Origin of the sequence: Marseilla massiliensis, assembly GCF_016899855.1 — a bacterium.
Classification (GTDB): domain Bacteria; phylum Bacteroidota; class Bacteroidia; order Bacteroidales; family Bacteroidaceae; genus Prevotella.
On record NZ_JACJJG010000013.1, the window covers coordinates 1 to 51,895 of the forward strand.

The window sequence follows — 51,895 nt, forward strand, 5'->3', positions numbered from 1 at the left end:
AGCACCTCAAGATAAAGAAATTCTGGGGCACAACAGAGAACGCCGTCCGCATACAAATCAGTGTGGCTATTATCACATACTGTCTTGTGGCTATTGTCCAACATGATATGAAGTTGAAACGCTCAACCTATGAAGTTTTGCAAATTCTCAGCATATTATTGACAGACAAAACCTACTTGCGTGACCTGTTCGACAAGACTAATTTCAATGATGTCAAAGATCTAAATAATCCCATTATTCCGGGGCTATTTGATTAATTGTTTAACTCGTCTCATTTTAACGGGACACTAATGCATTCGGGTGCAAAGTTATTACATTAATTTAATATGAAAATTAATTTTTCCGTTCAAGAGGTGCCATTAAGTCATAAAGAGGTGCCAAAAAGTCACGGGGTGTTGTCTGGCGTTATAAGTCTTTCAGTATAAGGCTGTTCGCCCTGTAGATGGCGCTTGTGTCGAGTGAGGCCAGATAGATACGTGTGGTTGCCTCTGAATCGTGCCCCATGCCCTCACTGATTATCGAGATTGGGATGTTCTTGCTTCGGGCTACGCTCGCCCAGCAGTGGCGTGCCACGTGCATGGTCAGCGGTATGTGCAGTCCGGCCAGTCGTGCTACCTCTTTTAGGGCTATGTTGACGCGGCTGATGGCGTTGTGGTATTGCGTCCGCTCGTCGGCCATGGGGTTGGTGATTATCGGCAGGAGATAGCGGGTGGCATGGTTGCCGTGGTATTTGGCGATGATGTCCTCCATGCATTTCTCCCACTTTACGGTGAGCAACTGTCCCGTTTTTCTTCTGCGATAAGTGATTATTCCGTTCTTCAGGTCGGACTTTCTTAGGTAAGCCATGTCAACGAACGACATTCCGCGGGTGTAGAACGAAAACAGGAACATGTCCCTCGCATAGTCAAGTTTATGGTTGTTGGCCAGGTCAAGTCCCTTGATCTGTCGTATGGCTTTCAGCGGCATGGCACGTTTTACGGTTTTGTCTATTCCGGTGTAGACGTGCTTGAACGGATAGCGCTGCTCAGTCAGTTCGTTTTCCACGGCGCGGTTATATACCGCGCGTAGTATCCGCATGTAAAAAGATGTCGTGTTTGGGCATATGCCTTTACCCTTGAGCCATGCCTCGTATTGCATCATCATGTTGCCGTCAATATCGCAGAGGATGATGTCCTGGCCGGCGCGGAACTTCATGAAGCTGGCCAGTGTTGAGGTGTATGTTTCAGATGTGCGTATCTTGCCGAGCTGTTTCAGATGGCAGATTACGCCTTGCATGAAGTTGGACAGTGATTGTTCGCTTGCCGGTTTTATGTACTTCTTTACTTCGCGGCACTTCCTGCCTGTTGTGGCAGAAGGGTGGTATTTTACCTTGATTGATGTCATTCACTTTAATTTTTTAGTTTGTTTTTTCACTTTCCGTTTTCGGCGGCTGTATATCATCTTCCTATGACATTGCAATGTGCCGGCCGTGGTAGCCGGTTTAATGCCATGGCGCCATGGCCGGTTGAGATTTTTAGCCGATACGGAATAGAGGAAATGCGTGAGTCAGGGATTGGATACTTTGTTAAAACGACTCCAGCCGTTTTCCTGAAAACCTGTCGATTATAAGATAATTTTCTGTATGTCTGTTCACGGAAGCCATCGCTCGTATGTTTGTAATTGTTTGTTTAAAACTTGTAGAGATACAAAATATTTGCGAAATGGCCAACTTTTTCTACGAATTTATTATCCAGGCTATTGTTAACGCGCTTCTTAACGGCGTACGTATATAAGTAATCATGCACGTAGAAAGGATGTTTACGCTTGCGATGTTCATTTGCTCCCGTGACGAAGCAGAGCTAATAAGGAATGCGGCGAATGTCAGGGTAAAAGTGAATGGTTGGGTAATATGCGGCTTTTTACGTTCCGTGTGCCCTTTTGCATGCAAAAACGCCGTCTTTTGGAATCCAAAAGACGGCGTTTCGCAATGAATTGATTATCAGGTTGATAGTGGTACACTCGCGTGTATCTGTGTGTTGTTGAAGGTTTTTATTCCTGTCCTTCCTGCATGCGGCGCAGCAGGGCCTGGTCTGTCTTGTTCTTGTCCGACGAGTGTTTCAGCACAACGGCGTCGATATAGAACACGATTTCTTCTGCCAGGTTGGTGATGTGGTCGCCCGTGCGCTCGAGGCGGAGGAACACTCCCTTGAAGTCAAGGCAGAAGGCGGCTTTCTCGGGGTGCTGGCCAATGTAGTCAGCCAGTGCCTTTGTCGAGGCGGCGTTTATCTCGTCTACGAGATTGTCCTTCTCGAACAGGGTGTTGGCAAGTGCCAGATCTTCGTTCTCAAGCGCTGTTTTTGCCGTTGCCAGCATGTCGAGCACGGCGTCGGCCATTTCCTTCAGTCTGGTCTTTTCCAGCAGTTCGGCATCGATACGCTCGCCGTCCTGGCGGATGATGAATCGTGCGATGTTCTCTGCAAAGTCGCCTATGCGCTCAAGGTCGGTGTTTATTTTCAGCATTGCTACGATGAAACGCATGTCGACGGCCACCGGATTGTAAAGTACGAGGAAGTCTTCGATGTCGCAATCCAGTTTCAACTCGTAGGCGTTGACGCGCTTCTCGCGGATGAGCACGTCCCATGCCTTTTCTTTGTCAACGGTAGGTATGGCCTCGCATACGTTGTTCATCTGGTCGTATACGAGTGTCCACATGTCGAGTATTTCTTGACGTATGGATTTCAGTTCATCTTCTACGAATTTTACCATGATTCTGTTTTATTTTGTTGTTATAAGGTGCATCGGCAGTTGTTGTATTCTGTTATGCTATTATCCGAACCTTCCGGTGATGTAGTTCTGCGTCTCCTCCTTGGATGGGTTGGTGAATATTTTTGTGGTCTTGTCGAACTCGATGAGTTGGCCGAGATAGAAGAAGGCCGTCTTGTCGCTTACGCGGGTAGCCTGTTGCATGTTGTGCGTTACGATGACTATGGTGTAGTCTTTCTTTATCTCGTGTATGAGCTCTTCCACCTTGGCTGTCGATATAGGGTCAAGAGCCGACGCAGGCTCGTCCATGAGCAGTACCGACGGTGCCACGGCCATGGCGCGCGCTATGCACAGACGCTGCTGCTGGCCGCCTGAGAGGGCGTAAGCCGACTTCTTGAGTTTGTCTTTCACCTCGTCCCAGAGAGCCGCGCCCTTGAGTGATTTCTCTACGCGCTCGGCTATGAACGTCTCGTCCTTCACGCCGTTCACGCGCAGTCCGTAGGCTACGTTCTCGTATATGCTCTTCGGGAACGGGTTGGGGCGCTGGAACACCATTCCCACGTTCTTGCGCAGCTCGTCAACGTTTACCGAGCGGTCGTATATGTTGCGTCCGTCGATTTTAATCTCACCTTCAAGCCTGCTGCCCGGAATGAGGTCGTTCATGCGGTTGAACAGGCGCAGGAAAGTTGACTTACCGCAACCTGACGGACCGATAAACGCTACCACCTCGTTCTCTTCTATGTTCATGTTGATGTTCTTCAGGGCATGGAACGACCCGTAATAGAAATCTACATTCTTTGCTTCAATCTTGCTCATATCTGTTCTGTTCGTATTTTATTGTTAGTTGATTTATGGCTGGAATGCCGCCTGTCGGTTAATTAGTCTTCAACTTGTTCTGGAAGTAGTTGCGCAAAGCATTGGCCAGAAGGTTGACGAAAAGTATTATTATTATCAGCACAAGCGCCGTGCCGTATGCTATCGGTATTTGCTTTTCCATGTCTGTACCGCTGGTGGCAAGTACGTACAGGTGGTACGGAAGTGCCATACACTGGTCGAACATACTGTGTGGCAGCTGTGGCAGGAAGTATGCGGCGCACGTGAAAAGTATCGGGGCAGTTTCGCCCGATACACGTCCGAGCGCTAGGATGAGGCCCGTTATAACGTTGGGCATGGCCATGGGCAGGATAACCTTGCGGATGGTTTGCAGCTTGGTGGCGCCCAGCGCGAGGCTGCCTTCGCGGAAGCTGTCAGGTATGGCCTTGAGCGCTTCTTCCGTAGTCCTTATGACAAGCGGCAGGGCAAGCAGTCCGAGTGTAAGCGAACCTGCAAGAATACTGTCGCCGAACCCGAAGAAATTGACGAACAACGACATACCGAACAATCCGAATACTATTGAAGGAATGCCCGCAAGGTTGTTGGTCATCATTCGGATAAACCTCACCAAACGGCCGCTTTTGGCGTATTCGTGCATGTAAATGCCGCTCATTATACCGAGCGGAAACGCTACTATTGCGCTGCCGACCATCAGATAGAATGTTCCTACGATGGCAGGCCATATACCGCCGCCCTTCATACCGTCAGTAGGCGGTGTGGTGATGAAGTCCCAGTTGAGCACACCTACACCTTTTATTATTATGAACGCCAAGATGATGAACAATATTGTGACAATCACCCCGCTAAGTATGCGGAACAGGCCGAAGGCTATGTTCTCGGCAAGAATTTTCCTCTTGTGGTTTCCGGCCTGAAGTTTCATTTCACTATCCATAGTGTTTCTGTTTTATTCTTGTTATGGTCTGTAAGACATGTCGTGGCATTAAGCCATCGTGTTTATTTCTTGTTTTTCGCCGAAATATATTCAACGCTCGAGTTGATTATCAGTGTTATGAAGAACAGTACAACACCGAGCAGGAACAATGACTGGTAATGCGGTCCTCCGGCAGGAGCCTCTCCCAGTTCGGCGGCGATTGTGGCGGGGATTGTCCTCAACGGGTCTGTTATCGAGAGCGGTATTACCGCGGCATTACCCGTAACCATAAGAACGGCCATTGTTTCTCCGAACGCGCGTCCAATGCCAAGCACAATGGCAGACGTTATACCTGAAATGGAGTATGGCATTACTACCTTATATATAGTTTGCCACCTTGACGCTCCCAGCGCAAGACTCGCTTCACGCTGCGATCGGGGACAGTTTAGCATGGCATCTTGGCTTACCGTGATGATAGTAGGCAGCGCCATAATCGCTAATACGATAGCGCCGGCAAGTCCACTTTCGCCTACTGGCAGTCCGAACACATCCTGCAATAGTGGAACTATTACTATAAGTCCGAAGAAACCGTAAACTACAGAGGGTATGCCGTTAAGCAGCTCGATGACAGGTTTAAGGATTTTGCGCATCTTTTCTGACGCTACCTCCGACATGTATATTGACACGGCAAGTCCAAATGGCAAGGCGAACAATATGGCGAAAACGGTAACCCAAACTGTGCCGAGTATCAGCGGGACGAAACCGAATTGAGGTGCAGGAGTGGCTGTAGGGAACCATTCATTGCCAAAGAATACTTCCGAACCGGCAATATGGTGGTCTTCAAGCTTCTTGCCAGTAAAGTCTTTCTTAATGAAATTGTTTGGAACAAATGCAATAATCCCTTTGTTTTTCTCAACCAGCTTTTCAATACACTTGTCGGCATTGGCATAATTCTTTCCAAGTTCTTCTTCGGTGAAGAATTTTTGCATGTCGTCAAATCTGAATAGCATGATTTTTTCGTCCGTACCTCCGACATCTTTCCAGTTCGTGATGTCTTCGTCGAAGATTTCCTTGATTTGCTTCGCGTTAAGCTCGTCTACAGGATTGCTTTTGTTAACGACAAGAGTGTACCCGTCTTCGATTGTCTTTTGCGAGAACAATCCGAAACCTTCAGAGAACAGGAACAATACAATCAGCAGGATAACAACGCTTGTGAGAAAGCCGCTGCATGTTATTATTCCTGTAATGATTTTCTCTAAAACCTTTTTCATTGTTATTTACAGTTTGCTATTTTCTGACCGCAAAAGTAGGGCATAATCATAACGAAAGCGTGACACGGTGATTACAATTGTATTACATTGCCGGCCATTGTGTAGCTGTAATACGAATGTAACACATGTGTAACCGCAATGAAAACCGGAACTTGTTATTTCGCACTCGAAAATCGATAACAATGAATATGGACGCTTTAAGAATTATGACGGCTGTGGTCTTTTCTGTTGTGACGATGGTCGCAGCCGGACAGAAAATCAAAGGCAGTGACACTGTTCTGCCAGTATCGCAAGAAGGTGCAGAAGTTTATATGAAGCAGAATCCGCAAGCGCGTGTTACCGTGACCGGAGGCGGATCTGGCGTGGGATTATCAGCACTGATTGACGGAACTACTGATATTGCAATGGCTTCACGTTCGGTAAAGTTTAATGAACGCGTGAAGATAAGCAATAGCGGTAAGCAGTTGCGCGAGGCTGTAGTGGCTTATGATGCCTTGGCTGTAATCGTCAATCCGAACAATCCTATTTCGCACCTCACACGTGAGCAACTCGAAGCGATTTTCCGTGGCAAGGTCACCAATTGGAATCAGGTAAAGGATTATTATACTGGTAAGTATGGACCGGATCTTAAAATCATAGTTTATTCTCGCGAAACATCTTCGGGTACATACGAGTTTTTCAAGACCAGCGTGTTGCATGAGAAAAACTATATGGCAGGCGTGCTTTCAATGCCGGCTACGGGAGCTGTAATCCAGTCAGTAAGCCAGACAAGAGGCGCAATAGGCTACGTAGGCATGGCTTATGTAAACAAGAATGTCAAGGCCATCAAGGTGTCTTATGACGGAAAGCACTTTGTTTATCCAAATATGGATACGGGGCGGCGCCATATATATCCGATTATCCGTGAACTTTATTATTACTATACGGCAGACAAGGCAAAGGTGGTCGAACCGTTTATCAACTTCCTCCTTTCTCCCAAAGGTCAGAATATTGTAATGAAGAGCGGATACGTTCCGGCAAGATAAAGGATAAAAGATTTGGGATAATATGAATCCGGCAATCCGGCGTATTTGCGTCGGGTTGTCGGATTGTTTTTTGTATATTCATAGTCACGATGGTAAACATTTTGAATTTTCTTATTTACAAATGTTTCTGCTGCGTGTATTTTTTGTACTTTTGCACCCGAAAATAAAGTTTGGCACATGACGCAAAGATATTTTCTGTATTTTAAGTATGACGGAACGTCTTACCATGGTTGGCAATCCCAACCCAACGGAAACACGGTTCAGGATGAACTTCAGCGTGCATTGTCAACATTGTTGCGTGAGGATGTACAGGTGGTGGGTGCCGGCCGCACTGACACAGGGGTGCATGCGCGCATGATGGTGGCTCACTTTGATTTTTCCCAGGACATTGATTGTGCCCAGCTGGTTTACAAGCTTAACCGTATTTTACCGCGAGACATCTCTGCCGACAAGGTTGTCAAGGTCGGTGGTGACATGCATGCCCGCTTCAGCGCGGTTTCGCGTACGTACCATTATTACGTACATCAGCATAAAGACCCGTTCTTACGGTCATATTCATGTCAGCTGACGTATCCCCTCGACTTCGACCTCATGAACCGTGCGGCGGCCATGCTCATGGAGTATGACGACTTCGCGGCTTTCTGCAAGAGCAATACTGACGTGAAAACGACGCTGTGCAAAGTCACGGAGGCGCGCTGGGTGAGGGACGGCGAATACCAATGGCACTTCGTGATAACGGCCAACCGATTTCTCCGCAACATGGTGAGGGCCGTGGTCGGCACGTTGGTAGATGTAGGACGTGGGCGCATCACTCTTGACGGTTTCATGAGGATAATAGAAGGTAAGCAGCGCTCGGGAGCAGGAGAGAGCATGCCGGGCAACGCATTGTTTCTTGAACGGATAGAGTATCCTGCGGACTTGCAGGCTCACGGGCTTGACACATAGGCCGCATAACTTGTTATTATACGGTTTATCCGTCCATCGTCCATCTTGTTTTTCATTTTAAACTATTCATTTTTTATTCAGGTATGTGGCTTTTATTAGCGTTTCTTTCGGCTGTATTACTCGGCTTTTACGACTCATTCAAGAAAAAGTCGCTTGATGGGAATGCCGTTATTCCCGTATTGTTTCTTAACACTTTATTCTCTTCGCTGATATTCCTTCCGTTCATCTTCTTGTCGGCCAATACTACGGCACTTGACGGTTCGATATTCTATGTGCCGGCAGGCGGCGGATGGGAGGTGCATAAATACATTATATTAAAGAGCCTTATCGTACTGTCATCATGGGTGCTCGGCTATTTCGGGATGAAACATTTGCCGCTGACAATAGTCGGCCCGATTAACGCCACACGCCCAGTGATGGTGCTTGTGGGTGCGTTTATCGTGTTTGGCGAGCGCCTTAACGTTTATCAGTGGATAGGAGTAGCGCTGGCGGTAGCTTCATTTTTTATGTTGAGCCGTAGCGGCAAGAAGGAGGGTATCGACTTTAAGCACGACCGTTGGATATATTTTATCGTACTGGCAGCGTTCCTCGGTGCGGTAAGCGGCCTTTACGACAAGTACCTGATGGCTCCGGTGGAGAGCGGCGGGGTAGGGCTTGAACCTATGGTTGTACAGAGTTGGTATAACATTTATCAATGTTTTATGATGGGGGCAATGCTGTTACTTCTGTGGTGGCCAAAGAGAAAACACACCACTCCGTTCCGTTGGGACTGGTGCATAATATTCATCAGCGTATTCCTCAGTGCCGCCGATTTTGTGTATTTCTATGCATTGAGCATGCCGGACGCAATGATTAGTATAGTGTCGATGGTAAGGCGCGGCAGCGTTATAGTATCATTCCTGTTTGGAGCGGCCCTTCTGCATGAGAAGAATCTCAAGAGTAAGGTAGTAGACCTAATTCTTGTGCTTCTCGGAATGGTGTTCCTATATATCGGCTCGCATTAATTTGGGGAATGTACAAGTGTTTGAATGTCTGCTAAAAAACAACAATTTGTTTTGATTTTTAACGTAAAAATAGTATTTTTGCATCCGAATTATTAAGAAAAAGACATTATATCTTATGGCTCATAACATATTTAAAGGCCTTGGCATAGCCCTTGTCACACCTTTTACTTCTGACGGTGCAGTGGACTATGCAGCGCTGAAGAGACTCTTGGATTATCAGCTTGCCAATGGCGCCGACTTTTTTTGCATACTTGCCACAACGGGAGAGACCCCTACATTGACAAGGGATGAAAAACAGAAAATAAAAGAACTTGTTGTCGGAACGGTAGGTAGTAAGGTGCCAATACTGATGGGCTGTGGAGGCAATAATACAGCCGAGGTCGTAAATGAGCTTAATACGGGCGATTTTTCCGGTATTGACGGTATATTGAGCGTCTGTCCGTATTACAACAAACCTTCCCAGGAGGGTCTTTATCAACACTTCAAGGCAATAGCCGCGGCAACTAAACTGCCGGTGGTGTTGTACAATGTGCCAGGACGTACTGGCGTGGACCTCAAGGCTGAGACTACAGTAAGACTTGCGCGTGACTGCCAGAACATAGTGGCGATAAAAGAGGCTAGCGGCAGTCTTGAGCAGGTGGACGAAATCATAAAGAACAAACCTGACTCGTTTGACGTAATCAGCGGCGACGACGCCCTTACCTTCCCGATGATAGCGTGCGGCGCGGCCGGCGTGATTTCGGTTATCGGTAATGCCCTGCCTAAGGAATTCTCGCGCATGATACGCCTTGAAATGAACGGCGAAATGGAGAGCGCACGCAAGATACATCACAAATTTACCGACTTGTTCAGCCTCCTGTTCGTAGACGGAAATCCTGCCGGCGTAAAAGCCATGCTTCACGAAATGGGCATGATAGAGAACGTTCTACGCCTGCCGCTCGTGCCGACACGCCTCACAACAATGCAGAAAATAAGCGAGTGCCTGAAGTTCAGGCTTTAGTGAAATACGCTTAATTACAACGCAAAAGGTGGCCTTTCATAAGACGAAAGGCCACCTTTTGCGTTGTAATTCACGACTGTTTAATAGCGAATGAAAGTTATGAGAGCATCGTTTGATTGCTTAAAGCTAAATTACTGATTCAGAGCGCCATAAAAATATGCCGCCATTGGCCCTCTGTCTACAAGAAATCGGCACCTGTAATTAACCAATAAAAAAGGCACACCGATTGGTGTGCCTTTTTGTTAAGATAATCAAACGAGATTAATAGTTCTCTGCCTTAATCTGGAAGAAGCTCTGCGGATGGTTGCAAACGGGGCAAATCTTGGGAGCGTTCTTGCCGATAACGATGTGGCCGCAGTTAGCGCACTGCCAGATAGCATCACCATCTTTAGAGAATACTTTTTGCTCGTTTACATTGCCAAGCAGCTTGCGATAACGCTCTTCGTGAGCCTTTTCGATTGCGCCAACCATGCGGAATTTAGCGGCAATCTCCTTGAAGCCTTCCTCGTCAGCTTCCTTCGCCATGCGGTCGTACATGTCAGTCCACTCGAAATTTTCGCCTGCTGCGGCAGCCTCGAGATTGCTTGCGGTATCCTTGATGTCACCGCCCTCGAGGTACTTGAACCACAGTTTAGCGTGTTCTTTCTCGTTTCTTGCTGTCTCTTCGAAAATGTCTGCTATTTGCTCGAAACCTTCTTTTCTTGCTTTTGAAGCGAAATAGGTGTATTTGTTACGTGCTTGCGACTCGCCTGCGAAAGCTTCCTGCAGGTTCTTCTCTGTCTTTGTTCCTTTCAAATCTTTCATGATGCTTTTGCTTTAAATTTTTATTTGTTTATACTCTATTATTTTCGTGACCTCGAAGTGTTAATTGAAATAATTTCTTATCTTAATGTCATAAGAGGTTCACTTATGCAAAGTTAAGCAATTAAAGTCAAACGGGCACAATCTATTGTGTTTTTTTAATTAAATTGTTATTTCCCCGCATATGGAGCGGCTCATGTAGTTCCTAACAATCTTGTTATCGGTGAAATTGCCTTGCAGGCACATGAGCTTGGTTACGGCGCACTCAACGGTGCTGTCAAAACCACTTATTACTCCAGTGCTTTTCAGTCTGTAACCGGTGTCATATCTTGTCATTTCAACTTTGCCGGCAAGGCATTGGCTGATGTTCACTATCGTAACTCCGCGTCGGCTTGCTTGTTGGAGAATCCTGGTAAGCCATGGCTTCTTTGGCGCGTTGCCGCTGCCGAAGCTGCGCATTACTATAGACCGAAGTTCTGGGGCATCAAGTACGTGGCGTATGATGTTTTCTTGGAGTCCGGGGAATAGCGAGAATACAACGACATTGGGGTCTATTGCAGTATGTGGTATCATTGGCTTGTTGAAGTCCGGTTTCAGGATATGGTCAACGTTGTAAACAATGTTGACACCGGCTTCAGCAAGGTGTGGAAAGTTGAACGATTCGAAAGCATTGAATCCGTCGGCGTTTGTTTTTGTTGCCCTGTTGCCTCGCAGCAGTTTGCCGCTGAAGTAAATGCATACCTCGGGAACGATGGCTGTACCGTCGCTGTTAACGGCCGAGGCAATCTCAATACTTGTTATGAGGTTCTCCTTTCCGTCAGTGCGCAGTTGGTTGATGGGTAACTGGCTACCTGTGAGTATTACAGGCTTGGTCAGATTCTCAAGCATGAATGACAGTGCTGAAGCAGTGTAAGCCATTGTGTCAGTTCCGTGTAAAATAACGAAACCGTCATATTGGTCATATCTTTCGGCTATGATTCTTACCAGCTGCGACCATAATCTTGGGGACATGTCGCTCGAGTCGATAGGTTGCGTGAACTGGTATGTCTCTACGGCGGTCTTTAGCATGCTGAATTCAGGAAGACAGCTCACCAGGTGGTTAAGGTCGAGGGGTTCCAACACTCCCGTTTCCGGGTTCTTTCCCATGCCGATAGTCCCTCCGGTGTATATCAGTAATACTCTATTGTTTTTATTATTATTCATTTGCGAAATAGAATAGCTGAGTTCGACATCGTTTACGTAATTTATTTTGTGCAAATATAGCTTAATTTACTCTGAAATCAAAAAAAATAATGTATATTTGCATAAATAAAAACTTGATACTACTAATTTATAATTAACACTTTAAATAAAACACAAACATGAAAAAATTTATGGATGAAAACTTCCTGCTGGAAACTGCTACAGCCCAGGATTTATTTCATAATCATGCGGCAAAGATGCCGATTATAGACTATCATTGTCATCTTATTCCGGAGATGGTTGCCAATGACCATAAGTTTAAGAGCATAACCGAACTTTGGTTAGGCGGCGACCATTATAAATGGCGTGCGATGCGTACTAACGGAGTGGAGGAGAAATATTGTACCGGCACAGAAACTAGCGATTGGGAAAAATTTGAGAAGTGGGCAGAGACCGTTCCGTATACTTTGCGTAACCCGCTTTACCATTGGACCCATCTCGAACTTAAGACGGCTTTTGGCATAGATAAGTTGCTGAGCCCAAAGACAGCAAGGGAAATATATGACGAATGTAATGAGAAATTGCAACAGCCTGGATACACCGCACGTGGATTCATGCGTCGTTATAATGTAGAATGTGTCTGCACGACAGACGACCCAATTGATGATCTGAGATATCATAAGCAAACACGTGAGAGCGGTTTCGAGATAAAGATGATTCCCGCATGGCGTCCGGATAAAGCAATGGCTGTAGACAACGCTAAGGCTTTCGCTGATTATGTAACTCGTCTTGGCGAAGTGGCAGGTGTAACAATATCAAAATTCCAGGATCTCGTTGACGCCCTGCAGAAGCGTCATGATTTCTTCAACGAGAATGGTTGTCGTCTGTCAGACCATGGAATAGAAGAGTTTTATGATGAGCCTTATACCGACAGCCAGATTGAAACGATATTCGAAAAGGCTATGCGCGGTCAGGAGTTGTCACAACTGGAAATACGTCAGTTCAAGCACTGTATGCTAACTGTGTTTGCCGAGATGGATTATGACAGCGATTGGACACAACAATACCATTATGGAGCTATACGTGACAATAACAGCCTGATGTTTAAGAAGCTCGGTCCTGATACCGGATTTGACTCTATCGGAGAATTTAATACGGCAAAGGCCATGAGCCATTTCCTTGACCATCTTAATGCTGAGGGCAAGCTCACGCGTACCATATTATATACATTGAATCCTTGTGCTAATGAGGTTATTGCTACAATGCTTGGCAATTTCCAGGATGGTTCTTGTCCGGGTAAAATACAATTTGGTAGCGGATGGTGGTTTAATGACCAGCTTGACGGCATGACAAGACAGATGAATGCCTTGTCTGTTCTCGGTCTCTTGAGCCGTTTCGTCGGAATGTTGACGGACAGCCGCTCGTTCTTGTCGTATCCGCGCCATGAGTATTTCCGCCGTCTGTTATGTAATCTGCTTGGTAATGATGTAGAAAAGGGATTGCTTCCGGACGATAAGGAAATCCTGTACCGCATGGTTGAGGATATAAGTTACTACAATGCGAAAAATTACTTTAAGTTTTAAATTTTAAAACAGATAAAAGCCTCTTCTGCTCCATTTGGGCGGGAGAGGCTTTTTTAAGCTATTTAATTTATTAAATATTTGTGGGTTTCGGAAAATAAAAGTATTTTTGCAAAGTTTTACGATTTTATTACAACACATAAATTTATGAAGAAGTTACTAAACGTGGTGTTATTTGCCGTATTATGCTTCATTTTAGGGAGCTGTGCCAGCGGTAAGCATATTGCTTATTTTCAGAATGCCGACTCAGTAAGCCTTGAAGCTTCTAAAGGACTTTTTGACGCACGAATAATGCCAAAAGACTTGCTTACGATTACAGTAAGTACCACAGACCCTAAGGCAGCGACGCCTTTCAACCTGTCAGTTACCAACACATTGAATTCTTCAGGAGTTTTGTCTACGGGAGGTGGTGCCCTACAAACTTATCTTGTTGATAATGACGGATATATTAATTTTCCGGTAGTCGGCGCTATCAAGGTTGGCGGATTTACTAAGCGCCAGTGTGAGAATGCAATTAGGGAGAAGATTCTTCCATATATGTCAAAGACTGAGAATCCTATAGTTACGGTAAGGATGGCAAGTTTTAAAGTCGGAGTAGGCGGCGAGGTAAAGTCACCCGGAGTATATACTGTGGACCAGGAGAAAATCAGTGTGCTTGAAGCGTTGGCCAGAGCCGGTGACATGACGATATACGGTAGGCGTGAGAACGTATTGCTTGTGCGTGAGGATTCAACAGGCCAGAAATCGTTTCACAGACTGAATTTGAATGATGCAAACTTGATAAATTCTCCGTATTATTATTTGCATCAGAACGATTATATTTATGTTGAACCTAACAAAGTGCAGGCACAGAACTCGGCAATTGGTTCGAGTGTGACGATTTGGTTCTCGGTATTGAGCGTTGTTACGTCTGTTGCATCTTTGGTCGTTAACGTATTAAGATAATATAGAACATGTGTGGCATTGTTGGCTATTTGGGAACAAAAGACGCTTTCCCAATCCTAATGAAGGGACTTGGACGGCTCGAATATCGCGGTTACGATAGTGCGGGTACGGCCTTGTTGAATTCAAACGGCGGATTGAGCGTGTATAAGACAAAAGGCAAAGTTGCAGACTTGACAGCATTCTGTAATGACAAGGATGTGTCAGGTACGGTCGGCATTGCCCATACCAGATGGGCCACACATGGAGAACCTTCATCCGTTAATGCCCATCCGCATTATTCGGAATCAAAAAATCTAGCAATCATTCATAATGGCATAATCGAGAATTACGCTGATTTAAAACGTAAATTGCGTGAAAAAGGTTTGTCATTTCGTTCTGATACGGATACGGAAGTCCTTGTGCAGCTTATTGAATATGTACAGACAAAGAAAAATCTTGACTTGCTTACAGCTGTTCAACTTGCATTGCATGAGGTAATTGGCGCTTATGCGATAGCGCTTCTAGACAAGCGTGAGCCTAACCAGATTATTGCTGCATGTAGACAAAGTCCTTTAGTAATAGGAGTCGGTGACAATGAGTTTTTTTTAGCTTCAGATGCAAGTCCTATTATCGAGTATACGGATAAGGTTGTGTATCTTGAGGACGGTAGTATTGCCGTTATGCGTAAAGGCGAGGATCTGAAGGTTGTCAATATATTGAATCGTGAACTTTTCCCTAAAATACAAACTGTAGATTTAGATTTAGGTCAGATTGAGAAAGGTGGATATCCTCATTTTATGTTGAAAGAGATATTCGAACAACCTGAATGTCTGACAAATTGTATGCGGGGGCGTGTAAATGTTGAAGCTACCAATGTAACCTTAAGCGCTGTTATTGACTATAAAAAACAGTTGCTTTCAGCCAAAAGGATAATAATCGTTGGTTGTGGAACGTCATGGCATGCAGGATTAATTGGAAAACAGATAATCGAGAGCCTTTGCAGAATTCCTGTTGAAGTTGAATATGCAAGTGAATTTAGATATAGAAATCCTGTTGTAACTGATAAGGATATTGTTGTTGCAATATCCCAAAGTGGTGAAACAGCCGATACTTTGGCTGCCGTAAGGCTGGCTAAACAATGTGGTGCGTTCATTTATGGGATTTGTAATGTTATTGGAGCCAGCATTCCTCGTGCGACGGACACGGGCTCATATATTCATGTCGGGCCAGAAATTGGCGTGGCATCTACAAAAGCGTTTACTGGTCAGGTGACGGTTTTGACAATGCTTGCCTTGGCTTTGGCAAAGGAGCGTGGTACGGTTGATGATGATACATATTTCAGTATTGTCAGGGAATTGAGCGTAATACCTCAAAAAATGCAGGAAACTCTTGAGCTGAATGACCGTATCGCAATGTTGAGTCGGATATTTACTTATGCGCGTAATTTCTTGTATTTAGGTCGAGGTTATAATTATCCTGTTGCCCTTGAGGGAGCATTGAAATTGAAGGAAATCAGTTATATTCATGCTGAAGGCTACCCTGCGGCAGAAATGAAGCATGGTCCAATCGCCTTGATCGATTCTGATATGCCTGTGGTCGTAATTGCGACACGTAATTCAATGTATGAAAAAGTATTGAGTAATATTCAAGAAATAAAAGCGCGTAAGGGAAAAGTTATCGCTTTGGTAACAAAAGGTGATGATACAATAAGCAAGATGGTTGACGAGGTGATAGAGCTACCGGATACGCAAGAGTGTCTTGAACCGTTGGTAGCTACAATCCCTTTGCAATTATTGGCTTATCATATAGCTGTCTGCAAAGGTAAAAATGTAGATCAGCCTAGGAATTTGGCAAAGTCTGTAACAGTAGAATAATTATTAATGTGGGAAGCTAATGTGTCGTGGTTAAATATATTTATGATATGTCATGTCCGTTAGCTTTTTAAATCTTATATAATGGAACCTTTGAAGCATGAATGTGGAGTTGCAATGGTAAGATTACTAAAACCATTGGAATATTACCAGCAGAAGTATGGAACTTGGATGTATGGGCTTAACAAGCTCTATCTTATGATGGAAAAGCAGCATAACAGGGGACAGGAAGGTGCCGGAATGGCATGTGTTAATCTTGATGCCGTTCCTGGTTCGGAGTATATGTTCCGTGAACGTGCAGAGGGCTCCAATGCCATTACTGAAATATTCGGTAATGTTCACAAGAAATTTGGTAAAGCCACAACGCAACAGCTTTCAGATGTTGAATATGCAAAGCATAATTTACCGTTTGTCGGTGAACTCTATATGGGGCATTTGCGTTATTCCACAACAGGTAAAAGTGGATTGTCGTTCGTTCATCCATTCTTGCGCCGAAATAATTGGCGTGCGAAAAACTTGTGCTTGTGCGGGAATTTTAATATGACAAATATCGATGAGATATTTGAGAAATTAGTTAAACAAGGACAGTCACCCAGGATTTATGGTGATGGTTATATTACCCTTGAATTCATGGGGCATAGGCTCGACCGTGAGGTTGAGCGTAATTTTGTTGATGGCAAGAATCTCGGTTTAAAAGACCAGGAAATCACGAATTATATTGAAGATAATGTCAAAATAAGCAATGTCTTGAAATCAACGATGGCTGATTTTGACGGTGGCTACGTGATGTGTGGCATTACAGGTAGTGGTGAGATGTTCTCCATGCGTGATCCTTGGGGTATTCGTCCTGCGTTTTGGTATAAAGATGACGAGATTGTTGTTCTTGCCAGTGAACGTCCTGTATTGCAAACGACATTTGACCTTGAGTGTGACGATATTCATGAGCTTGAGCCTGGTTGCGCATTGATCGTAAAGAAAAATTGCGAGGCTTCGGTTGAAAGAATACTTGAGAAACGGGGAGATTGTAAGTGCTCGTTTGAACGTATATATTTTAGTAGAGGTTCGGATAGGGATATATACAAGGAACGCAAAAAGCTTGGTGAACAATTGACTCCGACAATACTTAAGGCTGTCGATTATGATACGGAACATACCGTTTTTTCCTTTATTCCCAATACAGCCGAAGTTGCATTTTACGGCATGCTTGGCGGATTTAAGCGATATATAAATGAGCAGAAGATAAAATCCATAATGGATATGGACCATAAGCCTTCTTATGAGGAACTTACAAATCTTTTGCACCAATATGTAAGAAGCGAGAAAATTGCGTGGAAAGATATTAAACTGCGTACATTCATAACGGAAGGGACTTCAAGGAACGATTTAGCTTCGCACGTATATGATGTGACTTATGAGTCACTTGAACCGTACAAGGATAATCTTGTTATAATAGATGACAGCATTGTGCGTGGAACAACATTGAAGGAAAGTATCTTGAAAATTCTCGATCGTCTGCATCCGAAGAAGATTGTAATCGTAAGTAGTTCTCCGCAAATACGCTATCCGGATTATTATGGTATTGACATGCCGAGTCTGGAAGAATTTTGTGTGTTCCGCGCAACAATTGAGTTATTGAAGGAACGTGGAATGTACCAGCTTATTGAAGACACTTATAATAAATGTAAAGCAGAATTGAAAAAGCCAAAAGCCGAAATGCAGAATTGCGTGCGTGATATATATAAACCGTTTACGGTTGATGAGATAAACAGAAAAATTATCGAGATGTTGCGTCCCGAAGGAATGACAACTCCGGTTGAACTTGTTTATCAGTCAATTGAAGGTTTGCATGAGGCTATTCCCGGACATAAGGGCGATTGGTATTTTACAGGCATTTATCCAACGCCTGGCGGAGTAAAACTTGTAAACCATGCATTTGTCGAGTATGTCGAGAATGTTTACAAGTATGAACAAAAGTTTTAAATCTACGTGAATGTGAACTAATAGCCCACGGCAGGCACTTGTGCCGTCCATGGGCATTTTTTTGAAAATACGCAATCGTTGCTTCTTGGACAAAATCTTTTGTGGCAGCGTTTGCATCAAGTAATAAAGCGCGACAAAATGAGAAACGTAACTTTAGTATTGGAAGATGGAACAAAGTTCCACGGAAAGTCTTTTGGCTATGATTGCCCTGTTGCTGGAGAGGTGGTGTTCAACACGGCGATGATGGGTTATCCTGAAAGCTTGACGGACCCATCGTATGCAGGCCAGTTAATGGTGCTTACATATCCATTGGTCGGTAATTACGGTGTACCGCCGTTTACTGTTGAGCCAGATGGAATAGCCTCTTTTATGGAAAGTGACAAGATTTATGCATCTGCAATTATAGTTGCGGATTACAGTGAGCAATATAGTCATTGGAATGCAGTTGAGAGCCTTGCCGATTGGCTGAAGCGGGAGAAAGTACCAGGTATTACTGGTATTGATACGCGTGAACTTACCAAGGTGTTACGTGAACATGGAGTTATGATGGGTAAAATCTTGTTTGACGATGAACCTGATAACATTCCAACGGCGAATTATGAGGGCGTAAACTTTGTAGACCAGGTAAGTTGCAAGCAAATTATTCGATATAATGAAGGCAGTGGAAAGAAAGTCGTGCTTGTTGATTGCGGTGTTAAGAACAATATTATAAGGTGCCTGGTTAATAGAGGCGTTGAGGTTATTCGTGTACCTTGGAATTATGATTATACGGGTATTGACTTTGACGGCTTATTTCTTGCCAACGGTCCTGGTGATCCTGATATGTGTGAGGATGCTGTAAATATAATACGTAAGCAAATGAGTATTTCTACAAAGCCGATATGTGGAATATGCATGGGAAACCAGTTGTTGGCAAAAGCTGGAGGAGCGAAAATATATAAGCTGAAATACGGACATCGTTCACACAACCAGCCGGTTAGATTGGTTGGAACTGAGCATTGCTATGTAACCAGCCAGAATCACGGTTATGCTGTTGATGCATCAACTTTGGACAAAGAATGGGAGGAACTTTTCGTCAATATGAACGATGGCAGTAATGAAGGTATACGCCATAAGACCAATCCTTGGTTCTCAAGCCAGTTCCATCCGGAGGCTTGTTCCGGGCCTGTTGATACAGAATTTATGTTTGACAGGTTTGTCGATGCGTTAGTTAAGTAATCTGAATGAGGAAGTCTAAGTCGAAAGGTGAAAAAATATTGATATGAAATACAATGATATAAAGAAAGTTCTGCTTCTTGGTTCTGGAGCATTGAAAATAGGTGAAGCGGGTGAGTTTGACTATTCTGGTTCACAGGCATTGAAGGCTTTGCGTGAGGAAGGCATTGAAACAGTGCTTATTAATCCGAATATCGCCACTGTGCAGACATCTGAAGGCGTTGCCGATCAGATATATTTTCTTCCGGTTCAGCCGTATTTTGTCGAGCGTGTAATAGAGAAAGAACGTCCTGATGGCATTCTATTGTCGTTTGGAGGACAAACTGCTCTTAATTGTGGCGTTGAGCTTTTTAAGAGCGGTGTACTTGAAAAATATGGCGTACGTGTTCTTGGCACTCCTGTTCAGGCCATCATGGATACTGAGGATCGTGAGCTTTTTGTTGATCGTCTTAACGAGATTGACGTAAAAACAATAAAGAGTGAGGCTTGCGAGAATATAGAGCAAGCACGTAAGGCTGCTTCCGATTTAGGTTATCCTGTTATAATCCGTGCGGCTTATGCCCTTGGCGGTCTTGGCAGTGGATTCTGCGATAATGAGGAAGAGCTTGACCGTTTGGCAGAGAAAGCTTTTTCATTTTCTCCACAAGTATTGGTTGAAAAGAGCTTAAAGGGATGGAAGGAAATAGAATACGAAGTTGTGCGTGACCGTTATGATAACTGCATAACCGTATGTAATATGGAGAATTTTGACCCTCTTGGTATACATACGGGTGAAAGTATTGTCATTGCTCCGTCGCAAACATTATCTAACAGTGAATATCATAAACTTCGTGCGCTTTCAATAAAGATTATTCGTCATATCGGAATTGTCGGTGAGTGTAACGTTCAGTATGCTTTCGACCCCAAGAGCGAGGATTATCGTGTCATCGAGGTCAATGCCCGTTTAAGTCGTAGCTCTGCATTGGCGTCTAAGGCAACAGGCTATCCGCTTGCCTTCGTTGCGGCCAAGTTAGGGTTAGGTTATGGCTTGTTTGAGTTGAAAAATTCCGTTACAAAGACAACAAGCGCATTCTTTGAACCGGCTCTTGACTATGTTGTTTGCAAGATTCCACGTTGGGACTTAAGCAAATTCAGGGGAGTTGACCGTGAATTGGGCTCATCCATGAAGTCTGTCGGCGAGGTTATGGCCATAGGACGTAACTTTGAGGAGGCTATACAAAAAGGCTTGCGTATGATAGGGCAGGGCATGCATGGGTTTGTTGAGAACAAAGAACTTGAAATCTCAGATATAGACGAAGCATTGCGTGACCCGACGGATAATCGAATATTTGTCATTTCTAAGGCCATGCATCGTGGATATACCATTGACCAAATACATGAACTGACGAAAATCGATAAATGGTTTTTGTATAAGTTGAAGCATATTATCGACATTGACGAGGCTCTGAAAAAGTGTAAGAGTGTTAATGTCCTTGACAAGGAGCTGCTTCGTATGGCCAAGGTATATGGCTTTACGGATTTCCAGATTGCCCGTGCTGTCGGTCTTGAGAACGAGCTTGGCAATATGGCGAAAGCAGGATTGGTAATCCGCAACTTGCGTAAGAGTTACGGTATATTGCCGGTTGTAAAGCAGATAGACACCCTCGCGGCTGAATATCCGGCTCAGACGAATTATCTGTATGTTACTTATGCCGGAGTGAATAGTGATATAGCTTTCGAGCGTGACAAGCGTTCAATTATAGTACTTGGATCCGGAGCTTATCGTATCGGTAGTTCTGTTGAGTTTGACTGGTGCGGCGTGCAGGCCCTTAATACAATAAGAAAGCAAGGTTGGCGTAGTGTCATGATTAATTATAATCCGGAGACTGTTTCAACAGACTATGACATGTGCGACCGCCTGTATTTCGACGAATTGACGTTCGAGCGTGTTATGGATATCATTGACCTTGAATGCCCGCATGGCGTGATCGTGTCAACTGGTGGCCAGATTCCAAATAATCTTGCTATGCGTCTTGATGCCCAAAATGTACCGATTCTCGGAACATCGGCTAAGGATATTGATAATGCGGAAGATCGCGCAAAGTTCTCCTCCATGTTAGGCCGTAACGGTATTGACCAGCCGGAATGGAGCGCACTGACATCCATGGATGATATAAACAAGTTCATTGAGCGTGTCGGTTTCCCTGTGTTGGTACGTCCTTCATACGTTCTTTCCGGAGCGGCGATGAATGTTTGCTCAAATAACGATGAACTTGAGCGCTTCCTCAAGCTTGCTGCAAATGTCTCAGAAGACCATCCAGTTGTTGTAAGCCAGTTTATTGAGCATGCCAAGGAGGTGGAAATGGACGCTGTCGCCCGTGACGGAGAGATAATCGCTTATGCTATTAGCGAACACATTGAGTTTGCCGGAGTTCATTCAGGCGATGCAACTATACAGTTCCCCCCGCAAAAATTGTATTGTGAGACTATACGCCGTATCAAGCGTGTGAGCCGTAAGATAGCGCAGGAATTGCATATTAGCGGTCCTTTCAATATACAGTTCCTTGCACGCGACAATGATATTAAGGTAATAGAGTGCAACCTTCGTGCGTCACGTTCGTTCCCGTTTGTCAGCAAAGTTCTTAAAATCAATCTGATAGAACTTGCTACGAAGGTAATGCTTGGGTTGCCGGTAGAACGTCCTGACAAAGATTTGTTCGACCTTGATTATGTCGGAATAAAGGCCAGTCAGTTCTCTTTCAACCGTTTGCAGAAAGCCGATCCTGTTCTTGGAGTCGACATGGCGTCAACCGGTGAGGTAGGTTGTCTTGGCGATGATACAAATACTGCTCTATTGAAGAGCATGCTTTCAGTAGGCCAGCGTATCCCTGAGAAGAACATCCTCCTTTCGACCGGTGGCCCGAAGCAGAAGGCCGAAATGCTCGACGCGGCCCGTCAGCTCGTCAAGAACGGATATAAACTTTATGCAACGGTTGGCTCTTCAAAATTCCTTACCGACAATGGGGTGGAGAATACGTTAGTCTATTGGCCGTCTGATGCCGACAAACATCCGCAGGCTCTTGACATGTTGCATAATCATGAAATCGATTTGGTTGTGAACATTCCTAAAGACCTTACGGTAAGCGAGCTTTCAAACGGTTATAAAATACGTCGCGCTGCTATCGACCTCAATGTTCCTTTGATAACTAACAGCCGTCTTGCTACAGCGTTTATCAATGCTTTCTGCCGCGTGCGGCTTGAAGACATCGACATTAAGGCATGGAGTGAGTACAAGTAATGCTTTAATTAATAAAATACAAAGACAGGCCGGATATTGGATTTTTTCAATGTCCGGCCTGTCTTTTATATCAGTCTGTAAAGTCGTTTGTTGACTTAGTCCTGTTCGGGGGTTATCAGTTTGTATCCCTTACCGTGGATATTGATTATTTCAATCTGGTCATCATCCTTCAGGTGCTTGCGCAGTTTAGTGATGTATACATCCATTGAACGTGCGTTGAAGTAGTTATCGTCAATCCATATGGTCTTTAACGCAAAGTCGCGCTGGAGTATTTCATTTGCGTGTGAGCACAGCAATGCAAGCAGTTCATTTTCTTTAGTTGTCAGTTTTGTCTGCTTTTCACCGATGGTGAGTAGTTGTTTTTGCGTATCGAAGGTGAAACGTCCGATATGGTATATCGTGTTTTCCTTGTTCTTCTTGCCACGTACGCGGCGGAGTATAGCTTCAATACGGAATACAAGCTCTTCCATCGAGAATGGCTTTGTGATGTAATCGTCGGCGCCGATTTTGAATCCTTCGAGGATGTCCTCTTTCAATGTCTTCGCAGTAAGGAATATGATAGGTATCTCTGCGTTGGCCTGGCGTATCTCCTGAGCCAGCGTGAAGCCGTCCTTCTTAGGCATCATCACGTCAAGAACACAGATGTCAAACTTGCTTTTCAGGAAAGCCTTGTATCCGGCCTCACCGTCCGGGCAAAGTTCTGCACTATAACCTTTTGCCTGTAAATATTCGCGAAGAAGCATACCCAAGTTCTCGTCGTCCTCGCAAAGTAGTATTTTCAATTTCTCGTCCATAGTTATTTATTTTTTATTATTGGTAATGATATTATAAAATTCGTTCCTTTTCCTCTTTCGCTTTCGGCATGTATTTCGCCTTTATGCAATTCAACCATCTTTTTTACATAGGCAAGTCCTAATCCGAATCCTTTTACGTCATGTACGTTCCCCGTGTGTACGCGGTAGAATTTTTCGAATATTTTTTTCAAGTTTTCTTTCTTTATGCCAAGTCCGTTGTCCTTTACGGACAGGTATAGTTTTTCCTTATCGTTCCATGTTGATATGAGGAGTTCCACCGGACGGTCAGGGTCGCGGTACTTCACGGCATTGTCAAGCAAGTTGAATATGACGTTCGTGAAGTGCATTTCGTCAACGTATATCGTAGGTTCGGTGGCGTTCAGCTTTGTCGTTATATGTCCCCCTGTATGTTCAACACGTAGTGTGAAGGTGTTAGCGACATTGTCAACGAGTTCGTTGAGGTTGAGTTCTTTTTTCTTGAAGATGGCCTTCTTCCGGTCGAACATTGACATTTGCAGCACTTTCTCCACGAGGAACCGCAAGCGTTTTGACTCGTCGTTGATTACTCCACCGAGGTGTTTCATCATCACTGGGCTTTTCGTAACGCTTTCGTCGTTGAGCATTTGCGCGGCAAGCGAAATGCTGCTGATTGGCGTTTTCAGCTCATGTGTCATGTTGTTTATAAAGTCGTTCTTTATCTCTGTGTATCGTTTTTGCCTGAATATCACGACGATAGTGAAGATAAACGTTACGAGCAGCACCACGGTAAATACCACCGACGGTATCATGAACCTGACTCCGCTGAATATATAGCTTCCCATGTCAGGGAAATGGATTTTCACCACTCCCATCTTGTTTGACGGATCGTTGCGGAATAATGCCTGTGAGTATGTGTAGTCCTCGCCTTCCTCAGTATAGTCCGGGCACCGGTACACCTCACGTCCGTCTTGGGTAGATACCGTGAAGTGGTATGGCAGGTCTATCCCATTGTTCATAAGTTCCGTCCTTATGTCCTGGTCAAGCATTTTGAAGTTTATTCGCTCGCGCAGGGGTTTGTCCGAGGCTGTGTATAGAATGCTGTAAACAACCTCGTCGAGCAATGCCTTTTGGTAGATATAGCGGTTCTTCACGATTTCGCGCATTGACTTTGTCGCTTCCGATATGGAGTTCTTGTCGCTGTGCAGGATTACCGCCTTTGGCATTGTAGATGGCTTGATGGTCATCGTCTTGAGTTCAAACGTAGAGTATGTCTTGCCGTTGTGTACGGAGACGGATGACTGGTGAGAGTGTTGAGCTGCTCCGTTTGAATAGTCGTGTATCCTGTCTGTAGAGTCGGTATTGCTGCTCATGCGCCCTGTGGCATTGACGTTGCGCTCAAGATATTTCAGTGTCTCGTTAAGCTCAAGATTGCGCGAGGCTTGGTAAAGGGCTTTGTTGACAGATTCGTCAAACTGCTCTTTCTTCATCTGGACCATCGCCTCGATGTACTTCAATTGCATGAAGAGCAAGACGAGGAACGAGAGTCCCATCACTATTGCTATTGTCCAAATGGTTGCTTTCTTCATGTCGGCAAATATATTGCAAAAAAACGATACCTGCAATCGCTTTTGTTAATTATTTATTCTGATTTTATCAAAATTAACCTTGTTTGCGTTGTATAATTGATAAATATTAAGTTTATCTAAACGGTGATAACATCTCGTATGTTATGGCGCAATGTGCGTGTAGCTGGATTACTGTATGTTAATGAGCTGATGCAGTGTGGGGTCTATCACCTTGGATATTAGACGTTTTGCAAAAGACGGTCTTTTGTGTTGTAAAAGATGGCCTTTTGCTTCATGAAAGGTGGCCTTTCAGCTTGTAAAAGGCCACCTCCTGCGGTTCATCCGCAGTTCTGTTGGATAAAGATAAGATGCTGATATTCAAGTATTTGTATTATCTTGTATGCTCATAAGTCCCTGATAATCAGTACCTGTATATTGATTAAATTGAAATTTAGGGCTATAAAACTATCCGGCTTATCCATACTTCAAATTATATAACAAAACTATTGATTTTTAATCTTTTAAAAGAAAAACTCGATGTGCTCAATTTTATGTTGCTGAAAGGCCATCCAACAAAACTGCGGAAGAACCGTCAATCGTAAAGCCGTTGGATATTATACGCGTTGCGGAAGATGTCGTAACCGCAATGTTTTAACCATTAATATTGTAAAATTTCATTATGAGCCATATCGCGTTGAGCCATTATACGCCACAAGAAAACACCTGCAAGGACTGCCAACAAGCCTCCTTTCGGAAGGGTAGGGGCAGGCTTTTGCTGCTGTTACTGCTGTTTTTCCTTCTCTCCTTTCCCGCCTTCCCGCAGTCGGCGGGGCGGCAGGTTACGGGGCGCGTCACCGATGCCAAGACGGGCAAGGGCGTGAGCTACGTTACCTGCAAGACGCTGGGCGAGCGCGATTCGCTTATGGCCTACGCCCTGACCGACGGCACTGGGGCATTCACCCTGACCCTTCCCGACGGGGCGGAGGCGGTGGAGTTCACCCTGATGGGCTACGACAAGAAGCGCATAAAGGCGCGCGACGCCCGCCAGGGCATGAGGGTCAGGCTAGCGCCATCGGGCATAATGCTGAAAGAAGTGACCGTAAAGGCCCGCCCGATAGACGTCCACAAAGACACCATTAACTACAACGTGGCGGCATTTCAGGGCAAGGAAGACCGCTATATAGAAGATGTGCTGAAGAAAATGCCGGGCATTGAGGTGGCCGACAACGGCGCGATACGCTACAAGGGCAGACCTATCAACAAGTTTAACATCGAGGGGCAAGACCTGCTGGGCAACCAATACAACCAGGCTACACGCAATATGCCGGCCGACGCGGTGGCCACCGTGCAGGTGATGGAGGACGACCAGCCCATCCGCGCGCTGAAAGACAGGGTGCCGTCAGACAAAGCCACGCTTAACATCAAGCTGAAACAGGGCTATAAGCTGCGCCCGTTCGGCGAGGCGAGGGGCGGTATCGGCGGCTTCAATGACGTGCTGTGGAACAACAGTCTGACCTTGATGAACGTGGGAAGGAAGAACCAACTGCTGCTGACCGCAAAGATGGACAACAATGGCGAGAACCTGTCGGAGAACACGGTGGAGCACATCGACTATTCCGACGCGGACAACTACGAGCCTCTGCCGGGCGAAATGATACAGACGGACGGCATGGCACAGCCGCCGATTAGCGAGAAACGATACCTCAGGAACAAGTCTTACTCTGTAGGACTGAACCATGTCCACCGCATTGGCCGCTACGGTTCGCTGCGCACCAACATAACTTATTACGGCACGTCCAACCACAACGAGGACAGCACCTACAACTACTACGGCGGCGAACAGACGCTTTCGCTCAGCGAAACTAACCGTCGCAAGCTATCATCCCACACCCTCATGCCCCACTTCCGCTATGAACATAACGCCCCGAAAGTGTACCTCGTCGACGAACTATCAGGCTCCCTGTCATTCTTTAAGTTGACGAGTGACAAGTTGACAAGCAGACAAGGAGATTTGACTCAGCAGGAAAGCAACGATGTTTTTGAGCAGACAAGGGACATCTTTAAGTCAACGAGTGACGAGTTGACAAGTAAACAAGGAGAAATGCCTCGCCTATTAGCAGGGCAAATCTCCTCGTCTGCTCGTCCCTTGTCTGCTTGTCAACTAAATGAAATCTCCTCGTCTGCTCGTGACATGTCTGCTTATCAACTGCGCGAAAGCGCCGACCGCCATCCCGGCTACTTGCAGAATAAGCTGCGCATGACCATAAATGCCGGGGCGAATGTATATTCGGTGAACTCGCTGTTCAGGTATTTCCGCCGCAGCGAAACACTCGCCGTGGGCGAAAACGACGGTGACGCGGAGGGCAATTCTGCTTACTCCTTCTCTCCATACTCCATTACTCCTTCCTCAATCTACCAATTAAGCCAACGCCTTGAACTTGAAAGGCTGATGACACGGAGCAGCGTTTCGACAATATTCAGGGTCTTGGGCAACAGTCTTGAACTGAAATATACGTTCGAGTTGCGTTCAGACAACGTGGCAGTTGATGGCAACCGAGGTTACCGCACAACGTACATGAAGCATTCGTTCATGCCCGGATACTCCATCGTTTACGGCCGTGGGCACATTGGTATAGAAGTACCCGTGAGCGTGTTCACGTCGCGCGTGCCGTGGAGCGGCGTCAGCGGCGGAACAAAGGTGTATGCCTCGCCCTCGCTCAGGTGGCGGCATGAGTTTTCGCCGTTCTGGAGAATGAACATAATGGGCGGCATCAGCCGTGACCCTTCGGCCGATGTCATGACGCCGGAGGAGTTCGCAAGGGATTACCGTACGCGTCTGCTGACGGCCGACCGCATAGGATGGACGCGCCGTTCAGGTGCCTCGTTCTCGCTTAACTACTCCAATCTTGTCACCCTGTTTGTGTGGAATGTCATGGCGTCGGCTTCATGGAGCACGTCAGACCATTACAACGAATACACCTACGGCAATGATCTGACCACCGTAAGGCCCGTATGGAAGGACGTGAAATCGCGCTCACTGTTTGTCCTGACGTCGGTCGATAAGACCTTTGCAGGCACCGGCGAAAGCGTGAAGGCCACCGTAAGCTATAATCGCACGGCGCTGCCCGTGGCGCAGAACGGCGTAACCGCCGACATAACCGCCAATGTGCTGACGACGGCAATGACGCTGAGGTGGAGCAGGTGGAAGTGGCTGTCGGTGACCGACCGTCCCACTTTCAACCTTACGTGGCAGGATCCGTATGCCTGGAGCGCCGGACATAACACCCTGAAGAGCTTTTACAACGAGGCAGACGTCCACCTGTTCCCGCTCAGCGGACTTGACATAAGCCTGTCATGGGAGTACAACGTCCTGGAGGTTGAGCGCGGGCGATACCGCCGTAACAGCTTTCTTGACGCCTCTGTGCGCTATTCTTTAAGTAAAAAGATAGATTTACGCCTGGCAATGAGCAATCTGCTGAACCGTAAAGTGTATGAAGAGGCTTCGTTCTCGGGCCTCAACTACGGCTATTTCAGCCTGCCCTTGCGTGGCCGCGAGGTGCTTTTCTCCGTCGCGTTCAGCATTTAACGCCGGATAAAGTCATGAAAACCGTAAGCTGAACGCATGTTCCTAGTTACAATCACTACGTCTGATTATTCATTTATCATTATTCATTAATCATTCCATACATGTTTTCTTACAAACTAAAAGGCCGTCTTTCGCAATGCAGAAGACGCCCTTTTAGCCTGCGATTGACGGCCTTTTGGAAAGTAAAAGACCGTCTATCGCAATACCGTTTATCGAGAATGATCAACTCATTGACAGTTAATCCCCAAACAAGTCATGCCTTGCCGATAGACAAAGTGAACGTATGCATTCCACCGGTGAAGGTGTATTTAATGTCAAGGCCGTAAAGATTGGATATTGCCTTGACGAGAGACAGGCCGAGGCCGGTAGACGACTTCTTGCCCGCCGAATGGTAGAAGCGCTCGAATATCTTGCTGTCGTCAAGCGGGCGGAGGCTGCCCGTGTTGGCTACGGTGTACGTCTTGCCGTCAGAAGTGACGCTTATCTCGCCTCCGTCAACGTTGTGGATGAACGCGTTTTTGAGCAGGTTGCCTATTAATATGCCGGCAAGCTGCTCGTCTATATCCACCTCGGCCGCGCCCGTAAAGGCTGTCTTGACCTGTATCCGCCTGTTGGCGTAGACGGCCGCGAGGTCTGGCAGAATCTTCATTGTTGTTGTTTCGAGGTCTACGGTGACACGGTTGACAAACTGCCCGTTGTCTATCTTGCAGAGCAACAGCAGCGAGCGGTTGGTGGCCGAGAGGCTTTTCAGCGTGCGCAGGGTCTTTATTATGTCGGCCATCTGCGTCTCGGTGAGGTTGTCTTCATCGAGCAACATCTCAAGGCGGTTGGTGCATACGGCCAGCGGTGTCTGCATCTCGTGTGACGCGTTGGCGATAAACAGCTTCTGCTGTTCGTACTGGCGCTCGTTACGCTCTACGCTACGGCGCAGCGCGTCGTTAAGGGTGCTGAACTCGGTTATCTTGGTGTTGCTGTCGAGGGGGCGGCTGCGCTTACCCAGCTTGTAGGCGTTGAGCCAGTCGAGCAGCGCCTTGAGCGGCTTCATGCTGTGGCGTATGGTCCACAGGTTGACCACGGTTATGCCGACGAGCAGCACTACATAGAGTGCGATAAGCCAGTAGAGGATGGCGCGCTTCATGTTGTTCTTGTCGATGGATGGTGTGAACACTACGAGCTCACGCCATTGCCCGTCGTCGGTCTGGAAGATGTACGTGATGGTGCGGGCCTGCTCGTAACGGTGCCTTTGCTCGAAAAACATCTCCGTGTCCTTATACCTTATGTGCTGCATTCGCGCTGCATAGCCGGCCGGTATCGAGCGTATGACGTACTGACGGCCGGAGATTTCGCTCGACTCGGGCAGCGTCTCGCCCGCAAGATAGTCGGTGATGAGCGTCTCGGCATAGTCGGTGAGCGCCTCGTCGGTGGCGTTGTTTATCTCTTTTATTATCGCGAAATAAAAGCAGACGGCCCAAACGGCTATGACGATAGCCTTGAGTATGGACAGCCGGAAGGTTATTACGTTCTGAAGCTTCATCGTTTTTTTAGTTGACAAGGGACGAGTTGACAAGCAGACGAGGAGATATGTTTAAGTCAACTCGTCCCTTGTTTGCTTGTCAACTTGATACCACAAGTTTATATCCAAACCCGTAGACGGTCTTTATCTCTATTGTCGCGCCGGCGGCTTTGAGCCTTTTGCGCAGGTTTTTCATCTGGGCGTAGATGAAGTCGAAATTGTCGGCCTGGTCGATACTGTCGCCCCACACGGCCTCGGCCAGCGTCTGCTTCTCTATCAGGCGGTTGGCGCGGTTGACAAGGTAGTGCAATATGTCGTACTCCTTGCGCCCAAGCTCGAGGTCGCGGCCGTCAACGTCTACCTTGAACGTGTCGGGATGGATGGTCACGTTGCCCAGCTTGATGTTGCGCTCGCCGTTATGCGCGTTGCGGCGCAGCACGCTCTTTATCCTGGCGTGCAGCTCGGCAAGGTGGAACGGCTTGGCAAGATAGTCGTCGGCGCCGAGGTCAAGCCCCGTAACCTTGTCCTCGATGGAGTCTTTGGCGGATATTATGATCACGTTGTTGCGCCTGCCCCGCTCCGAGAGTTCACGCAACAGGCTCAGCCCGTTGCCGTCGGGCAGCATGATGTCGAGCAGGATGCAGTCGTACTCATATATGAAAACCTTGGTCCGCGCGGTAGAATAATCGGGCGCGGTCTCCACAACATACCGCTCCTTCTCCAGCGAGCGCACTATCACTTCACGCAAGTCGGCGTTGTCTTCGATTACCAGTATCTTCATATTTCGTTAGAAGTTATAGAAGTAAAAGAAGTTACCGCTCACTTTGTTCACTCAGAAGTTAAAGCCATTTGCCTCGCATCACGAAATCAATCTACGTTTATCTGCATAAGTAATGGCTTTAACTTCTATAACTTCTCTTACTTCTTTAAATTCTGAATATTCTTACTTTTCAATCCTCATCCTTGCGTCTACGGCTACGATATCGTTCTCGTCGGCCAGCAAGGGGTTGATGTCCATCTCCTTGATTTCGGTGGCGAAGCGCAAGAGTGTCGACAGGCGCACTATTATCTCGGCGTACTTCTTCTCGTTGACGCCCTTCTGTCCGCGCGTGCCTCTTATTATCTTGTACGCCCGCAGGGAGCGTATCATCGAGTAAGCCTCGTCATACGACAGCGGGGCAAGGCCGCTTGACACGTCCTTCAGCACTTCGACGAAGATTCCGCCGAGGCCGCACAGCACTATGTGGCCGAACCTTGGCTCGTATTTGGCGCCGATGAACAGCTCGCGTCCACGCAACATCTTCTGCACCATGACGCCTTTAGCTCCCTCGATCTGCATCATTCGATCGAACTCATACTCCAGCTGGCTCGACGTCTTGATGTTAAGCGCCACTCCGCCTACGTCGCTCTTGTGGACAGGGCCTACCACCTTGGCCACCACGGGATAGCCTACCTTCTCGGCAAAGGCTTCCAGCTCGGCCTTGTCGGCGCTCACAAGCTCTGGCACCATCGGTATTCCGGCGCACTCGAGCAGTTCATGCACATGCTCGGGAGAGATGTATCCGTTGCCTTCGATACGTCCGATGACCTCGCGGATACGAGGAACGTCGACGCCGAACAGCTCTATTTCCGGCGAGGCGGGACGCGGAGTCTTCATCACTTGGGTAAGAGCCGTGGCAAGGGTAACCTCGTCGCTGAAGTTGACATGCCCCTTGCTGAGGAACTCGGCAACCTCCGGACCGGCGGTATGCAGGCACGGCAGGATGGGGAAAATGGGCTTCTTGCACTCCAGAATCTTCTTGTGCAACACGTCGTAGGCCTCATACAGCTGGACAAGACCCGGCGTTCCGAAGATTACGAAGATAGCGTCAATGCCCTTGAACTTATGCTCACAGTAGTCAATGGCAAGCGAAAGATGTTCCGGTGTGCCGGTAGCGAGGATGTCGATGGGGTTGGATACCGACGAGCCGGGGAACAGAAGGCTCTTCAGTTCGTCAGCCTCGGGCCCCTCAATCTTGGGCACGTTGAGCCCGCCTTTCGACAAAGCGTCGGTCAGCATTACGCCCGGGCCGCCGGCATGGGTAACGATGGCGAAGTTACGTCCAGTCAAAGGAGGCAGCGTAAAGATACATCCTACGGTGGTAAGCTCCTCTCTCGAGAAGCAGCGCACTATCCCCGCCTTGCGGAAGAGAGCCTCAACGGCCGAGTCGCTGCTGGCTATCGCCCCCGTGTGCGACGACGCGGCGCGGCTGCCGCTCTCGCTGCTGCCCGCCTTGATTGCCGCTATACGGCAGCCCTTGCGTATGAGCGAACCTGCGTGGAACAGCAACTTGTCGGGGTTGTTGATGTTTTCGATATAAAGAAGCTTGATGTGCGAGTCGCGCTCGGGGTCGAAGTTCTCGTCCATATACTGGAGAACGTCCTCAATGCCTATCTGCTTGCTGTTGCCCACACTCCACACCGAGTTGAACGGCAGGCCCTTGATTACGGCAGACTCGAGGATGAACACCGCCGTGGCACCCGACCCGCTGATGAAGTCGACACCCTTATCATGCAGCGTGGGGATGGGTTTCGTGAACACGCTGTGGTGCCACGAGTTCATCAGTCCAATACAGTTGGGGCCGATAAGCGCCGCCCCATACTTATCGCATGTGTCCACAATGCGCTGCTCAAGCTCGGCACCCTCCTTAGTCTCCTCGCCGAATCCGGCAGAGATTATGATGAAAGCGCGCACGCCCTTGTCGCGCGCAAGAGTCTCTACACTCTCCGGACACATCTTGGCCGGTATCACGAGCACAGCCAAATCGGTAGGAGGCAGCTCGCCGGCGTCATGGAACACCTTAATGCCCTGCACCTCGTCTTCCTTCGGATTGATAATTCTCAGCGTGCCCTTATAGCCTCCGCTGATAAGATTGCGCACCAATGCGCCGCCCGGTTTGTGGACGTTGTTCGAGCCGCCCACCACCACGATACTCTCGGGATGTAACAGTTGTCGGTTAATCATAGTATTGTTTTTAGTTTTTGACACCCGCATTCAGCCAACAGTATGTATGCCGGCTGAATGCGGACATCAGTGTTTTTACTTCAGTATCTGCTGCGCGTGCTCCTTCACCTTTATCTCCTTGGGAGTTATCACGCGCTCTATTATGCCTTCCTCGTTGATGATGAAGGTGGTGCGGAACGTGCCCATGTACGTGCGTCCGTACATTTTCTTCTCGCCCCACACGCCGAACTGCTCAACAAGCTGCTTCTCCGTGTCGGCTATAAGATGGAAAGGCAGCTCGTGTTTGGCTATGAAACGCTGGTGCTTCTTCTCGTCGTCAACGCTTACGCCAAGCACCTCGTAGCCCCCGTTGCGCAGTCCTTCGTAATTGTCGCGCAGGTTGCAGGCCTCGGTAGTGCAACCCGACGTCAGGTCTTTCGGATAGAAATACAGCACGAGCTTCCTGCCCTTGAAGTCGCTTAACCTCACTTCGTTGCCGTTCTCGTCATGCCCGAGCAACTCGGGCGCCTTGTCTCCTACATTCATATATTATTGTTGTTAGATGTTATCTGTTAATCCAATTTTCAATATTTATATCGGGAATATGGGATAAATGCCTTACGTTCTCGGTCACAAGTGTCATGTTTTTACATATCGCTGTTGCTCCGATAAGCAGGTCAAAGTCATCAATCATAGAACCTTGCCTTCTTAATTCTGCCTTGATTTCAGCATAAACAGGCAATACCGGATATATAGGTTCAACTGAAAGCAACCCTATCAAATCATTAATTTGACTCAAATGCTTCTCTTTTTGTATGCTACAAGCCGCTCCATAAAGTAACTCGCCGACTGTAATCTCAGATATATGGCAGTTGCCAATACCTATTTCCATCAGTTGGTCAGCCACTTCATACTTTCCTCTGAGAAAGAAAATGCAGATGTTTGTATCCAATAAATATTGCTTCATTCGTCAAACGAGGATAAGTTTCTTGTCTTGTTGCTCACCCGTCCTTCAGCGATTGCACGCTCCATCATATCCGCTTCTGGGTCGTCCGCCCACGCTCCAGCCAGCTTTGAAAAAGCATACTGACCTGCATTCACGGCCGGTGTATTCACCGTTTTATCGTTTTTCAGCAAAGAGTCGGTAAGTTTTCTCACCAAACGTAGCTTCTCCATGCCGTTCAAATTATCAAGCATGGGGAAATAATAATCAACCCAATTTATACTCATTTCCATTCCTTTCATCTTTCTGCTCCTTTCTTAATAACATTGAGCATATCGCCAAACACCGACAACAAAAGCAGTGCCGTAACGATGTACTTGGCCATATCCATAAGTCATTTGCCCAATTCCTTTTTCATATTGCAAATATAGCACAAGTTGATTGAAACTCAAAATAAAAGGAAAAGAAACGAGATTTTATTTTGGTTAATATCCGTCAGTACATCACACAACACGATAAGGCCGAGACAGTATCAGCCACCATGACAGCAGACAGAATCCTCTGAGGCTGCAAGCAAAGGTTACAAAATAGTCATTTCGCAACCTTCAGGCGCATGTTTGTTGTCAAAACGTCAAACAGAAGATGTCCGTGTATTTTGCCGAAATAGAAAAACGAAGGCGCGTATCACGGCACGTTTCAGCGCAAAATGTCATCTTTAAGTTGTCAAAACACGGCTAAAAACAACACGAAAGACCGTCTTTCAGAATATAAAAGACAGCCTTTCGCATCACTAACGACGGCTTTCGGCATTGCCAAAGACCGTCGTTTACACCCGTAAAGGTCGTTTTTTAGGCTTCAAACGGCCGTTTTCGTTGCACACAAAAGCCGCAAGCCGACGTATCGTCTTGATAATATTACACTTACGTTTGCACACGATTTTTCGCCGTATTTGCGTCTGCCAGCCTTTTATTTTCGGCCGACGGCCTTCCTGAGCGCCAACGAAAATCAGGAAGAAAGCCGCAAGGACTATCTTGACTGCATAATGAAAGTATGGCAAAATGCTGCTGTCTGACTGACAAAATATCGCATGAAGCAAGGCTTCTTTTCTTCCGTTTCATTAATATAACGGATAAAATACCGGAATAAAAAGTGTTTTATGAACAAAAATAACTAACTTTACAGCCGCTAACTAAAACTATCATGAACAAGAAAATATTGCTTTTCGCCGTGGCTATGACGGCCTTCATGCCTGCCATAGGGCAGACTACGGCACCTGAATCAGCCACAATCCAGCCTGCGGGCAACGTCTGTCCGCTTGGCAACCAGTCGGCATGCGACATGCCATCATGTACCTTCCGCCACCCCTGGGCGGGCAAGCGGGTATGCTTTATAGGCGACTCGATGACCGACCCGAGGAACAACAGCGAGGAAATAAACAAGAAATACTGGAACTTTCTGCAAGAATGGCTCGGCATAACGCCCTACGTCTATGCCATCAGCGGCCGCCAGTGGGACGACGTGCCACGGCAGGCAAAGGCGCTGAAGGATGAGCACGGCGACAACGTTGACGCCATAACGGTGTTCATCGGGACTAACGACTTCAACGCGGGAGTGCCCCTCGGCCGCTGGTATGACGAGCGCGAGGATACAGTATTGGCTGCGGTGCACAGTCCGAAGAAGTACTACAAACGCAAGAAGCGCACCCCGTCAATGGACAACACCACGTTCAAGGGACGCATAAACATAGCAATAGAAAGCCTCAAGACACTCTTCCCCGACAAGCAGATAGTGCTGCTTACGCCGATACACCGTGCCCGCGCCGAGTTCGGAGCAGAGAACCTGCAGCCCGACGAGAGCTGGCAGAACGTGTGCGGAGAGTACTTCAGCGCCTACGTTGACGCAGTGAAGGAGGCCGGCAACGTGTGGGGCGTGCCCATAATAGACCTCAACGCCGTGAGCGGAATGAACCCGATGGTCAAGGCGCAGCAGTCTTACTTCCACAACGCGGCCACCGACCTGCTCCACCCCAGCGTTAAAGGACAGCGGCGTTTGGCGCAAACGCTGGTGTATCAGCTCATGGCGCTGCCGGTATTTTAGCCACTGCCGTACGCCCGCATCATGCTGGCAACGGCTCTACTACAAGCCTGGCAGTCGCTTTCTAACGGGTATATAAGAGGTCATCTCAAGCCTGGCAGTCGGTATTCGTCATTCCGTGCTTGACACGGAATGACGAATACCGACTGCCAGGCTTGTAAGAGGGTGTCGTATGCGTAACGATTTGCGACTACCAGACTATAGTATTGCGGCATATTAACGAGGAAACGGCCTTATTTACCCGGCTTGTTTGACCACGACAACACGCCACTAATTACAACAAAACCTCATTATCCACAACAAAAGGGAAAAAACTTTAAATCGTTTTGCCGTCTTGTCTTTATTGTTTACCTTTGTAATTGCATTTAAAAAGTTAAAAGGCAAGGAAACGGAAAGATTGAATGGCCGGATTGCCGACATCTATACGGTAAACATCTATAACCGCCATGAAGCCTTATCCGCCACCCTTGACAGAACAAAAAATTACCGCTCATGAAAAAGACGATTATTTCACTGCTTTCGATTTTATTCCTATTACCAGGCGTTATGTTGGCAGACGGATATACACAATTATGGAAAAAGGTTGACGATGCGGCCAAGAAAGACCTGCCCAAGACGCAGATTGAATGCCTGAAGGCCATCATCGACAAGGCCGAACGGGAAAAGAACTACGGCCAGCTGCTAAAGGCCGAGTGGCAAACGATGTGGACATGGCACTCAATATCGCCCGACTCGCTCGCTCCGCAGATTGAACGCCTCGAGCAAAAGGCCGTGACATACGAAAAGACAGACCCCGCACTGGCCGCCGTATGCTACGCAGCGCTGGGAAAGACGGCCGGCGAACGATGGATGCGCAGTTACAAAGCGCATGAGCAGGCACCGGAATATTTAAAAAAGGCAATGGCCAATCCGGCCCTGCTCGCGCAGAAGAAGGCCGAGGCTTACGCGCCGTTTACCGTCAAGGGGCGCGACGCCGACCTCTTCGGAGGCGACCTGCTGAGCCTCATCGGATACACCGCCGGCGACTACAAGGCCATGCACGACTACTACGCCACGACCTCCAACCGCACCGCCACGCTGCTTACGGCGCTCGACATGGTGCGTGACGACGCCATGAAAACGGGCCTATTCTTCGTCTACAAGAAGGATTCACAATACATGGAGTCGCTCGACTCGCTTACAAGGCTGTACTCCGACCTGCCGGCCTGCGCCGAAGTGGCCATCAGCAGGTATGACGTGATGAAATTCGCGAAAGACATCACGGCTCAAGAGAAATCCAACTTCCTCAACGACGCAATAAACCGCTGGAGTCCTTGGCGCCGTACGGACAAGCTGCGCAACGAGCTGAAGGAACTTACACGCCCGTACTTCAATGCCACGACAGAACGCAGCATGGTGTTGCCAAGCCGTGACTTCACAATGAAATACGACGTGCGCAACATAAAGGAACTGCGACTTACCCTCACAAGACTGAACGCTACCGGAGCCGACAAGCTGTACGTGGACAGCGACAAGGAATATAATAAGGTTAAGGCACTGAAGAGCGCGTCCTCTGCCGTTACCATGAAAAAAGCCTTCGGCACACAGCCTGAATATGAAGTGGTGAGCGACTCGTTCATCGTCAAGGGCCTTCCCGTCGGCGTTTATCTTGTAGAAGTTGAGACAGACAACAACAGCATAACGCCTGACCGCGACATGCTGTACGTTACCGACATGTTCATCATCCATCAGGAACTGCCCGGCAACAAGATGCGTTTTGCCGTGTTGAGCGGCACTACGGGGCAACCCGTAGCGGGAGCGAAACTCGACATCCGCCACAGGGACGACAAACGGAAGGTCATTACGTGCAAGGACAATGGCGAAGCGTTGTTTTTCTTTGACAAGACAAGCGTTGACGAAGTGCGTGCATATACCGACACTGACAACGCCGCGCCGTTTGTGAGCGCCTATAACAACTTCAGCTATAACGAGAACACATTTAACCGCGACGTAGCCTCACTGTTCACCGACCGCAAGATATACCGCCCCGGCCAGACCGTTCGCGTAGCGATGGTGCTTCGCCACATTGACAAGCTTGAACAGAATGCCATTGCCAACCGCACGGTGAAACTGACTTTGAAGGACGCCAACTATAAGACTGTAGCCGAAAAGAATGTCACTACCGACGAATTCGGTACCGCCTCGGCCGACTTCACGCTGCCTTCGGGCGGGCTTACAGGTTCGTTCTCGATAAGGACGGAGAATCTTCTGGGCGGCTCTGTGGGCTTCCGAGTGGAGGAATACAAGCGCCCGACGTTCCAGGTTGAGTTCGATAAAGTAAAGGAAATGTACGAAAACGGAGATACCGTGACCGTAACCGGACGTGCCAAGGCATACTCGGGTGTAGCCGTGCAGGGCGCAAAGGTAAAGTACACCGTACGCAGGAAACAGGCCCTGTGGTGGCGTTTCAGCTATACGGGAGCGTTCTTCAACGAGAACGACAACGCCGTTTTGGCTGAGGGAGAGGCCGTTACCGACGGCAAGGGCGAGTTTAAAATCCGCATACCGATGCAGCTGCCCGTATGGGAAGAAAGTATCGGTATAAGCAAGGATGACTACTACCGCATAGCCCGTTTCTATAATATCGTGACCGAGGCCGACGTTACCGACATGGCCGGCGAAAGCCACAACGGCGATATATCGTTGCCGTTGGGCAACAAGCCGACGTCGTTCGCTTGCGACGTTCCCGAACAGACGTTACGCGACAGCCTGAAGACGATAACCTTCTCGCTGAAGAACTCCGCCGGAAACAATATCGACGGCGACGTGACTTACACCGTAAGCGGTATAAGCGGAACGTTTAGCGCCAAGACAAACACCCCGACCGAGTTGGCATGGAACACCATGGAACTGCTCAAGTCGGGCCGGCACACAATAACGGCAATATGCGGCAACGACACTGTACGCCGCGACTTCGTGGTATTCAGCTACGATGATACAGTGCCGTGCGTGGAAACCCCCGACTGGTTTAACGTCTCCGGCGACGTATTCCCACGTGACGGCAGCCCCATATACCTGCAGTTCGGCTCGTCAGACACCGACGTACACGTGCTATATACAGTCATTTCAGGCAACAAACTCCTGAAGAGCGGTAGCCTGGAACTAAGCAACGCCGTGAAGACTTACCGCCTGCCGTACAAGGAAGAGTACGGTTCGGGCGTGCGCATCAACCTCATATGGGTTAAGGAAGGCAAAGTTTACAACCACAACTTCACAATACAGAAGCCCTTGCCTGACAAGCGCCTGATACTGAAATGGACCACTTTCCGCGACCGCCTGACGCCGGGACAGCAAGAAGAATGGACACTCAACATAACAAGACCTGACGGAAAGCCTGCCAACGCACAGCTTCTGGCCACCATGTATGACGCCTCGCTCGACCAGCTGACGCCATTCTCGTGGTATTTCAACCAATATACACGCATCAACTTGCCGTGGACAGCATGGCGAACGGCAAATATTTACCCTGTTGATTTCTACGGAACACTGAACCAAAAACTTGCTTCAGTCAAGTCTTTGGATTTCGGAAACATCGAGACAAACCTCAATAATATACTCTATGCGAAAGAAGAAGTAGTCATAACGGGATACGGTAACAGCACAGGAAAATATCTCACGGGGTCTACGCAAAATATAATGGTACGCGGAACGGCACCCGTCATGAAGAAAAACGCCGAGACACGGACTACAATCGGAGCATTCAATGCCTCTGCCGATGCCGCCCTTGCAGGGGACGTTCTCGTGCAGGAAGAGTCAGCCAAAGCTCAGATGGAGGAAGAAACAGCGCCTACCGAGCCTGCCGTTCCGCTCCGCGAGAACCTCAACGAAACGGCATTCTTCTATCCTGCACTTGTAAACAACACCATAGACGGCAACGTATCAATCAAGTTCACGCTGCCGGAAAGCGTTACTACATGGCGCTTCATGGGCTTCGCTCACGACAAGGAAATGAACTATGGACAGATAGAAGGCAAGGCCGTAGCCGCCAAGACCGTGATGGTACAGCCCAACATGCCGCGCTTCGTACGTGTTGGCGACCGTGCAAACATATCCGCACGCATCTTAAACACTGCCGACAAAACAGTAAAAGGCACGGCCATTATGCAACTCGTCGACCCCGAAACTGAAAAAGTTATATTGGAGATAAAACAGAAATTCGAGGTTGATGCCGACTCAACAGGCGCCGTATCGTTCAGCTACAGGCCTGACTCCAACCATTCGTTGCTCGTCTGCAGGATTTTCGCCGAAGGCAAAGATTTCAGCGACGGAGAGCAACATTACCTGCCGATACTGTCCGATACCGAGCTGGTGACAACAACCGTGCCTTTCACACAGCACGAACCGGGAGTTAAGACCATCGACCTGAAACCGCTGTTCCCTGAAAACGGACGTAGCGAGAAGCTCACGATAGAGTACACGAACAATCCTGCATGGCTCGTACTACAGGCCTTGCCTTATATAAGTAACTTACGTGAAGACAACGCCATCAACCTTGCCACGGCTTATTATGCCAACAGTATCGGCGCGTACATGATGAAACAGTCGCCGAGAATAAAGAGCGTATTCGACCAGTGGAAACATGAGACTGGCCAGGAAAGCCTCATGAGCAGCCTTGAAAAGAACCAAGAGTTGAAAAACATGGTGCTTAACGAGACCCCATGGATAGCCGACGCCGACAGGGAAAGTGACCAAAAGCAAATGCTTGCCAACTATTTTGACGAGTCGACACTCAACAACAATCTTACGACTGCACTCGAGAAATTACGCAAGTTGCAAAACTCCGCAGACGGTTCTTGGTGCTGGTGGCCGGGAATGAGATACGGTTCGCCTACACTTACGGCAGCAATTACAGAAACTTTAGTTCGCCTTGACAACATGATTGGCGCACAGACGGAGACGAAGGCGATGACAGACAAAGCCATAAAATTCCTCGGCGACGTCGTTGTGAAGGAATATGAAGAGATTAAGAAGAACGAGAAGAAAGGCATGAAAGTCTACATCAACGTGGACAATGCCGTACACTATCTTTACATCTGCGCCATCAGCAACCACAAACCCACTGCCAAGGAAAACGAAGCAGCCCAATATATGCTTGAGGAATTGAAGAAGTACAATGTCGATTTGAACCTGTATTATAAGGCTTTGATGGCCGTTATCCTGGCCGACGAAGGCGACAAGCAGCTTGCACGGCAGTATGTACAGAGCCTTGACGAATATTCTGTCGCAACAGAAGAGATGGGACGTTATTACGACTCACCGCGTACCGGCTACAGTTGGTTCGACTACGGCATACCTACACAGGTTGCGGCAATCGAGGCCATGACGCTCGTCAACGCACAAGGATACGCCAAAACCATTGACGAGATGAAACGTTGGCTACTCCAACAAAAACGAGTACAAGGATGGACAACACCTTTCAACAACGTAAATGCAGTCTACGCATTCCTCAACGGCAACATGAAGGTGCTTGAAAGTAAAGCTGAAACAACTCTTGCCGTTGACGGCAAGACGTTAGAACTGCCTAAAGCTACTGCCGGACTTGGTTATGTAAAGACATCTATAAAGCCCGACGGAAGCGATAAATTCACTGCTACGAAAACTTCGGAAGGCACTTCATGGGGAGCCGTTTACGCTCAGTCTGTACAACAGACATCAACTATAACATCTGCTTCCGCAGGAATGAGTGTTACAAGAGAAATCCTCTCTGCTGACGGGAAACCGGCAACAGCATTGAATATAGGCGACAAGATAACTGTACGCATAACCATCCGGGCCGACCGCGACTATGATTACGTACAAGTAACCGACAAACGCGCAGCTTGCATGGAACCAGTAAACCAGTTAAGCGGTTACCGTAAAGGCTACTATTGTACGCCTAAAGACAACGCGACAAATTATTATTTCGACCGTATGGGCAAAGGAACGCACGTAATCGAAACCGAATACTACATCGACCGCGCCGGTCTGTATGAAACTGGAACGTGTACTGTACAGTGCGCTTATGCCCCTGAATATTCAGCACGCACGGCTTCTACGACATTGGACATCAAATAAGCCAGGAAGTTAACAGTCGAGAATGAGAACAACAAGAACCATGAACAAGAAAAAGATATTGATAATTTTGCTTGCCGCATCGGCGTTGGGCGTGTCGGCCCAGCGCATTACGGCAAAGCATGAAGTAATAGATTGTGGCAATGTATTATACGAACAACCGGTTACGGCAAAGTTTGAACTTACCAACAAAGGTAACGACTTGATTATTGACACCGTACGAACCAGTTGTGATTGCGCCATTGCCACCTACCCAAAAGGCGTAATAACGAAAGGCAACGACTTTGTTATCGAGTTGACGTTCGACTCCCGCCAGCTCGGACATTTCTACAAAGAGGCGGCGATATACAGCAACGCTTCTGACAAACCGTTTTATCTTACAATGCGCGGCGTGGTGGTCGACCAGCTCAAAGACTTCTCCGGCGTCTACGATTTTATGCTTGGCAGCGTGCGTGCAGAAAAGAACGACATTGAGTTTGACGACGTAAGCCTTGGTGAAATGCCGTCGCAAAAAATACATATCGTCAATAGTGGAACTGAAAGCGTAAGTCCGGTAGTCATGCATTTGCCTAATTATCTTACAGCATCTGTATCTCCGACCAGCATTGCTCCCGGACATGGCGGTGTAGTGACAATCACGCTTAACTCGAACAAGCTGCGCAGTTACGGCCTTACACAATCGTCTGTATATCTCGGCATGTTCCCCGGCGACAAGGTTAGTGACGAAAAGGAAATAACGATTTCGGCAGTATTGCTGCCAGAATTCCGAAACATGTCAGAAACACAACTGGCCAACGCGCCGGTAATGAAGCTCTCTACGGAGACTCTTGAACTTGGCGAGTTCGGCGACAAGAGCGACCTCAGCGGCACGATAATTATCGAGAACCAAGGGCGCAGCCGACTTAACATAAGCTCGATGCAGATGTTCACAACAGGACTTAAGGTGCGCCTGAACAAATCAAGACTTGACCCGGGCGAGTCGGCAAAGATGAAAATCACGGCATACAAAAAGCAACTGAAGAACGCGAGAAGCAAACCGCGTGTGCTGATGATAACCAACGACCCCAACAAGTCAAAGGTAGTGATACACGTTAACGTTAAATAAGCAGACAAGGGGACAAGAGACGAGCAGACAGGGAGATTTGCCTTATTGCGTGGGATGTAGATATTTATGGAGTCGAATCTCCTTATCTGCTCGGCAACCCGTTACTTGTCAACTAAAAATACAAAGATATGTTACATCCGGAAAACAGCGAAAAATACAAAGGCCTGACCGTCAATTCAGGGGTAGAACAGCCCTCAATAGTAAACCCATACCTAAAGCGGGGGCGGTTCAAGCGGCGCGAGCTGTCGGTGGGCGACATGGTTGAAGGCATATTGAAGGGCAACGTAACCATCCTGAGCCAGGCAGTGACACTAATAGAAAGCGTCAATCCCGACCACCAGGCTAAGGCGCAGGAGGTCATTGAGAAGTGTCTGCCATACAGCGGCAACTCATTGCGCATTGGCATCAGCGGCGTGCCGGGCGCGGGAAAGAGTACGTCGATAGACCAGTTCGGCCTGCATGTGCTCGACCGTACGGGCGGAAAGCTTGCCGTGCTGGCAATAGACCCAAGCTCTGAACGCTCTAAAGGCAGCATACTGGGCGACAAGACACGAATGGAGAAGCTGTCCGTGCGCGAGGATGCCTTCATCCGTCCCAGTCCTACGGCAGGCTCGCTGGGCGGCGTGGCACGCAAGACGCGCGAGACGATAATACTGTGTGAGGCAGCGGGTTACGACAAGATATTCGTCGAGACGGTAGGCGTAGGACAGAGCGAGACGGCATGCCACTCGATGGTTGACTTCTTCCTGCTGATCCAGCTTGCAGGCACCGGCGACGAGCTTCAGGGCATTAAGCGCGGCATTATGGAAATAGCCGACGGCATTGTAATAAACAAATGCGACGGAGAGAACGTTGACAAATGCCATCTGGCGGCACGTAATTTCCGCAACGCGCTGCACTTCTTCCCCGCTCCGGACAGCGGATGGCAACCCAAGGTGTTATGTTACAGCGGCTTTTACGGGCTCGGAATAAAGGAGATTTGGGACATGGTATACGAGTATGTCGACTTTGTAAAAGGTAACGGATACTTCGCTTACCGCCGCAATGAGCAAAGCAAATACTGGATGTACGAAACCATCAACGAGCACCTGCGTGACAGTTTCTACAACAACAACGAAATCCAAAAACGGCTCGCCGAGGCCGAACGTGCCGTACTTGCAGGCGAACGGACAAGCTTCACGGCGGCCAACGAGCTGCTGGAGGTATATTTTAATAAGAAGTAGTTAAAGGAGTTAGAGGAGTTAAAGTAGTTAAAGACAAATGTCCTGACGCTTTACACTGCTATAACAAAGGCTTATTAACAAGAAAAACTAAAGTAATTTGAGGAGTTAAAGTTGCCAAAGGCAATAGCGAAACAGCTTTAACTCCTTTATTCACAAAAACGAACAATCATGCAAATCGAGATAGATAACGGCAGCGGTTTCTGCTTTGGAGTGACGACGGCAATACGCAAGGCCGAAGAAGAGCTTGCCGCCGGCACACGGCTTTACTGCCTTGGCGACATCGTACATAACGGCATGGAGTGTGAACGGCTAAGACGCATGGGCCTGGTAACCATCAACCACGACGAGATGAGCCGCCTGCACGGCGTGAAAGTGCTGCTGCGCGCCCACGGCGAACCGCCCGAGACATACGAAATGGCGCGCCGTAACAACATCGAGATTATCGACGCCACGTGTCCCGTGGTACTGCAACTGCAACGCCGCATCAAGCAGAAATACGACTCCAACCCCGACGCACAGATTGTGATTTTCGGCAAACCCGGCCACGCCGAGGTGCTCGGACTGGTGGGCCAGACCAACGGACGAGCCATCGTTGTGGCCGACCTTGACGGCGTTAAGTCGCTCGACTTCACGCGGGACATCTTCCTTTACTCGCAGACGACTAAGTCGCTCGACGAGTTCCACCGCATAATAGACTACATCCAGCAGCACATCGCGCCCGAGGCTACGTTCAAGAGCTTTGACACGATATGCCGACAGGTGGCCAACCGCATGCCCAACATCAGTTCGTTCGCCCGCCGCCATGACCTCATCCTTTTCGTTTGCGGACGCAAGAGCAGCAACGGACGAGTGTTGTTCAACGAGTGCAAGAGCGTAAACCCTAACAGCCACCTAATCGAAGGGCCTGACGAGATAGACCCGTCATGGCTCAAAGGGGTAGACACCGTGGGTATATGCGGCGCCACGAGCACGCCGAAATGGCTCATGGAAGAGTGCCTTGAGAGAATTAAGAGTTAAGAATTAAGAGTTAATGCCGGAGAACTGAAAGTCAGCGTTAAACTAATTAAAAAAACGTGCCTTGAAGCGATAGAAAACCTCTGTTGCGGCAAGGCATGCTTTCGTTTGTTTTCCAATTGACGGTCTTTTGCGTTCCGAAAGGCCGTCTTTCAGGCGCTAAAAGGCCGTCTTTCGTCGTGCGAAAGACGGCCTTTTACAATGCATTGAATACCAAGACGTTACGCAACGGGATTTATGCCTTATGCCATCAGCGCCTTTTCCGTGGTTTCATAGCCTCCCTAAAGAGATGACGCACGGCCGCTACGGGGTGGTAAATTATCATCCTCGGACCGGCGTAGCGCATTATTTCGCATATCCGCTGACGCATGTCCGGGCGGTAGCAGTGGGTGGGACATTGCTTGCACGTAGGCTTGCCGTCACCATAACGGCACTTCGATAGGCGTTCGCCGGCATACCTTAATACCTCACGACAGCCGTCACACAGCTGCCTGTTGCCCTCCTTGCGACGGCAGTACAGGCGAACCATCAGCTCAACGGTGCGTTTCTCCTCATCAACCCTGCCGCCCATTGCCTATTGCTTGAACGTTATCCGGCAGTTGCCAAGGCTCTCGATGACGGCCAGCGACTCAACCCTGAAGCCCATGTCCCTGAGCATTTTACCGCCATGCTGAAACTCTTTCTCTATGATGAAGCCCATGCCTGCAAGCTCTGCGCCGGCCTGACGGGCCAGGTCTGCTATGCCTTTGGCGGCATTTCCGTTGGCAAGAAAGTCGTCGATGAACAGCAGGCGGTCGCCCGGACATACAAACTCGCCGCTTACGCAGATGTCATACGTGCGGCGCTTGGTAAACGAATATACCTCGGTAGAGAGCATGCCCTCCATCGTAACGGGCTTTTTCTTCTTGGCGAAAACCACGGGCAGCCCCATCACATACCCGGTCATGATGGCCGGCGCAATGCCGCTGGCCTCGATGGTGATGATTTTATCCGCTCCCGCCGACGCGAAACGGCGGGCAAACTCGTCGGCAACCCGTTTCATAAGAACAGGGTCCATCTGGTGGTTTATAAAGCTGTCGACCTTCAATATTCCGCCCTCAAGGCACTTGCCGTCCTTGAGTATCCGTTCTTTTAGTGCTTCCATATAGTTGTTTTAAGTGCAAAAATAGTGAAAGGCGAGCGCAATGAAAAGAAAAAAACGAAGTTTTTTGACATTCCATTGCCGAGCCGCATCCTATATTCATGAAACAAATATAAGAAAAACCGTGGTACGGACAAAATAACATCCTGCACACACGGTTTTTTCACTCTGTATTTTCAGCCTTCAGCACGGCCCCGATATGGCCTGCTGATTATTTTATACGCTCCTCCCTCAGGAACTTTCCGAAACGGTCGTGATAACCGTTGAACACGTTGATGTCCACATCGCCGTGTATCCCGCTGACGCGACCGTCAGGACAAAGCTGCCAGAACACGAGCCTCACCTCGGGCTTATACTCGCCGTAACGGGCTATCCACACGAGATAGTCGCGCATGATGTCGGGAGCCGACGGCAGGTATTTGTTTACGAACTGCTGGCTTACGTAGAGTATAGGGCGTACCCCCGTGCGCCTGTGTACTATGTTCAGCCATGTGCGTATGCGGCTGAACATGGCGTTGACTCCGCCCATCTTCCTTATCTGCGACGACGTAGGCTCGACGTCAAGCACCGGAGGGAAGTCGCCTTTGGCGAAACGCGAGTGGCGCAGGAAGTAGTTGGCCTGTCTCGTTGCGCTTGATGTAGGCGAGAAAAAGTGGTAAGCACCGCACGGAATACCGTAGCGGCGGGCCTGCCGGTAGTCTGAAAGGTAATAAGGATTACGCACCGACGCGCCTTCAGTAGACTTTATGTAGACGAACGATACGGGATAGTCAACCGTTCCGCTAACCTTTTTGCGACTGATGTTTCCAAGGTGGGTAATGCGCAGTTTGCGCCAGTTGATGGCATATTTCTTGCGCCCCCGTCCGTGCTGGTAGCGTGATATGTCAATGCCGTAGATACGTTCGGCGGTATAGGTCATACGCTCTCCGCGGTACTTGCCTGCATTCCATTCACCAACTTTCACCTTGCCGTCGGCCCCTACTCCACATCCGAAACCGTCAGGAGCGCCCCCGGCCCATGCTCCGTCATAGTAGCTGCCGTCATAACCCCGGTATATTCCGTGTCCGCCCGGGGCATAACAAGAGTCAAGTTCGCCGCGGTAAGTGCCAAGAGTGTCGGTAATAATGCCCCTGACGACCGTGTCGGCACGCCACAAGGCGGTAACCTTTCGCCCTGTGCTGTCGGTCGTCGTACCATAGCCGCAGCGCTTGCCCATGCTCCATTGACCGCTGTAGACGATACGTCCGTTTACGGACAGCACACCGTAGCCGTCAGGCTGCGCGCCCGAGAGAGTTCCGCGATAGACTGTATCACCGCGCACTATCGTACCGCTGTCGGCCGGTGTACGCCTTCCGCACGCCGACAAGAGTAGCAGGACTATGATTATGGATGTAATAACGGATTTGTTCATTTCAACAATTCTTTCAGACCGAAACCGAAAACAGACGGTTTCACTATCCTTCCGTCTACGTTTATACCCGCCAGGCGGCCTCCTGAAGTAAAGACCAAAGCCCCGTCGGGCGCCAGCAACGGCGGCACGTCATGCCGGCCTGCGGACTCAACCGCTCCGCCAAACGTGGCCGGAGAGCCTTTTGCGGGGTCATACTTGTAGGCGGTGCAACCAGGTTCCGCAGCTATTACCACGCTGTCACCAGCCTCAGGCGACGGTAACAGCCATTGGTGGAGATATACTGCGCGGGCGCCGTCTGGCATTGACCGGTCGACGGTTTGCAACAAGCGGAAAGGCGAGGTATGGCGTGAAGTCACGATGTTGCAGGTCTTACGCGACATACGGCCTGCCGTATCGGGTGTAAGCAATGCGTATTCAGTTACGAGTTTTACCTCAAGTCGCTTGTCTGCCGACAACGCGTTAAGGTGTGAAAGCATTTTTACCGTTCTGTCACGCTGCGCTTTCACACGCGCCGAATATTCCGCCATAACGTTATATCCGTCATCATTCACGTTGTGCACTTTCATGTAATAGTCGATTTCCTCCGACTGTCGCTCCAGCAACCTTATCTTTACGGCCAGTCGGTCGGCAGTAGCTTTTAAGATATACGGCAACCGCCCGTTCGCCTGTAACACGCGCCTCTCGGCGACACTGTCGTCATTAGCGATGAGCAACAGCCCCCCGCACGAAGCTATAAACGGATATTTGTTTACCCAACTTGCGCATAAGTAACGGCGCGTGGTCACGGTAGAGTCGGCAGACAAGGCCAGTCCTTGTGGCTGCAGACTGTCGTTAAAACTCTTGAATGCCATCACAGGCTTGCCTCCAAGCCTTAGTTCATAATGCGATATGCCTTCCACCAAAGCCACGCTCCGCTCCATTCGCTCCGTCGAGGCAGGCAGAAACGTGGCTCCGTATATAACAAATACAATCGCCGCCAAGGCTATCGGCAGCGATTGTAGTATCAAGCGAGAGACAGGCTTACCGTCAATCAATCTCTTCATCGGCTTCATATCCGCCCATCTCGCGTATCGCGTTCTTCAATATCGTGTACTGCTGGAACAGGTCATGCACCGGTTCGTGACCGTCATCATGCATCGGACTCTTAAGATAGAACGACAACCATGTCTGCATTCCGCTCCTGCCGGCACGCAGGGCAAGGTCGCCCAACAGGGCAAGGTCGAGCAACAGCGGAGCCGCGAGTATCGAGTCCTTGCACAGGAAGTCAACTTTTATCTGCATGGGGTAACCCATCCATCCGAAAATGTCAATGTTATCCCATCCTTCCTTGTCGTCGTTGCGAGGCGGATAATAGTTGATACGTACCTTGTGGAAGATGTCTCCGTAAAGATCAGGATACTCGTCTTTCTTCAAAATGGTGTCTATAACGCCGAGCTTGCTTACCTCCTTGGTCTTGAAATTCTCCGGAACGTCAAGCACAAGGCCGTCACGGTTGCCCAGAATGTTGGTAGAGAACCACCCGTTTACACCCAACATACGGGTACGGAACGCGGCAGACAGTACAGTCTTCATCATAGTCTGGCCGGTCTTGAAATCCTTTCCGGCAATAGGAGTGCCTGTTTTCTCCGCATATTGCCACATCGCCGGAATGTCGATACATGTGTTCGGCGCACCCATTATGAACGGTGCGCCCTCAGACATAGCTGCGTACGCATAGCACATTGACGGCGCGATATGCTTTCGGTCGTCGGCTTTCATCGCAGTCTCGAAAGCATCCAGACTATCGTGTACCTCTTCGTCACGGGGAATATATATTTCGGTTGAAGCAGCCCAGATGACAACTACACGGCTGCATCCTTGCTCCTGCTTGAAACGGCGGATGTCCTCACGCACCTGTTCCATAAGCTCCCAACGCGAGAGTGAGGTGTCCTTGGTCCATGTTCCGTCAATGGCCTTAACGTAATCTTGGTCGTAAACACCCTTCATCGGTACTATTTTCTCAAGCTCTCCCTTAACGGGATAGATATCCCTGTCCCTCAACACCTCGGCATGCATGGCGCTTTCAAACGCATTATCCGGCAGAATGTCCCATGCTCCGAATACCAAGTCGTCAAGTGAAGGCATTGAAACAATCTCTGAAACGTGCTTATATTGTGCATCGTTACCCCTTCCTACGCGGATTTTAGCCATCTGGGTAATCGAGCCTACGGGTTTACCCATCCCCTTACGAATCATAAGTGTACCTGCAATGAATGTCGAGCTAACAGCTCCAAGACCGACGCATAAAATACCGAGCTTACCCTCGGCAGGCCTTATTTTGTTCTGTTCCATTTTTATATTGGTGTTTATAACATCTCTATATCTTTATCCAGATAAAACCGACACAGGCAAACCGTGTCATAACTAATTACAGTTTCAAAGTGCGAAAGTACAAAAAACATTCATTATGGCACTCCATTTTATGCTTTTTATTCTCTTTTTTGTATTAAAAGAACCTTTCTCGGACATAATATCACTGGTTTTATGATATTTCTTTTGTATTTTTGTTGCGCAAATAGAAACAACAAACTAAAAAATATCATGGCAAAATTTGATTTCGACGAAATTGTCAACCGCCGTGGCACAGGCAGTGAGAAATGGGATGGAGACGCAACGGCCGACCTACTGCCGATGTGGGTTGCCGATATGGACTTCCGTACTTCACCAGCCATTATAGAGGCTTTACGCAAGAGAGTTGACCACGGAATATTCGGTTACGAGCATGTTTCCGACGGGTATTATGACGCCCTTATCAACTGGTTTGACCGCCGCCACGGCTGGCGTATGCGGCGCGAATGGATTATATACACCACCGGAGTAGTCCCTGCCGTGTCGGCAGTCATCAAGGCGATGACCTCACCCGGCGACAAGGTTCTTGTGCAGACACCGGTCTACAACTGTTTCTTCTCATCAATAAGGAACAACGGCTGCGTAATGGAAGACAACAAACTGGTGTACCATGACGGCACTTATACCGTTGACTTCGACGACTTCGAGCGTAAGGCTTCAGACCCGGCAGTCAAGGTTTTCCTTCTCTGCAACCCGCACAACCCTGCCGGACGGGCATGGACTCCTGACGAACTGAAGCGAATGGGAGACATTTGCATGAAGCACGGGGTGTTCGTATTGTCTGACGAAATACACTGTGACATCGTCATGCCTGGCTATAAATACACTCCATTTGCATCACTTTCGGACGAGTTTTTACAGCATTCCGCAACATGTACGGCACCTACCAAGACTTTCAATATTGCGGGACTGCAAATAGCTAACATAACCGTTGCCGACAAAGATGCCCGCCAACGTGTAGACAGAGCTATCAACATCAATGAAGTTTGCGACGTCGGCCCAATGGGGGTGACGGCATTGCAGGCGGCATACAATCACGGAGAGGAATGGCTTGAAGAACTTTTGGAATACCTGCACGGCAATTACGAGTGCCTGAAAGAGTTTTTCTCTGAAAATATGCCGCAGCTAACGGTTACAAAACTTGAGGCGACGTATCTTGTATGGGTTGACTGCTCGGTTCTCGGTAAACCGTCAACCACAATCGTTGAGGAACTGAAAGAGCAAAAGGAACTATGGCTTAACGACGGGGAAATGTACGGAGAGAAGGATAACCCGTTTGTCCGTATCAACATAGCATGTCCCCGAAGCGTAATGCTTAAAGGACTTCAGCTGTTTGCGGATTACGTAAACGGAAAGTAATTTTTAATGCAAAAAGAGTTTTAACAGGAGTTAAGGAGTCAAGAAGTTAAGGAGTTAAGACATATGTCTTGCTTGTTGATGGTATTTATGTTGACGGCGAAAGTAATGTCTTAACTCCTTAACTTCTTGACTCCTTAACTCCTGTT

37 protein-coding genes and 1 pseudogene are annotated in these 51,895 nt (G+C 48.1%); 18 read left to right on the forward strand and 20 right to left on the reverse strand.

Annotated features, from left to right (window positions below; translation table 11 throughout):
• Nucleotides 1-257 (forward strand): annotated as a pseudogene (locus tag H6A34_RS04315) (IS4 family transposase); the annotation flags it as partial.
• Nucleotides 258-405: 148 nt separating this feature from the next.
• On the opposite strand, the gene H6A34_RS04320 reads toward H6A34_RS04315, so the two are convergent.
• From H6A34_RS04320 to pstC, 5 genes are all read right to left on the reverse strand, one after another.
• Nucleotides 406-1,383, reverse strand: a complete 978-nt coding sequence (locus H6A34_RS04320; RefSeq protein ID WP_205103694.1) for a tyrosine-type recombinase/integrase — start codon at nt 1,381-1,383, stop codon at nt 406-408.
• A gap of 645 nt (nt 1,384-2,028) precedes the next feature.
• Nucleotides 2,029-2,745: a phosphate signaling complex protein PhoU gene (gene phoU, locus H6A34_RS04325; protein WP_205103697.1), complete on the reverse strand. Its 717-nt coding sequence runs from the start codon at nt 2,743-2,745 to the stop codon at nt 2,029-2,031.
• 60 nt (nt 2,746-2,805) lie between these two features.
• Entirely contained in the window at nt 2,806-3,558 is a 753-nt protein-coding gene (pstB, locus tag H6A34_RS04330) for a phosphate ABC transporter ATP-binding protein PstB (RefSeq protein ID WP_021947877.1), read from the reverse strand.
• Nucleotides 3,559-3,616: 58 nt separating this feature from the next.
• A complete protein-coding gene (gene pstA, locus H6A34_RS04335; protein WP_205103729.1) occupies nt 3,617-4,495 on the reverse strand; it encodes a phosphate ABC transporter permease PstA in 879 nt (292 codons plus the stop codon).
• Between the two features lie 74 nt (nt 4,496-4,569).
• Nucleotides 4,570-5,757 (reverse strand): phosphate ABC transporter permease subunit PstC, encoded by a 1,188-nt coding sequence (pstC, locus tag H6A34_RS04340; RefSeq protein WP_021947875.1) that lies wholly within the window; start codon nt 5,755-5,757, stop codon nt 4,570-4,572.
• Between the two features lie 188 nt (nt 5,758-5,945).
• Here pstC and H6A34_RS04345 point away from each other — a divergent pair, with 188 nt between their 5' ends.
• The 4 genes from H6A34_RS04345 to dapA all read left to right on the forward strand — a co-directional run bounded on the left by H6A34_RS04345 (nt 5,946) and on the right by dapA (nt 9,731).
• Nucleotides 5,946-6,782: a phosphate ABC transporter substrate-binding protein gene (locus H6A34_RS04345; protein WP_205103699.1), complete on the forward strand. Its 837-nt coding sequence runs from the start codon at nt 5,946-5,948 to the stop codon at nt 6,780-6,782.
• A 177-nt stretch (nt 6,783-6,959) separates the two neighbouring features.
• Nucleotides 6,960-7,727: a tRNA pseudouridine(38-40) synthase TruA gene (truA, locus tag H6A34_RS04350; protein ID WP_205103701.1), complete on the forward strand. Its 768-nt coding sequence runs from the start codon at nt 6,960-6,962 to the stop codon at nt 7,725-7,727.
• Nucleotides 7,728-7,810: 83 nt separating this feature from the next.
• Nucleotides 7,811-8,731, forward strand: coding sequence for a DMT family transporter (locus H6A34_RS04355; protein WP_205103702.1), 921 nt, complete (start codon nt 7,811-7,813; stop codon nt 8,729-8,731).
• A gap of 115 nt (nt 8,732-8,846) precedes the next feature.
• Nucleotides 8,847-9,731 carry a 4-hydroxy-tetrahydrodipicolinate synthase gene (dapA, locus tag H6A34_RS04360; protein ID WP_205103703.1) on the forward strand — a complete coding sequence of 295 codons (885 nt, stop codon included), beginning with the start codon at nt 8,847-8,849 and terminating at the stop codon, nt 9,729-9,731.
• Nucleotides 9,732-9,992: 261 nt separating this feature from the next.
• On the opposite strand, the gene rbr is transcribed toward dapA, so the two are convergent.
• Together rbr and H6A34_RS04370 are read right to left on the reverse strand one after the other, a co-directional pair.
• Nucleotides 9,993-10,535 (reverse strand): rubrerythrin, encoded by a 543-nt coding sequence (gene rbr / locus H6A34_RS04365; protein WP_021947869.1) that lies wholly within the window; start codon nt 10,533-10,535, stop codon nt 9,993-9,995.
• Nucleotides 10,536-10,694: 159 nt separating this feature from the next.
• Entirely contained in the window at nt 10,695-11,735 is a 1,041-nt protein-coding gene (locus tag H6A34_RS04370; protein ID WP_205103704.1) for an asparaginase, read from the reverse strand.
• A 158-nt stretch (nt 11,736-11,893) separates the two neighbouring features.
• On the opposite strand from H6A34_RS04370, the gene uxaC reads away from it, so the two are divergent.
• The 6 genes from uxaC to carB all read left to right on the forward strand — a co-directional run bounded on the left by uxaC (nt 11,894) and on the right by carB (nt 22,561).
• Entirely contained in the window at nt 11,894-13,297 is a 1,404-nt protein-coding gene (gene uxaC / locus H6A34_RS04375; RefSeq protein WP_021947867.1) for a glucuronate isomerase, read from the forward strand.
• Nucleotides 13,298-13,441: 144 nt separating this feature from the next.
• Nucleotides 13,442-14,239: a polysaccharide biosynthesis/export family protein gene (locus H6A34_RS04380; protein WP_021947866.1), complete on the forward strand. Its 798-nt coding sequence runs from the start codon at nt 13,442-13,444 to the stop codon at nt 14,237-14,239.
• A gap of 8 nt (nt 14,240-14,247) precedes the next feature.
• The gene (glmS, locus tag H6A34_RS04385) at nt 14,248-16,092 is read left to right on the forward strand and encodes a glutamine--fructose-6-phosphate transaminase (isomerizing) (protein WP_021947865.1); all 1,845 of its coding nucleotides are present in this window, start codon (nt 14,248-14,250) and stop codon (nt 16,090-16,092) included.
• Between the two features lie 81 nt (nt 16,093-16,173).
• Nucleotides 16,174-18,069, forward strand: coding sequence for an amidophosphoribosyltransferase (locus H6A34_RS04390; RefSeq protein ID WP_205103705.1), 1,896 nt, complete (start codon nt 16,174-16,176; stop codon nt 18,067-18,069).
• A gap of 138 nt (nt 18,070-18,207) precedes the next feature.
• Nucleotides 18,208-19,287: a glutamine-hydrolyzing carbamoyl-phosphate synthase small subunit gene (gene carA / locus H6A34_RS04395; protein WP_205103706.1), complete on the forward strand. Its 1,080-nt coding sequence runs from the start codon at nt 18,208-18,210 to the stop codon at nt 19,285-19,287.
• A gap of 43 nt (nt 19,288-19,330) precedes the next feature.
• Nucleotides 19,331-22,561 (forward strand): carbamoyl-phosphate synthase (glutamine-hydrolyzing) large subunit, encoded by a 3,231-nt coding sequence (gene carB / locus H6A34_RS04400; protein ID WP_021947862.1) that lies wholly within the window; start codon nt 19,331-19,333, stop codon nt 22,559-22,561.
• 95 nt (nt 22,562-22,656) lie between these two features.
• Here carB and rprY read toward each other — a convergent pair whose 3' ends face one another.
• Together rprY and H6A34_RS04410 are read right to left on the reverse strand one after the other, a co-directional pair.
• Nucleotides 22,657-23,355, reverse strand: a complete 699-nt coding sequence (rprY, locus tag H6A34_RS04405) for a response regulator transcription factor RprY (RefSeq protein ID WP_021947861.1) — start codon at nt 23,353-23,355, stop codon at nt 22,657-22,659.
• Nucleotides 23,356-23,357: 2 nt separating this feature from the next.
• Nucleotides 23,358-24,920, reverse strand: a complete 1,563-nt coding sequence (locus tag H6A34_RS04410) for a sensor histidine kinase (RefSeq protein ID WP_205103708.1) — start codon at nt 24,918-24,920, stop codon at nt 23,358-23,360.
• 658 nt (nt 24,921-25,578) lie between these two features.
• Between H6A34_RS04410 and H6A34_RS04415 the strand changes: the two genes are divergently transcribed.
• Nucleotides 25,579-28,485, forward strand: coding sequence for a peptidase associated/transthyretin-like domain-containing protein (locus H6A34_RS04415; RefSeq protein ID WP_205103710.1), 2,907 nt, complete (start codon nt 25,579-25,581; stop codon nt 28,483-28,485).
• Nucleotides 28,486-28,738: 253 nt separating this feature from the next.
• Here the strand turns inward: H6A34_RS04415 and H6A34_RS04420 are convergent, their stop codons facing one another.
• From H6A34_RS04420 to H6A34_RS04445, 6 genes are all read right to left on the reverse strand, one after another.
• Nucleotides 28,739-30,019, reverse strand: coding sequence for a sensor histidine kinase (locus H6A34_RS04420; RefSeq protein WP_205103712.1), 1,281 nt, complete (start codon nt 30,017-30,019; stop codon nt 28,739-28,741).
• 79 nt (nt 30,020-30,098) lie between these two features.
• Entirely contained in the window at nt 30,099-30,779 is a 681-nt protein-coding gene (locus H6A34_RS04425; RefSeq protein WP_021949359.1) for a response regulator transcription factor, read from the reverse strand.
• Nucleotides 30,780-30,941: 162 nt separating this feature from the next.
• Entirely contained in the window at nt 30,942-33,002 is a 2,061-nt protein-coding gene (locus tag H6A34_RS04430; RefSeq protein WP_205103714.1) for an acetate--CoA ligase family protein, read from the reverse strand.
• Nucleotides 33,003-33,077: 75 nt separating this feature from the next.
• Nucleotides 33,078-33,527, reverse strand: coding sequence for a thioredoxin-dependent thiol peroxidase (bcp, locus tag H6A34_RS04435; RefSeq protein ID WP_021949363.1), 450 nt, complete (start codon nt 33,525-33,527; stop codon nt 33,078-33,080).
• Nucleotides 33,528-33,546: 19 nt separating this feature from the next.
• Nucleotides 33,547-33,948: a type II toxin-antitoxin system VapC family toxin gene (locus H6A34_RS04440; RefSeq protein WP_205103716.1), complete on the reverse strand. Its 402-nt coding sequence runs from the start codon at nt 33,946-33,948 to the stop codon at nt 33,547-33,549.
• On the reverse strand, nt 33,945-34,211 hold the full coding sequence (locus tag H6A34_RS04445; protein ID WP_205103718.1) for a hypothetical protein: 267 nt from the start codon (nt 34,209-34,211) through the stop codon (nt 33,945-33,947). Before H6A34_RS04445 ends, H6A34_RS04440 begins: the two co-directional genes overlap by 4 nt.
• Nucleotides 34,212-35,262: 1,051 nt before the next feature.
• Between H6A34_RS04445 and H6A34_RS04450 the strand changes: the two genes are divergently transcribed.
• The 5 genes from H6A34_RS04450 (at nt 35,263) to H6A34_RS04470 (ending at nt 45,453) form a co-directional block, all read left to right on the forward strand.
• The gene (locus H6A34_RS04450) at nt 35,263-36,021 is read left to right on the forward strand and encodes an SGNH/GDSL hydrolase family protein (RefSeq protein WP_239480759.1); all 759 of its coding nucleotides are present in this window, start codon (nt 35,263-35,265) and stop codon (nt 36,019-36,021) included.
• Nucleotides 36,022-36,510: 489 nt separating this feature from the next.
• The gene (locus tag H6A34_RS04455) at nt 36,511-42,111 is read left to right on the forward strand and encodes an alpha-2-macroglobulin family protein (RefSeq protein WP_205103720.1); all 5,601 of its coding nucleotides are present in this window, start codon (nt 36,511-36,513) and stop codon (nt 42,109-42,111) included.
• Nucleotides 42,112-42,133: 22 nt separating this feature from the next.
• A complete protein-coding gene (locus H6A34_RS04460) occupies nt 42,134-43,213 on the forward strand; it encodes a DUF1573 domain-containing protein (RefSeq protein ID WP_338088624.1) in 1,080 nt (359 codons plus the stop codon).
• Between the two features lie 128 nt (nt 43,214-43,341).
• Nucleotides 43,342-44,436, forward strand: coding sequence for a methylmalonyl Co-A mutase-associated GTPase MeaB (meaB, locus tag H6A34_RS04465; RefSeq protein WP_205103721.1), 1,095 nt, complete (start codon nt 43,342-43,344; stop codon nt 44,434-44,436).
• Between the two features lie 168 nt (nt 44,437-44,604).
• Nucleotides 44,605-45,453 (forward strand): 4-hydroxy-3-methylbut-2-enyl diphosphate reductase, encoded by an 849-nt coding sequence (locus tag H6A34_RS04470; protein WP_021949370.1) that lies wholly within the window; start codon nt 44,605-44,607, stop codon nt 45,451-45,453.
• Nucleotides 45,454-45,700: 247 nt separating this feature from the next.
• Here H6A34_RS04470 and H6A34_RS04475 read toward each other — a convergent pair whose 3' ends face one another.
• The 5 genes from H6A34_RS04475 to H6A34_RS04495 all read right to left on the reverse strand — a co-directional run bounded on the left by H6A34_RS04475 (nt 45,701) and on the right by H6A34_RS04495 (nt 50,333).
• Entirely contained in the window at nt 45,701-46,021 is a 321-nt protein-coding gene (locus tag H6A34_RS04475; RefSeq protein ID WP_205103722.1) for a nitrous oxide-stimulated promoter family protein, read from the reverse strand.
• Nucleotides 46,022-46,024: 3 nt separating this feature from the next.
• Nucleotides 46,025-46,594 carry a xanthine phosphoribosyltransferase gene (xpt, locus tag H6A34_RS04480; RefSeq protein ID WP_205103723.1) on the reverse strand — a complete coding sequence of 190 codons (570 nt, stop codon included), beginning with the start codon at nt 46,592-46,594 and terminating at the stop codon, nt 46,025-46,027.
• Between the two features lie 208 nt (nt 46,595-46,802).
• On the reverse strand, nt 46,803-48,002 hold the full coding sequence (locus H6A34_RS04485) for a GH25 family lysozyme (RefSeq protein WP_205103724.1): 1,200 nt from the start codon (nt 48,000-48,002) through the stop codon (nt 46,803-46,805).
• Nucleotides 47,999-49,045 (reverse strand): hypothetical protein, encoded by a 1,047-nt coding sequence (locus tag H6A34_RS04490; RefSeq protein WP_205103725.1) that lies wholly within the window; start codon nt 49,043-49,045, stop codon nt 47,999-48,001. Before H6A34_RS04490 ends, H6A34_RS04485 begins: the two co-directional genes overlap by 4 nt.
• A complete protein-coding gene (locus H6A34_RS04495) occupies nt 49,029-50,333 on the reverse strand; it encodes an inositol-3-phosphate synthase (protein ID WP_205103726.1) in 1,305 nt (434 codons plus the stop codon). The genes H6A34_RS04490 and H6A34_RS04495 overlap by 17 nt, the downstream gene beginning before the upstream one ends.
• A gap of 249 nt (nt 50,334-50,582) precedes the next feature.
• Between H6A34_RS04495 and H6A34_RS04500 the strand changes: the two genes are divergently transcribed.
• Nucleotides 50,583-51,749: a MalY/PatB family protein gene (locus tag H6A34_RS04500; protein ID WP_205103727.1), complete on the forward strand. Its 1,167-nt coding sequence runs from the start codon at nt 50,583-50,585 to the stop codon at nt 51,747-51,749.
• Nucleotides 51,750-51,895 lie beyond the last annotated feature (146 nt).

What these genes read in the sequence shown, in the direction of transcription:
- H6A34_RS04320 (WP_205103694.1), bottom strand. Translation starts at nt 1,383, where the DNA reads ATGACATCAATCAAGGTAAAATACCACCCTTCTGCCACAACAGGCAGG.
- phoU (WP_205103697.1), bottom strand. Translation starts at nt 2,745, where the DNA reads ATGGTAAAATTCGTAGAAGATGAACTGAAATCCATACGTCAAGAAATA.
- pstB (WP_021947877.1), bottom strand. Translation starts at nt 3,558, where the DNA reads ATGAGCAAGATTGAAGCAAAGAATGTAGATTTCTATTACGGGTCGTTC.
- pstA (WP_205103729.1), bottom strand. Translation starts at nt 4,495, where the DNA reads ATGAAACTTCAGGCCGGAAACCACAAGAGGAAAATTCTTGCCGAGAAC.
- pstC (WP_021947875.1), bottom strand. Translation starts at nt 5,757, where the DNA reads ATGAAAAAGGTTTTAGAGAAAATCATTACAGGAATAATAACATGCAGC.
- H6A34_RS04345 (WP_205103699.1), top strand. Translation starts at nt 5,946, where the DNA reads ATGGACGCTTTAAGAATTATGACGGCTGTGGTCTTTTCTGTTGTGACG.
- truA (WP_205103701.1), top strand. Translation starts at nt 6,960, where the DNA reads ATGACGCAAAGATATTTTCTGTATTTTAAGTATGACGGAACGTCTTAC.
- H6A34_RS04355 (WP_205103702.1), top strand. Translation starts at nt 7,811, where the DNA reads ATGTGGCTTTTATTAGCGTTTCTTTCGGCTGTATTACTCGGCTTTTAC.
- dapA (WP_205103703.1), top strand. Translation starts at nt 8,847, where the DNA reads ATGGCTCATAACATATTTAAAGGCCTTGGCATAGCCCTTGTCACACCT.
- rbr (WP_021947869.1), bottom strand. Translation starts at nt 10,535, where the DNA reads ATGAAAGATTTGAAAGGAACAAAGACAGAGAAGAACCTGCAGGAAGCT.
- H6A34_RS04370 (WP_205103704.1), bottom strand. Translation starts at nt 11,735, where the DNA reads ATGAATAATAATAAAAACAATAGAGTATTACTGATATACACCGGAGGG.
- uxaC (WP_021947867.1), top strand. Translation starts at nt 11,894, where the DNA reads ATGAAAAAATTTATGGATGAAAACTTCCTGCTGGAAACTGCTACAGCC.
- H6A34_RS04380 (WP_021947866.1), top strand. Translation starts at nt 13,442, where the DNA reads ATGAAGAAGTTACTAAACGTGGTGTTATTTGCCGTATTATGCTTCATT.
- glmS (WP_021947865.1), top strand. Translation starts at nt 14,248, where the DNA reads ATGTGTGGCATTGTTGGCTATTTGGGAACAAAAGACGCTTTCCCAATC.
- H6A34_RS04390 (WP_205103705.1), top strand. Translation starts at nt 16,174, where the DNA reads ATGGAACCTTTGAAGCATGAATGTGGAGTTGCAATGGTAAGATTACTA.
- carA (WP_205103706.1), top strand. Translation starts at nt 18,208, where the DNA reads ATGAGAAACGTAACTTTAGTATTGGAAGATGGAACAAAGTTCCACGGA.
- carB (WP_021947862.1), top strand. Translation starts at nt 19,331, where the DNA reads ATGAAATACAATGATATAAAGAAAGTTCTGCTTCTTGGTTCTGGAGCA.
- rprY (WP_021947861.1), bottom strand. Translation starts at nt 23,355, where the DNA reads ATGGACGAGAAATTGAAAATACTACTTTGCGAGGACGACGAGAACTTG.
- H6A34_RS04410 (WP_205103708.1), bottom strand. Translation starts at nt 24,920, where the DNA reads ATGAAGAAAGCAACCATTTGGACAATAGCAATAGTGATGGGACTCTCG.
- H6A34_RS04415 (WP_205103710.1), top strand. Translation starts at nt 25,579, where the DNA reads ATGAGCCATATCGCGTTGAGCCATTATACGCCACAAGAAAACACCTGC.
- H6A34_RS04420 (WP_205103712.1), bottom strand. Translation starts at nt 30,019, where the DNA reads ATGAAGCTTCAGAACGTAATAACCTTCCGGCTGTCCATACTCAAGGCT.
- H6A34_RS04425 (WP_021949359.1), bottom strand. Translation starts at nt 30,779, where the DNA reads ATGAAGATACTGGTAATCGAAGACAACGCCGACTTGCGTGAAGTGATA.
- H6A34_RS04430 (WP_205103714.1), bottom strand. Translation starts at nt 33,002, where the DNA reads ATGATTAACCGACAACTGTTACATCCCGAGAGTATCGTGGTGGTGGGC.
- bcp (WP_021949363.1), bottom strand. Translation starts at nt 33,527, where the DNA reads ATGAATGTAGGAGACAAGGCGCCCGAGTTGCTCGGGCATGACGAGAAC.
- H6A34_RS04440 (WP_205103716.1), bottom strand. Translation starts at nt 33,948, where the DNA reads ATGAAGCAATATTTATTGGATACAAACATCTGCATTTTCTTTCTCAGA.
- H6A34_RS04445 (WP_205103718.1), bottom strand. Translation starts at nt 34,211, where the DNA reads ATGAGTATAAATTGGGTTGATTATTATTTCCCCATGCTTGATAATTTG.
- H6A34_RS04450 (WP_239480759.1), top strand. Translation starts at nt 35,263, where the DNA reads ATGCCATCATGTACCTTCCGCCACCCCTGGGCGGGCAAGCGGGTATGC.
- H6A34_RS04455 (WP_205103720.1), top strand. Translation starts at nt 36,511, where the DNA reads ATGAAAAAGACGATTATTTCACTGCTTTCGATTTTATTCCTATTACCA.
- H6A34_RS04460 (WP_338088624.1), top strand. Translation starts at nt 42,134, where the DNA reads ATGAGAACAACAAGAACCATGAACAAGAAAAAGATATTGATAATTTTG.
- meaB (WP_205103721.1), top strand. Translation starts at nt 43,342, where the DNA reads ATGTTACATCCGGAAAACAGCGAAAAATACAAAGGCCTGACCGTCAAT.
- H6A34_RS04470 (WP_021949370.1), top strand. Translation starts at nt 44,605, where the DNA reads ATGCAAATCGAGATAGATAACGGCAGCGGTTTCTGCTTTGGAGTGACG.
- H6A34_RS04475 (WP_205103722.1), bottom strand. Translation starts at nt 46,021, where the DNA reads ATGGGCGGCAGGGTTGATGAGGAGAAACGCACCGTTGAGCTGATGGTT.
- xpt (WP_205103723.1), bottom strand. Translation starts at nt 46,594, where the DNA reads ATGGAAGCACTAAAAGAACGGATACTCAAGGACGGCAAGTGCCTTGAG.
- H6A34_RS04485 (WP_205103724.1), bottom strand. Translation starts at nt 48,002, where the DNA reads ATGAACAAATCCGTTATTACATCCATAATCATAGTCCTGCTACTCTTG.
- H6A34_RS04490 (WP_205103725.1), bottom strand. Translation starts at nt 49,045, where the DNA reads ATGAAGAGATTGATTGACGGTAAGCCTGTCTCTCGCTTGATACTACAA.
- H6A34_RS04495 (WP_205103726.1), bottom strand. Translation starts at nt 50,333, where the DNA reads ATGGAACAGAACAAAATAAGGCCTGCCGAGGGTAAGCTCGGTATTTTA.
- H6A34_RS04500 (WP_205103727.1), top strand. Translation starts at nt 50,583, where the DNA reads ATGGCAAAATTTGATTTCGACGAAATTGTCAACCGCCGTGGCACAGGC.